The sequence below is a fragment of the Pseudovibrio denitrificans JCM 12308 genome (assembly GCF_001310815.1).
Classification (GTDB): domain Bacteria; phylum Pseudomonadota; class Alphaproteobacteria; order Rhizobiales; family Stappiaceae; genus Pseudovibrio; species Pseudovibrio denitrificans.
This window is the reverse complement of record NZ_BAZK01000005.1, coordinates 228,276-285,946: the sequence shown is the minus strand read 5'-3', so window position 1 is coordinate 285,946 and position 57,671 is coordinate 228,276. Positions and strand designations below refer to the sequence as shown.

Below are 57,671 nucleotides of genomic sequence, written 5' to 3'. Positions count from 1 at the left end.
TATCCAGAAATCTAACTAGCCCGAATGCAGAATATCATTCCCCGGAGGCACACTAATAGAACCATTAAGATTTTACTACCGTTTTTTCGCCCAATGATTGAGACGTGGATATCTCTACATCACCAAAGCAAATGGCAGCAGCAACCCGCAGTTCCTATTTTACCCCACCGGAGTTGGGAGTGCTTTAAACCTGCGTGACCAGAAAACTGTAATTCACGTCACGAAAAGGTAAACTCATTTCAACTTTTCACAGAAAAACAAAAAAGGCGAAGGTCTCCCCTCGCCTCATTTCAACTCACTAAGCGTGAAGTCGATTAAAATTCAAAGACTTCTGGCTTCTCAAAACCTGGCAGTGCACTTGCATGCGCGTTAAATGCGAAGCGTGAGCTCACATTACCGCCGGACTTGGTGTAAAGCTTCGCAACGCCTGCATTGCTTTCACCTTCAACTACAACCAGACGACCTTCGTCTTTCATCTGCGCAGTCAAAGCTTCCGGCAGCTGCTCAACAGAACCGTTGACCAGAATAACATCATAAGGCGCGTCAGCCGCATAGCCCTTCGCCAGATCGCCATCAATCACCGCTGCGTTTTCAATACCCAGCCGCTCAAGATTCGCAGAGGCAGCTTCTGAAAGCGCCACATCAACCTCAAGACCAACAACGGATTCAGCAAGGTAAGAAACAACCGCTACGCCATAACCGGAAGCAGCACCAACAACCAGAACAACGTCCTTGTCTGTAATGTCAGCCAGCTGAACAAGACGGCCAAAGATGTGCGGCTTGAGCATTTTGCGCTCACCGTTTTCATCTACGGATACATCTTCATCGATGTAAGCCAACTCCTGCTGGTTTTCCGGAACGAACTTTTCGCGAGGCACCTTCCCCATCGCACCAATAATGCGCAGGTCTGTAATATCATTGGTCCGCAGCTGATTATCGACCATCAGTGTTCTTTGTTCCGCGAAGTTGACCATCCTGTCCTCACTGTCTCGCAAGATTCTTTGGCTGAGAAATATCGCTCATGCTTCACAAACACAAGCTGCCACATCCGTAAAAATAAACAGTACCCTCTGTTGTTTTTCCATTTTTCAATTTTGCAATGCAAATATGAGCTTTTTCGAAGAAATTTGACGAAGGTCATGTGCAACTCAGAAATTCATGAACTCAGGTAAACCCCATAGATTTCGGTCTTTTACACAAGAGTGATACCAGAATTGAAATTGCCTGCTTGACTATCCGCCCCAAATATCAGAAAAGCCCTCTCACACCACACGGGGCCTCTTGGCGGAGTGGTGACGCAGCGGATTGCAAATCCGTGTACGCCGGTTCGATTCCGGCAGAGGCCTCCACTTTTCTTTCCTGACATCGATAGTTTGGCTAATCAGCGCGCTCTGCGCGAACAATGTCGCTCGCCCTCTCACAACACCGGCGGCGCGTCGATCTTTACGTGTCCGACCTCCTGATGGTGGCTGGATTTACCCGTCAGTTTGCTTCTGAAATTCAGATAAGCCGTATAAATCTCCGATTGCCTGCTTGATGCCCGGCAGTGAGCGCGCGTCCAGCCCTGACCATGGAAAGTACGGTGAGCGGCGCAGATCTCCGAAGAGACCAAGACGAACACCCGGGCGTGTAGCAATGCCCCGGCGATGAAAGCCATGCGTATCCGCGATCACCAGCGTGTTAGCTGGCACCGCAAAACTCACAGGCTCACCGTATCCCAACTTGCGGATCGTCTTTTCACTTGCACGGAATGAGCCCGCTGCATGCATGCCATCACTATGATGAACCGCATCAAGCTCTGATCAAACTCCCACTCCCGCCGCTCGGGCGTATAGCGATGAGAGCCCGGCACATAATGAAACGGCCCGTCTTCGGCCTCCACATCCTTTAAGAACAGCCAGCATTTGGATGTGGCATGGAAGGTATCAATGTGAAAATCCGTCTGCGGGTCTTTCTGCGTTTTGTCCAGATCCCACAAAACCGCATGCAAAAACAGGATTGGATCTGCATTGTAAGAGGCCACATAGCGCATTGCCTTTTGCAGGAACGGATCATGCACTACCTGCTGCAAGCCCGGCAAATCCTTCAAAACTGAAGGCGGCAACCCGATAAATCGCGTCACCGTTTTTCCCTGCCGCATCTCACTTGCAGCAAATTCGCGAGTGGCAATCTCGTCCTGAACCTGTTTCAAAACGTCAGAAGGCAGAAAGTTCTCTTTCACCAGATAGCCATTGCGATGGAAGAACGCCCGGTCTTCATCAGTCAGGTAATGCGCCATTTGCCTCCGGCGCAGCGCCGCCATCCGCTCCGCCCAGGCAACGCGTTTGAGATAGAACCCGCGCTCATTCAGCCAGCGACTGCCGATAATCGGGTTCTTTTTAAAGGACTTCTGCCCCATCAATGCATCAACAGCCCAAATCGGACCTTTCAGAATTCGCAGCACATCCATCCCCTTCACGACCTCAAACACCACAGAACCTGTGCAGTACCCGGTACTCTGCGTTTCCGCGCAAGCATTTGCCAATTAAACTCAAGTGGCATGCGATTGCAGCACGGCTGATTTAAGGGGCAGCTTTCTATGAGCGATATAACTGACACATCAAAAAAACGCTCTGCACCCGCACGCCGAAAAAAGAGGCGGCGCAAGGCGGAGTTTGCCTCAGAAAACGAGATGTGCGCCCATTTCATCAGCAAACTACCAGAGGAATGGATCGCCTACTGAATGGGGCAATTGGGATATCCTTCTCGTCAGAAAGTCAGATGGCTTTCAAGTCGGCATAGAAGCCAAACTGCGTCTCAATGCCAAAGTCATCTCACAGTCCGCTGAAACGGCCTATCAGGCCGATAAACCCGGCCCGGATTGCAGAGCGATCCTGATCCCGAAAGGCTCAAATCTGGATTTCCAGCCTGTCTGCAACATTTTGCAGCTGCAAATCATTGAGATTGAGAGCGAAACCTCCAAAAGCCCAAGCACCGTCAACTGGTATCGCCCCAAACTGCCAAACCCGGACCGCGCGTCACCTGCTGGCAACTTCAAGGAGTTCTATCCCCTTGAACGGCTGGAACTGCCGGAGGTTATTCCTGTTGTTGAAGCCGGCAAGCCTGCACCAATCAAGCTGACACCATGGAAGATCAAAGCTATCAAGCTGGATGTCATCTTGAAAAAACATGGTGTCGCCACCCGCAAGCTGTTCAAGGCCCTCAGCCTCAACACCACCCTTTTCCTCTCCTCTGGCAATGGCTGGATGCTGAAGGGAAACGCACGGGGCGAATGGCTGCGCGGTCCCAATTTTCCTGATTTCCGCGTGGGCTGCGAAGAAAACTACGACGAACTGGAAAAGCGCTACAAAACGTGGTCCAAGACCCTGCCGATGGACGACATCATCAAACCGGCAGCGGTTGAAGAAGAACCTGTCGCGTAATCAGCGCCAATCCCTCTCGCCAAACAACACAGTTTCGCTTTACCCAAAAAGCTGCTACCTTACCCTAAGGTAAACCTAGCATCTGGGAGGGAGCGATGGTTTTCAAAACACGGGATCAAGCAGGCAACATCACCACATATAAGGACGCAAAGCGCTATTACTGGCTGATTGCCTATGCCAGCAGCAGCGTCACACTGATCACAGTTGCGCTCTATGCCTACACGCTGGCCACCGCAACGCTCTTCATCCCTCTCATTTATTTCTTCATCGTAATCCCGGGTCTGGACGCCTTAATCGGCGAAGATCCTTACAATCCACCCGATGACGTACTCGCCCAAATGGCGGAAGATCCGTATTACAGTCGCCTTGTCCGCTGGCTGGTGCCATATGCATGGATCAACCTGTTTGCGGGCGTCTGGCTTGTTGGCACCTACGATCTTCCACTCTGGCTCATTGTCCTCTTCGCCTTTGGCAAAGGGCTGTTTGGCTCTGGCACAATAATGCTGGCTCATGAGCTTGGCCATAAAACCAACAAGACAGATCAATGGCTGGCCAAACTGGCACTGGCCGTGGTTGGGTATGGCCATTTCTGCATAGAACATAACCGCGGCCACCACGTGCATGTGGCAACACCGGAAGATCCAGCAAGCGCACGCATGGGAGAAAGCATCTACGCCTTTGCCCTGCGAGAAATCCCGGGCGCGTTTGTGAGAGGCTGGCAGAACGAAAAGGCTCGTCTCAATCGTAAAAGCCTCAGCACATTCTCGCTCCAGAACGACATCCTGCAAGGCTATGTCATCACCCTGATTGTCTTTGCCATCTGCACAGCGCTGTTCGGCTGGAAGGTCCTGTTCTTGCTGGTTATTCAAAGTGTTGTAGCCTGGTATGGCCTCACACAGGCCAACTATGTGGAACACTACGGCCTGCTGCGCCAGAAGGATGAAAACGGCAAGTATGAGCGCTGCCAGCCACGCCACTCATGGAACACCAACCACATTTTTTCAAACCTCAGCACCTTCCATCTGCAACGCCATTCAGACCATCACGCCAATCCGCTGCGCCCCTACCAAACGCTGCGAAACTTCCCTGATCTGCCCAGCCTGCCAAGCGGATATCCCGGCTGCTTCGCTTTAGCTGCAATCCCCTCCCTCTGGTACAAAACCATGGACCCCAAAGTGCTGGAATGGGCTGGCGGCGACATCAACAAGACCAATCGCGTTGATGGCTATGAACCAATGGGAGTATCTGCTGCCAACACCTGTTGAAACCGGCAGAATTCCGCAACGATTCATAGCATTCACAAGGGCACCCCGTTACAACAGACGAGCAAGTTTGAGCGGGGTACGACCAATGCAACACGGTGGAGATCTTTCTAAGGCAATCGCCCAGTTTGGAGGTACGCCTGAGGACTGGCTGGACCTCTCCACCGGCATCAACCCCGTGGCCTATCCCGCAGCAGAACACATCACCTTGCGCGGCCTGACAGAGCTGCCAACGGAGGGTGCTGAAACCGCTCTTCTGGAAGCCGCAAGAACAGCTTACCGCGTCCCATCGCAGAGCGGCATCACAGCAGCACCGGGAACACAGGCGATCATCACCGCCCTCCCATCTCTGCTTGGCGCAAACTCTTCCATCTCAATCGTCAGCCCCACCTATTCTTCTCACGAAGAAAGCTGGAAACAGGCCGGCGCTGAAGTCCGAAAAATTTCCGCATCAGAGGCTCACAAGGCTTCGACCCAGCATCTGTTGCTGGTGAACCCGAACAATCCCAATGGCCATATCTTCACAAAAGAAGAACTCCTTCAGCTGGCAGAAAACCAGCAAAAGGCAGGCGGTTATCTGATTGTCGATGAAGCGTTTATGGACCTTTACCCGGATGCCTCAATCATTCCGGAGCTGGATGACCAGCCAATCCTTGTCCTGCGCAGCTTCGGCAAATTCTTCGGCCTCGCCGGTGTCCGTCTGGGCTTTCTGATTGGCCCAAAAGCGATAACAGCAAAACTGCAAAGCCAGCTTGGCAGCTGGGCCGTCTCCGGTCCCGCACTGGATATCGGCAGCGCAGCCCTTTCCGACCTGCGCTGGCAAGACGAAATGCGCACCTTCCTGAAGACAGAAATGCAGCTCTTTAGCACATCTCTGCAACAGCTGAACCTGCCAATTGTTGGCCAAACAGATCTTTACATCCTGATCGACCACCCAAACGCACACGCATTGCATAAAGCACTGGCAAAGCAGCACATCTGGACCCGCATATTTGACTACTCTCCAAGCTGGATGCGCCTCGGCTTACCCGCCGACAAAGCCGCCCGGCAGAGGTTAACAGTTGCACTGAAACAGTCTCTGTCAGCGATCGAAAACCATGCTGTTCTTTGAGGATACGCTTTGGATCGTTCTGCTTGCGATCCTGCTGGATGCCGTGATTGGTGACCCAAACTGGTTCTGGTCCAGACTTCCGCATCCGGTCACGTTGTTTGGCAAGCAAATTTCCCTATTGGAAAGCTGGTACAACAAAACAAGTTTCTCGGCAAAACGACGCAAAGTGAATGGCGTCAGAACACTTCTAAGCCTGGTTGCCACTGCAGGTATCATAGGCACCCTCCTCCAAACGACTTTGGAGGGAAGCTTCGTGGGCAACATCCTGCTGGCCTTGATCGGCATGACGCTGATCGCTCAGAAGAGTCTCTACGAACATGTCGCCAGAGTGCGCGATGCACTGAGATACTCCGGTCTGGATAACGCCCGCAAGCAGGTCTCTATGATCGTCGGTCGCAATCCGGATTATCTGGATGAAGCTGGCGTCAGCAGAGCAGCGATTGAATCGTGTTCCGAAAACTTCTCAGATGGTGTTGTCGCACCCATTTTCTGGTTCGCCGTGTTAGGCTGCCGGGTCTACTCATCTACAAAGCCGTCAACACCGCTGACAGCATGATCGGCCATAAAAACGAAACCTATGAAGACTTTGGCTGGGCCTCAGCCCGATTTGATGACCTGATCAACCTGCCCGCCTCACGCCTTTCCGGCCTGCTAATTGTGATTTCTGCATTCATCTCAGGCCGTCATTACAAAGCTGCCTTCACCACCATTATGAGAGAAGCGAAGAACCATCGCTCCCCCAATGCTGGCTGGCCAGAAGCGGCTATGGCTGGAGCACTGGGCATCGCCCTTGCAGGCCCCCGCCAATATGCAGAGTACCGCGTGGAAGATCCCTTCATGAACGCCAGTGGCCGTAAAGCAGCAGATGCAGATGATATCGATGGCTCATTGAAACTCATGGGTATCTCCTGTGCCCTGCTTGCTCTACTCATCGCCACTGTCGCGTGGTTCATCTAAACCCGCGACTGAGCAATCTCCCAAAGCGCATCCAGATCAAGGTGCTTTTCCAGATGGTCTGCCAACGCGTCGAGAGCTTGCTCCACGCGGTGCTCATAGCCCAACTGCGAGGCAGCACCGAAGCCCTTCAGGAAAGCAGCTCGAAACGCATCAGAGCCAAAGATGCCATGCATGTAACAACCTGAAATCAGGCCGTCTTTCGAGATCGCACCATCCACATGATCACCCAGATCAACAAAAGGCCGCGCACAGTCAGGCCCAGATGTCCACCCCACATGGATCTCGTAGCCGGTCACAGCTTCACCGCTTGGAATATGCCGCCCGGTCTTCTCTGTGGTTTCCTTGTGAGGTGTCAGAACCGTCTCTACGTCCAACAAACCAAGACCATCAATAGACCCCGACTCACCTTCAATCCCTTCCGGATCAGCTATGGTCTTGCCCAGCATCTGATAGCCACCGCAAATGCCAAGCACCTGACCGCCACGACGAACATGGGCGTAAAGATCAATGTCCCACCCCTGAGCCCGGAAGAAGGCCAGATCGCCGATGGTGGACTTGGTGCCCGGCAGCAAAACCACATCCGCATCAGCTGGCAACACCTCGCCCGGCAGCACAAACTCCAGCGAAACATCGGCTTCCATTCGAAGCGGGTCCAGGTCATCAAAGTTGGCAATACGGCTGATGACGGGAACGACAACCTTCAGCTTGCCGCGACTGGTACTCTCTGAAAGGTCCAGCGCATCTTCAGCAGGCAGGTCCATCACTTGCGGGAACCATGGCACCACGCCGTTGCAGGGCCAGCCGGTTTTATCTTCAATAGCCGTTACGCCTGAATCAAACAGTGAGGGTTCACCCCTAAACTTATTGATCAAAAACGACTTTATGCGTTTCGTCTCATCAGGCACCAACACCGCATGCGTGCCCACCAGCGAGGCAATAACGCCGCCGCGGTCGATATCCCCGCACAACACCACCGGAATATCAGCAGTCTCCGCGAACCCCATATTGGCGATATCCCCGCTGCGAAGGTTGATCTCCGCAGGTGAACCGGCCCCTTCCACCAGAACCAGATCCGCCTTTGATTCAACTTCAGCAAAACTCTCCACAACATACTGGATAAGCGTACCTTTTTGCCGACCAAACTCCGCACCGCGCAACGTTCCAAACCGCTTACCCTGTACAATCACCTGAGAGCCACTGTCGCTTTCTGGCTTCAGCAGCACAGGGTTCATATGCACGCTTGTTGCAACTTTGGCGCCACGCGCCTGCAGCGCCTGCGCACGCCCGATTTCCCCGCCATCAGCGGTCACGGCGGCGTTGTTAGACATGTTTTGCGGTTTGAACGGCTGAACGGAAAGGCCACGACGCGTGAAAGCGCGGGCCAGTCCGGCCACAAGAACGCTTTTGCCCACGTTGGAACCCGTGCCCTGTATCATCAGGGCTGGTTTTCTTATTCTCTTATCTGGTGACAGCACGACTTAAAACTCAATCCCTTCCTGCGGCTTCACGCCAGAGCGGAACGGATGCTTGATCTGCCCCATCTCGGTCACGAGATCCGCAATCTCGATCAGCTCCTCCTTGGCATTACGGCCAGTGATAACCACATGAACATCCTCAGGCTTTTCATCACGCAGGTACGCAACCACCTCTTCAAGCGGTATGTATTCGTAACGCAATACAATGTTCAGCTCATCCAGCAAAACCATCTTGTGTTCACGGGAGCTGATAAGCTCTTTCGCCGCATCCCACGCTGCACGCGCAGCAGAGATATCCCGCTGGCGGTCCTGTGTTTCCCACGTAAAGCCTTCACCCATACGCTTGATGGTGACAAGATCGGAGAAACGGTCCAGCGCCATGCGTTCGCCGGTCTCTAAACGGCCTTTCACGAACTGAACAACAGCAACTTTGTGTCCATGACCAAGCTGCGGAAGATCATGCCGAAACCGGCGGTGGACTTGCCTTTCCCCTTTCCCGTATGGACGATCAGCAAACCCTTCTCGATAGTTTTCGTCGCCATGATCTTGTCGCGCGCCGCCTTCTTCTTGCGCATCTTTTCCGCGTGGCGGGCGTCCAGATCTGCTTCACTCATGTCTGTCTTCGTTACCATGTTATTCCCCTCCATCCATGAGCGCGCGTCGCAACTCTAACAAATCATCATAGGCGCTGTTTCGTTTCGGCACCCACATATCTCGTTGAATGACCTCTAAAAATCGCTCGGTCATTTCCAAAAGCGCTGCGGAATTCTTCTCCGCAATAAAATCCCGCACTTCATCATCATAAAGATATGCATCATAGAGCTGATCGAAATGATGGTGCGAAACAGCATTGGTTGTCGCCCCAAAAGCAAAAAGATAATCCAGCGTTGCCGCCATCTCAAAAGCACCTTTATACCCGTGACGCATAACACCGGCGATCCATTTTGGATTGGCAGCTCTCCCCCTGACAACCCGCCCGATTTCTTCCGAAAGCGTACGAATGACAGGACGTTCAGGGCGGGAATGGTCGTTGTGGTAGATGTGCGGGGCATCGCCTTTCAGCGTTTCAACCGTCGCCGCCAGACCGCCCTCGAACTGATAATAGTCATCAGAATCAAGGAGATCGTGCTCTCTATTGTCCTGATTGTGAACCACTGCATCAGCTTGAGAAAGGCGGGTGACCAGATCTTCTTTGGCGTGCTCGCCGTCCTGCGAACGGCCATAGGCATAGCCGCCCCACTCAAGGAAACTCTCCGCAAAATCTGCGTGCTTATCCCACAGCTTCTCATCAATCAAAGCCTGCAGGCCAGCACCATAAGCCCCCGGTTTACTGCCAAAAATCCGGGTAGACGCCCGCTTGCGGGCCTGCCCCTCTTCAACACCTTTGGCCAGTAATCCCCAAAGCTCAGCTTGGCATCGCGCCGCCAGTGGATTGGCATCTTCCGGTTCATCCAACTCTGAGATCGCAGCAACGGCAGCATCGAACAGATGTATGAGTTGCGGGAAAGCATCGCGAAAAAACCCGGATATTCTGAGGGTTACGTCAACCCGGGGGCGCTGGAGTTCAGAAAGTGGAACAATCTCGAATCCGGTAACGCGGCCTGATGCCTCTTCCCACACCGGACGGGCACCGATCAGAGCCAGTGCCTGAGCGATATCATCCCCGCCGGTGCGCATGTTTGCCGTTCCCCAGCAGCTCATGGCGATGCTTTGCAGCCACTCACCGTGATCCTGAAAGTGACGTAGTATCAAAGCGCTAGCACTGCGCTCACCCAGCTTCCAAGCGACCTTTGTAGGAACGGAGCGAACGTCAACAGAATAAAAGTTACGCCCGGTTGGCAGCACGTCTGGGCGACCACGGGACGGCGCACCAGATGGTCCAGGGGGGACAAACCGGCCTGCAAGGGAGGATAACACCCCCTCCACCTCAGCAGATCCAGACGCATCCACATTGCGCGCGATCTCGTACTCCAACGCCTCCAACACCGCAGAAGTCGCTGTAAACGCAAAAGGAACCGCCCGCGCACCAGAAACCAGCTCCAGTGCCAGCGCTTCCAGCCGCTCAACCGTATCCCCACAGCTGCGCCATGGAGCCTCCACCAGCTCCAGCAGAACGGTTGGCCGCGCACCTTCCCATGCCTGCTCAAAAGCACAATCCAACGGATCAAACTCCACCAGTTTCAAATCCTCAGCAAGTGCACGTAACAAACTGTTCTCATGAGGCTTTTCACCACGCGGCACGCGCAGCAAAGCCACCAGCAACTCAGCCCGTTGATCGCCAGTGGGAGACTGCCCCAGAATGTGTAGCCCATCCCGGATTTGCAGCTCTTTCAGGTCACAAAGGTAAGCATCAAGCCGCGCCAGACGGGTGTCCTCATCCATGTCAGATGTCAGCCCGATATCCTTGTCCATACCCTCACGGGCGGCAACGCCAAGTATCTCTTTTCCAAGCGCTTTCAGGCGGCGATGGTCCACACCGGCTGCAATGTAATACTCGTCCAGCAACGCTTCCAGCTCCAGAGCGGAACCGTGACTCTCAGCGCGGGCCAGCGGAGGGGTAAGATGATCAATGATCACCGAGGATAACCGTCGCTTTGCCTGAGAACCCTCACCGGGGTCGTTGACGATGAAAGGATAGATGTTTGGCACCGGCCCAATCACCGCCTCCGGATAGCAAGCCTCTGATAAGGCTAGGGCTTTTCCCGGAAGCCATTCCAGATTCCCGTGCTTGCCAAGGTGGATAAGTGCGTCCGCCTCAAAGCTGTCACGCAGCCACATGTACCAGGCAAGGTAATGATGCGGCGGAACCAGCGCCGGATCGTGATAAGTCTCTTTAGGATCAATGTTATAGCCGCGTGCTGGCTGGATACCGACCGTGACATTGCCATATGTTTTGAGCGCCAGCTGGAAAGATCCGCCCCAAACATGCGGATCATCCTCTGGCGCACCCCAGCGTTCCTCAATCCCCGCACGCACTGCCAAAGGCAGCTGAGAAAACAACTGCTTATAGCGCTCCAGCGACAGCTCTTCCCCGCCTTTGCGTTGGTTTGCGTTACTAAGTGAGTTGGTAGGGCCAGCCAGCAGGTCCTCTATCAACGCCTCAGAAGAACGAGGCGCATTCTCAGAAACACCATAACCTTCTGTTTTCATGGCAGAAAGCAGATGCGTGCAGGAGGCGGGCGTATCGAGCCCCACCCCGTTTGCTATACGCCCATCCTTGTTGGGATAGTTTGCGAGGATTATGCCGACTTTGCGTTGGTTTGCGTTTTTGTGTTTTAGCCGCGCCCAATTGGCCGCCAGTGCCGCCACAAACTGCACCCGGTCCGGTTTTGGTACAAAACGAACAAGCGAACATTGTGTTTTGGTATCGCGGCCACCCTCTTCTTTAAACGAGATCGCACGCGTCAAAAGTCGGCCATCGATTTCCGGCAGCACAACATGCATGGCAAGGTCACGCGGGGATAAGCCCTGATCACTCTCCGCCCATCCCTCTTCAGAGGACGACGACAGCACGATTTGCAGAACGCATGCACTCGGATTGTCCAGCACCGTGCCGGAATGAACAGTCCCTGCGTTTGATAGGGCAAAGGCCGTGGCGTTCAGAACCACATCAGGCGGGCACGCTTCAAACACACTAGAAACAACCGCCGCACATTCCGCCTGTTTCAGACTCGCCACATAAAGCACCAGCGGATTTATCCCCTGTGCCTCTAGCTCATGGCATAATGCTTGTACTGGCTCTATCGCCCCGCTTTGATAAAGCGCCCGGTAAAACACAATGGCTGCAACAGGACGGCCCGGATCTTTCCAGCTCGCCCGCACGTCATCCAATGAAGGAAGTGAATGCCCCTGCAACATCAGCCCAGCCCGCGGCAATGCCATAGGTTCTGAAGGTGTATCAACTGGCAACTCGGCAATCTGCGCTGCATAAAGCAAAGCACCAGAAAGGTTCTCCGCACCACCTTCAATCAGATAGCGCCACAACATCTGCGCGGTCTCCAGCGGCTCGGTGGAGCGTTTGGCGAGCTCCTCATCCCACTTGTCATCCCCCGGCAGCAGAACCAGCTTCACACCTTCAGCACGCGCGACCGCTTCCAGCCGCTCTACACCATAGCGCCAGTATTCAACGCCGCCCAACAGGCGCACCACCACAAGCTTGGAGGCCTGAATGCACTGCTCAATATAAAGGTCAACAGAGTACGGATGGGACAGCGCCAGAAAACTGGCAAGCCGCAGGGAGTAGCCCTCATGCTGAGCATGGGCCGCCGCAAGGCCAGCAAGCTCTGTGTCTGCTGCGCTTAAAAACACAACATCCGCAGGCGTCTGCCCCAGATCGACAGCCTCCTCTCCATCATCCAATCGGCGTGATTGCCCGACAAGTACGTGCATCAGGCAGAAACCAACTCAAATTCACTCAGCGCAGCATTCACGCTGTGCTTGTCCAAACCTGCAAGACCAATCACAACCAGCTTGGAGTGGCTTTCACTGCCAGCCGCAAACCAGGCTTCCACACGTGGGCCAACCGCCTGCACCAGCACCGGTGCCGCTTTGCCTTCAACCACCACACTGCCTTTAATCCGCAGCACGCCAGAAACCTTCATGGCTGCTTCCACCTGAGCTTTCACCTCCTCAATCGAAGTAAATCGGCGGGTTGGCAGCACAAAGCTCTCAAAGTCATCATGAGAATGATCGTGATGATGATGGTGGTCGTGGTCGTGGTCGTGGTCGTGGTCGTGGTCGTGGTAGTGGTCGTGGTCGTGGTCGTGGTCGTGAGCATGCTGCGCTTCATGATGAGAAAGACGCAAGTCCATATCATCCTCTGCCCCGGCATCCCGGCCCAGCAGAACATCCAGCGCCAGCTCTCCATGAGAGGCTGCCACAATCTCAACTCCATCGCGCAAACGACCGTTGATGGTCGCCTTTACAGCAGCAAGCTCTTCCTCATTCAAAAGATCAGCTTTGGAAAGCACAACAAGGTCGGCGCAGGTCAGCTGGTCAGCAAACAACTCCTCCACCGGGCTTTCGTGGTCCAGCGCCTCATCTGCAGCACGCTGCGCCGCAACCGCTTCTTCATCAGAGGCCACCTTGCCAGCAGCAACAGCAGGCGCATCCACCACAGTCACCACACTATCAACGGTGACGCGAGGCTTCACGGAAGGCCAGTTGAACGCCCGCACCAAAGGCTGCGGCAAAGCCAGACCAGAGGTCTCAATCACGATCACATCCGGTGCCTGCTCGCGCTCCAGCAGCATTTCCATGGTTGGCAGAAAATCATCAGCACCGTGCAGCAGATGCAGCCATTGGCCAGCTCCACCACTTCCTCAGCTGAACAATCCGGATCAGCACAGCCATTGACCAGCGATCCATCAAAGCCCATCTCGCCAAACTCGTTGACGATGAGCGCAATGCGCTTGTCCTGCGCCTTCATCAAAAGATTGCGGACCAATGTGGTTTTTCCGGCACCCAGAAAACCAGTGATAATGACGGCAGGAATTTTTTTAGAAGGGGCAGCAAAAGAAACAGTCATAGGGAAATCTCCGGAAAAACAGCAGGCTTCAGCTGCAACGGTTGACCGGCAGCAACAAACATCACGTAGTGGCAAAGCTCAGCGATACGCTGATTGAGGCGCCCGGCCTCATCACGAAAGGCGCGGGCCATGGCATTTTCAGGCACAATGCCCATGCCCACCTCATTGCCAACAAACACAACGGGGCATGGCAAATCGGAGAGCACAGCACGCAGCTGCTCAAGCTCAACGCCCCAGTCCCGCTGGGCATGCATAAGGTTGGAAAGCCAAAGCGTCAGGCAATCAACAAGAATGGCACGCTCCGTATGGGCATGCTCTTTCAGCACGCGCACAAGCTCCAGCGGCTCCTCAACAGTGTCCCAAAGGTCGCCCCGCTGCATCTTATGATGCGCGATCCGCTCCTCCATTTCACCGTCAAAGGCCTGGCCTGTCGCAATATAAGTCGGGCGTCGCCCGCTGCTTAGAACCAGCTTTTCCGCATATGCGCTTTTCCCGGAACGAGCACCGCCCGTTACGAGACAATGGCGAACGCAAAGGTCGCCGCTCTGTTCAGCCATCTGGATTAGCTGATCAGCAAGCGCATGGAAGCCGAAGCTTCGCTCAAAGAATATGAAAGTACAGCAGCTGTCTCGCACGGAGACAGGGAAATATGTGTCATGAGCACCTCTCGCCGTCCACCCGACAGCAGTCCTATGTCAAATCATATCTCCAGCCGGTCTCCTGGCTTGCGGCTCTGTCGATCACAGCCCCTTCCCAGCCTTAAAAAGGCCAGTGGGATTATCGCAATGATCTCGCCGCTCACAGTTGCGGGGGCAGCTGCGGCTTACTTCCATATATATGGAACCGCATTCCCGTTTAATCCTTCCGCCTGAAAGCCTCGGCACAGACGAAAAGAAACTGGAGTTCTGACCTTAAGTGTGGGGCGCAATCAGCTCCCCTGTCAATTGTCTTTGTGAGGATTCCAACATCACCGGAAAATCAAACCCGCAAAATCCGCGGTTTTTGGAGATTTCTGGCTAACCCCCTTGGATATCTCAATAAAAAAAACGAGAAACTGTCCACAAATCGAAAAATTCCTAAAAAACGACTTGGCAAACACACCATGCCTCTGTAAAAGCCTCCTCACGCAAACGGCGAGGCAAACTCGCAAGGGTGTCATGATCCCCGGTAGCTCAGTGGTAGAGCAAGCGGCTGTTAACCGCTTGGTCGCTGGTTCGAATCCGGCCCGGGGAGCCATCCTTTCTCGTTTGCAGCCATAACGGCAAGATCATCGTGATCCCCGGTAGCTCAGTGGTAGAGCAAGCGGCTGTTAACCGCTTGGTCGCTGGTTCGAATCCGGCCCGGGGAGCCATCCTTTCTTGATTTTCCCCTCTCCTTTAAATCAGCGTTTCATCTCACAGAGTTCGTGCGCGCGCGTCTAACCCTACAATAATAAAAACAATGGGTAGAAAACCATGTTCACGCGCAGCGAAACCGCAGCACTGGCAAGTGCTGCAGGCCGAAGAAACGGAGTCCATCTGGGTAGAACTCTCTTCCGCACAAAAGCGGAGGCACTCCATTTCGCCGCAAAACTCACCCTGATCCTGCATATGGCAACCAACTAGCCAAGCAACGCCTCCCCAAATTATCGGGGAGTTCATAAGCTGGGAGAGCTGTGCATATCACGCAGCACTTAAAACGCCGCACAACAGGCAGGTGCACCCCATATAAAAAGGGCAGAAATGAAGCGCTGTTCTTTCAAAAACTTAAGCTGATTGAAAAAATAAGTGATTTTTTTGCCAATGAGAGAAACTGAGACACTCATCACAGTTCTCTCCATTTCATATAGCAAATCAACACAATGAAAATTTTACATAATAGCAATTAAATAACCTGAAAGTATAAATACGCGAAACATAATTTATATACAATTATTATGGCATAGATACTCTAAGTAAATACGTATACCTCTAATGTATCTGGTGCGAATTATCATAGTCACTACTTCGTGATGACTGTGTTACTGCACACAATAAGGCGCCCCCTCTGGGAAAGTTGCTGCGTGAAAGTCAGGGAGCCATCAATGAGTAGTCTGTTTCCGCTGTGCGGTCTGCCGCACATCTTGAATTTTCGCTTCGCAAAATCTGGTCTTCTTGCCGCCTGTCTCGCTGCGCCGCTCACGCTGGCCGCGCCTGTTCTGGCAGAAACACCTCCTGCAACGGATCCGGCCACACCTTCCGGCCCGCAGCTCATTGATAAATCCGAGGACGGCAACACCTACGCCATGCCAGAGGACTATCTCGCCGTCACCGTCGCCCCACCACCAAAAGCTCCTTATGCCGACCCATTGGAAAGTGATCTGTCCATCTGGGTGGGTGAAGTGGAAATTCAGGGCCGTAAAACCTTGTGGGTCGAGCTAATCGATCAGCACGGCGAAGTCATTTACAACTCCGAAGTCCAGCAGAACGAAACCCATCTCCTGCCTGATGGCAGGGCCATTGCGGTGACCGTGATGCAGCCAGACAGCCACAGCAAAGCCATGCAGTCGGCCGCTCTGAAGAAGGACCAGTCCCGCGTACCAACGGATGAGCGCTTTGTGGTCACTCGCAAGGAAGCTTTTGCCCCAGCGTTGGATACGCAGGTGAACCTGCTGGAGGTGCAGCCTGTTCCAGAGGAAGTCCATAATTCTTTCATGCTCCGCGCAGGAGAGAATGGTGAAATCCTCTGGAAGGCCACCAAAGACGCCATCTCATGGCTGGAAAGCAGATCCTGACAGGAACCAGCTGCGCGCAAATCGATACTCTCTCAAATCGCATTTAGCGCGCACATTCGAACCGCACACACCCCGTGAGCAATTTTATTCTCCTACGGAAATCCGAAGAGAATAATATCCTAGTCTAACGCACCCTTTGGCAGCCCATTTCTTGTTCTTGCCGGGCCAGCACAGTAGCGTGGTCTCAAAAGGGGTCGAATACCCGCATTCTGAAATTTATCCTGATACGAGTTATTTGAGAGACACTATGGACACGCGCGCCTCTGCCATCGAAGCTATCGGCAACACCCCCCTCATTCGCCTCAAAGGCCCTTCTGAGCGTACCGGCTGTGAAATCCTCGGCAAAGCTGAGTTCATGAACCCGGGCCAGTCCGTCAAGGACCGCGCTGCGCTCTTCATCATCCGCGATGCTGTCAAACGCGGCACCTTGAAGCCAGGCGGTATCATCGTGGAAGGCACCGCAGGCAACACCGGCATCGGCCTCGCACTGGTCGGCAACGCACTGGGTTACCGCTCTGTCATTGTCATTCCCGAGACCCAGTCTCAGGAAAAGAAAGACATGCTGCGCATTGCAGGCGCTGAGCTGATCGAAGTTCCGGCTGTTCCTTATAAGAACCCGAACAACTACATCAAAGTCTCCCAGCGCATCGCAGAAGAGCTGAACAAGACCCATCCGCAAGGCGCCATCTGGGCCAACCAGTTTGACAATGTCGCCAACCGTCAGGGCCACATTGAAACCACCGCTCAGGAAATCTGGCAGCAGACCGACGGCAAAGTCGACGGCTTCATCTGCGCAGTCGGCACCGGCGGCACGCTCGCTGGCACCGGCATCGGCCTGAAGGAAAAGAACCCGAACATCAAGATCGGTCTTGCTGATCCGCACGGCGCAGCGCTGTACAACTACTACGCTCACGGCGAGCTGAAGTCCGAAGGTTCCTCCATCTCAGAGGGCATCGGTCAGGGCCGCATCACCGCGAATCTGGAAGACGCACCGATCGACATCCCTTACCGCATCTCTGATGAGGAAGGCCTGCTGATCAACTTCGAACTGCTGCAGAACGAAGGCCTCTGCCTCGGTGGCTCCTCCGGCATCAACGTGGCTGGCGCTATTCGTCTGGCAAAAGAACTTGGTCCGGGCCACACCATCGTGACCGTGCTGTGTGATTATGGCACCCGCTATCAGGGCAAGATGTTCAACCCAACATTCCTGCGCGAAAAAGGCCTGCCAGTACCGGAATGGATGGAGCGCAAGTCCGACATCGCCATCCCGTTCGAAGCAGCCTGATTGGCTTGACGCGCCCGCTTTAGGGCGCCAGCTTTCCAGAAAGCGCCAGCAAGCTCCGGCAACCTGCCCTTAACGGAAAGCACTGCAAATTTCGCCAAGAGGTTTTGACCAATCCTCTTGGCACAGCTATAAGTAGGTCCTCGCATTACAGGAGTTGTAACGCTTGGAATCTTCATTCAGCCTCCTCTCCCTGATCGCCCTATTCAGTGTATTTTTCTACGCGTTGGCAGTGGTTTGTGCCATTCGCGAGATCATGTACTCCCGCACCTCGCAAGGCAGCATTGCCTGGCTGCTCTCCCTGTTTTTCATCCCCATGCCAACCGTCCCGCTCTATTTCATCTTCGCATGGAAACGGCTGGATGATTACATCGAAGTACGCGATGACATCTCCCAAATCGAGGCCGACGTCCTAAACCGCCACACACCCTACGTAGACGGCGCAGCCAGCAGCCACTGGCCCGTCCATACCCGCGTGGCCTCCGTCCCGTTTTTAGAAAACAACACCTGCGACCTGCTCATCGATGGCCCGGCCATGTTCGCCTCCATCATTGAAGGCATCCGCACCGCAGAAAAGCACGTGCTCGTCCAGTTCTTCATCATCCGCGAAGACAGCATCGGACTGGAGCTGGCAGACGCTCTCATTGAGCGCGCCAAAGCAGGCCTGCGCGTTTGCCTGCTTTATGATGATATCGGCTCCCGCTCCCTCTCAACCCAGTATATCACGCGCCTGCAGGACGCTGGTGTCCGCGTCAGCGCGTTTAACAAACGCCATCGCCTCATGCGCATGTTGGGCCCAATGCGCCTCAACTACCGCAACCACCGCAAAGTGGTGGTGACAGACAGCAAGCACTGCTGGATCGGCGGCCACAACATCGGCGAAGAGTATCTCGGCCTCTCAGAAACATTCGGCCACTGGCGCGACACCCACGTAAAGGTCTCCGGCCCGGCAGCTCTTGCGGCCACACTCTCCTTCAGCGAAGACTGGCAGTTCGCCACTGGCAAAACCCTGCAACTGGAACTGCCGGGCAGCTTCCCGAAAGCTGATGGTGAGAGCGTCATGGTGATGCCGACCGGCCCCGCCGACATTCAGGAAGACTGCGCCATTACGTTCGTAGAGAGCATTGCGCGCGCCAAAGATCGCCTCTGGATCGTCAGCCCCTACTTCGTGCCGGGCATTGAAGTCCTCACAGCGCTCTATGCAGCCGCTCTGCGCGGTGTTGACGTGCGCATCCTGCTGCCGGAGAAAGCCGACCACTGGCTCGTCTGGCTCGCCAGCTACGCCCATGCAGACAACCTCGCCAGCCATGGCATCAAGGTCTACCGCTATCTGGAGGGCTTCCTGCACGAGAAGGTCATCCTCATCGACGATGAGCTGGCTGGCATCGGCACAGTCAATTTTGACAACCGCTCCTTCAACATCAACTTCGAGATCACCTTGTGGTTCACCGGCCAGAACATGATCAGAAAAACCGAAGAGATGCTGCAGCAGGATTTCAAAGGCGCCCGCCAGACCGACCGCCTCGAACTCAACAACCGCCGCTACGCCTTCCGCGTCCTAGCCCAGGCCGCCCGCCTGTTCTCACCCATTTTGTAGAAACCATTTTTGGTCGCTCCTCACATTTTCAAAAGTGAAGCATGCGACCGCAAACATTAGATTATCGATTGAATGACCAAAGATCAGAAACCAGTAGTTTTGATAACAGGCGCAGGCCGTGGATTGGGCCACGCCGCTGCAATTGCCTTCAAGGCCGCAGGATATCACGTTATTGCAACAGCGAGAGACACCTCTCAGAAGCAAAATGAAGAGAACCTCAGCTGGCTGCCATTGGACGTGACTGATAGCGAAGCATGCAATGCCGTAATCGCTAAAGCGTTTGCTGAGCATGGCCGTCTGGATGCTCTGATCAACAACGCCTCAGGCTATACCGGTGGTGTGCCATTTGATGAGCTGTCTGACCAAGAGATCATCACAGAGACAGATGTCACCCTCAAAGCCTCCATGCTTCTCTCCAAGGCTTATATGCAGCACGGCAAACACCAAGGCTTTGGAAAGATCATCTTCATCAGCTCAACGGCTGGTTTACCCAACCGTGAAGCCTCCAGCAAATGGGCAGCCTACTCTGCCACAAAAGCCGCCCTTCTTCGCTTCTCAGAAAGCTTACAAGGCGATCTCTACGCCTATGGCATGCAAAGCCATGTCGTCATCCCAGACAATCTTCGAGAAACAGAAGACGAAGCAGAACTAGCCCGACAATCTGCCACTTCATATGCGTCTGTTTCTGAAGCTCTCTTGTTCCTGAGCCGGCTGGAGGGCAACCTGTCTGTTTCGCGCATGGACATTCGTCCCGCTGTTATTGCCAGCAGTACCTCTGGTGAAACCACAACACTTTAGAGCACCCTCAGAAATGGTGAGTACCCTTCAGTAGACTTGCGCTGGCACAGTAAAATACGTTAGGGCCAATTGAGAATAATAACCCAGAGGGCCTTTCGCATGTATTTTGTGCCTGAACTAAGTGTGATGGCGGGTTTCACCGTTGCTGCCTTCATCCTGTCCATTACCCCTGGACCGGACATGACCTTCTTCATGAGCAAAACGCTCACGCAGGGCCGCAAAGCCGGTCTGATGGCCATTGTTGGCGCAACAAACGGTGTGATGATCCATGCGTTCCTTGCTGCCGTTGGCATCTCCGCCCTGCTCGCCGCCTCCGAGTTTGCCTTCCAGATCCTCAAAACCGTTGGCGCACTTTATCTGGTTTATCTGGCCTTCCAGATCCTGCGCAACGGCTCTGCGCTGTCACTGGAAGAAGGCGAAGCCTCTCGCGAAACCGCCAGAGCCATCTGGGCCAAAGCCGTAACGATCAACCTGCTCAACCCGAAAGTTGTGCTGTTCTTCGTGACCTTCCTGCCTCAGTTTGTGTCTGCATCAGATCCATACGCGACCTCTAAACTGCTGTTCCTTGGCTTCTTCTTCATTCTGCTGAACGTGCCAAGCAGTCTGGTCATGGTGTTTGGCGCATCTGCTGTCTCCAAGTTCCTGCGCAACTCCCCACGTGTGATGCGCATCCTCGATTACTCTTTTGCGGGCATCATGGCTGCCTTTGCAGTCAAACTGCTCAGCGCACGCTCCACCGCTTAAGACTTCTCCTTGAAGGTGCGCCAAATCATTTCACGGCGCACCTTTCCCTATCCATTTGAGATTATTCCATGACAGAACATTTGTACCGAGACGATGCCTACCTGCGCAGCAGTGAAGCGGCTCTAAGCGAAATCACACCGGAAGGCGGCATCATTCTGGACCGGACCTGCTTTTACCCCAATGGCGGCGGCCAGCCGGGCGACAGTGGCTCCATTGAGCTGGAAGACGGCACCCGTATTCCAATTGCCACAACCGTATACTCCAAGGATCGCACCCAGATCGTGCATGTGCCTGCCGAAGGCACGCAGCTGCCAGCAACCTTGAGCGCAGGGGCAAAGGTCACCGCGCACGTTGATTGGGAAACCCGCTACAAGCGCATGCGCGTCCACACAGCCCTGCACCTGCTTTCCGTCGTGCTGCCATTCCCGGTCACCGGCGGCCAGATCAGCGATGGCACAGGCCGTCTGGACTTCGATATTCCGGAAGCTGCACTGGACAAGGAAGAGCTCACCAGCAAGCTTCAGGAGCTCATTGCTGGCGACTATGCAGTCACACAGGAATGGATCACCGACGAAGAGCTGGAAGCCAATCCCGGCCTTGTAAAGACCATGAGTGTAAAACCACCAATGGGCAGCGGACGGGTAAGACTGGTAAGAATTGGCGAGAACGTTGATTTGCAGCCATGCGGTGGCACGCATGTGTCCCAAACCGCACAGATCGGAACCGCTGCAATCACTAAGATTGAGAAAAAAGGCCGTCAGAACAGACGCGTCCGCATCCAGTTGGAGGACTAACATATGGCGCAGGATCCAATTGTCTCAGTAAGCTGGCTCAAGGACCACCTTGATGCACCCGATGTGGTCATCATTGATGCGTCCTGGTACCTGCCTGCCATGGAGCGCAACGCCAAAAAGGAATACGAGCAAGAGCACATTCCCGGCGCTGTCTTCATGGACATTGATGAAGTCTCCGATCAGAGCTCCCCGCTTCCGCACATGATGCCGGAACCGCACGTATTCTCCTCCAAAATGCGCAAGATGGGTATCGGCGACGGCCAAACCATCGTGGTCTATGACGGCGCTGGCATTTTCTCAGCCGCCCGTGTTTGGTGGATGTTCCGCGCCTTTGGCGTTGAGAGCGTCTTCGTTCTGGATGGCGGCCTGCCAGCTTGGAAAGAAGAAGGCTATCCACTCACCGATGAGGTTCCAACCCGTCTGGAGCGCCACTTCACCGCTATGCTCAACCACGACATGGTGCGCAATCTGGATGAAGTGCAGGACGCACTGGACAGCAGCAGCCACCTTGTGCTGGATGCTCGCGCACCAGAACGCTTCAAAGGTCTGGCACCGGAACCACGCGAAGGCGTTCGTGCTGGCCATATGCCGGGAGCTCTCAATCTGCCATTCGGCCTGCTGCTGAACGAAGGCAAACTCCGCTCCAAGGAAGACCTGCAAAACATCTTCAAGCAGGTCGGCGTAGATGCTTCCACCCCGGTGATCACATCTTGCGGCTCCGGCGTAACCGCTGCCGTCATCACACTGGCACTGGAGCAGGTCGGCTTCTCCAAAAACGCTCTTTATGACGGCTCCTGGACCGAATGGGGCTCCAGCGAAAAGACAGAAGTCATCAGCGAACCAGCCTGAGTTAAACCAGAATCACATTCACAAGAAAGCCCTGCAAGTCATTGACCTGCAGGGCTTTTGTTTAGGCGACAGCCAACTCTTCCTGCTTGGCAAGTGCATCCTGCTCACCAAGTTGAGCCGCCTCAGCAATCCACGCAGCACGCTCTTCCTCAGTCGACAGGTAAGTCGGTGAGAACATGCGGAAGCTGTGGTTTTCAAACCCGACAAAGTCCAGAATCTGAAGCCCCATCACCGTGTCATGGGCGCGATTATAAAGCTCATCATAGTAGTTCGACGCAGTATCACTGGTGATCAGCACCCGGGCACTCCGCCCTCTCAGCAGCTTGGCTGGCAGCTCTTCACCTTCCACAATCTGGAACGCAAACCCCGGCAGCAAAGTACGGTCCAGCATTCCTTTCATCGGTCCCGGCATACCGCCCCACCACAGCGGGTACACAGGCACCCAATGCGTGCACCAAGTCAGGTTCTCCTGAAACGCAACCAGATCCGGCTCCAGCCCCTGCCCACCTTTGTAATCACCGGACCGCAAGCCAGCATCAAACACCATCGCACTCAGGTTCATCACACGAACCTCTGCCCCCGCCTTGCGCGCAGCATCCGCATACGCCTCAGCAAGAGCATGCCCGAGACGATCTTCTCCGAGATGACCGCTAAACACAAAAATTCGGTTTGTCATGGGAACTCCATTTATTTGACTGCGGTCAACTTATTTTCAAAATATGACTGGAGTCAATTTATTTTTTGACCATAGTCACTTTATCGAATTTGAGGGAACCATGCTTCAGGGCAAACAAAAACGAGCACAAGAAACCCGCCAGCGCATTCTGGTGGCCGCCACGGACCTGTTCAATCAGGGCAACTTCAACGCGGTCAGCACAGAAAGCATCGCGGAGCAGGCCAATGTCTCCAAAGGCACGCTCTTCGCCCACTTCGGCGACAAGCTCGGCTTGTTTGCGGAGATCGGTTTGAAGGAGCTCAAGATCTGCGTGGATGCCCTGCACGAGGAAGCTGAAACAAGCACGGCAAGTGGCCGCGAGCAGTTGAATCACTCTCTCATGATGATTCTGCAATACTTTGAAAAACAACCAGAATTCCTACGCATCTTCATCGACGTCGCTGGCTGGGAAAAAGGCAGCCGGCAGAAAACTTCCTTGATGTGGCCGGCAGCATCGACAAGCTGTTTCAGCGGTTCATCGAGAAGGGCCAGCAGGATAAATCCATCCGCACCATGGACCCAAAACTGGGGGCTGTTTCCGTGCGTGCGTTCATGATCCACGCCGCCATCAGCCGCGTCTGCGGCGAGTACCCAACCACCGAAGAGCAGCATACCGAAGTGGGCAACCTGCTCTCCCTCGTACTCTGATCCGCGCTACACACCGTAGACATCAAACACGGTTTTGGGCGCTGTGCCACCTGTGAGTTTCGTCAGCACATAAGGCCGCGTGCCCTTCATATGGTGTGCAGTTTCAAACTCCAGCGCCTCAATCACCCCATCCCGCGGATGCTTGTGCATAATCTGCTCTACGCTGGATTGAGCCATCCGCCGATGCCCTGCACCAAACAGATCACACATGGCTCCCCGGTTCACCAGATACGCCTCACCTCCATGAGCACGCGCCGACACATAGGCATTCAGATGCAGCGCAATCGCATCCCCCACCTTGTGCACCGTGTCATTGTCATGCCCACAGTTGGAAAGATGGTTGCACGCCACCTCCGCCCCAGAAATCGCAAAGCAGCACTCATGTACCTGCGTCTGACGATTGTTGATCAGCCCGCTGTCATGCAAAATCGCTGCGGAGAACAACAGCTCCCGTTCAAACGACACACCTGCATATTCACCCAGCAGCACCCCAAACAGATAAGTCCGCCAGCTGTGATGCAACAGCCTTGCATCATGGGTCTCCGCCGCAAACTCCAGACTATCACGCACCAGTGACGTATCAGCAGGCAACAACGCCTCCAGCTCTGAAGAAACCGGCGACAGCAAACCCAGCCGGTCTTTCACCGTATCACCCAGATCCACCAGCTGCGTACGCACCAGATTGCCAACAAGCTTCAAATGCTCCAGCTGCGTCATCCGCCCTTTGCTGTAAGCTCCTGTTCTCTGGCCCCAGTTCAGGCTTCCCATCACACGCTCAGAGGCTCCACAATCCTTTGCCGTTACAGACATAACGCACTCTTCCAATTACAAAAATAATTATGTACCGTATCGCATCAATATTTAGAGCTCAATATTTTTATGCGAAGCAGTACATAAATGAGTACATCACGACCACGCGGGCGCCCCCGCCTCTATGATAAAGAGACTGCCCTAACCACAATGCAGCGTATTTTCTGGGAAAACGGCTTCTCTGCCACCAGCCTGGACCAGATCTCCGCAGAGACCGGAATCAACCGCCCAAGCCTTTATGCCGCCTTCGGCTCCAAGAAGGACATGTACATAAAATGTCTGCAGCATTTCGCAGAGATGATGGGCAAACGCACCGAGAACGCCATCCTCTCCGAGCCTGACCTTTCCAAAGGCCTTGAGAAGGTGTTCATGCAAGCCATGGAGATTTACCGGCCAGAAGCCTCCATGGAAGACGGTGGCCCGCTCGGCTGCTTTGTCACCTGCACCGCTCCAGCAGAGGCTGGTGCAGATGAGGAGATCAGGGAAGTCCTGAGAATGGTCCTCGACACCATCGATCAGTCCATGCGCGAAACCGTTGAAGTCGCGATCAAAGATAAGAAAATCCAGCCCAGACAAAGCGCTGAGATCACCGGCCACCTGCTGGGTTGCCTGCTCAACGGCCTCTCCCTGCGCGCCCGCTCAGGCACCTCGCGCAAGGAGCTGCAACTCACTGCTAAAGCGGGCATATCTCAGATCCTCGCCTAACGCCGACAAGAACACATCACACAACACGCCGCCCCATCGGCAAAAAAAGAGAGCACCGGTTTTCAAGGCCGGTGCTCTCACGTCAACTCACCTGCTTGGTTCAGGTCATGGCACCATGGGCAACCAGCGCCTGATCAATCGCCATCTTGAACCGGCCTGCGACCTTGGCAAAGCCATCAGACGTGCCGTGGATCTCATCCACCCAATCCGTCAGGTTTGGCATGGCACCCCGGCAATCCACCACAATCACATTGGCATCCGCAGCTGCCAGACCATCCAGCATAGCATACAGCTCATCCAGCATGGCGCTGATGATCTTCCGCCCTAACACACTTGGGATATTGCGGTCAGACAGCGGTTCTCCCAACCACTCATCTTTGGCCGCATGCAGCGGGTCGCGTGTATCTCCCTGCCACTTGTAAGGGAACACATAATCATAGCCATGCACGAACACAGGCATGTTCTGCAGCTCAGAAACTCCGCGAATATCGCTGATCACTCGTTCATAGGCCCCTTTCAGGAAAGCAAGCTTCTCATCAAAGGCCGCGCGGTTGATATGCCCGTCCACATCGTTGATATCGCCGTTGAAGTCCTGAAGAATATCAAAAAGAACCGCAACACCCGTATCCGGATCTTCGCCGATAATGTCATTTCCGGCAGCTGAGAACAGGAAGCCGGAGACCTTGTCCTTGTAGTCATAAAGCGCGGAGAGATATTCCCGCCGCCGGGCCCGGTCCGGACCGTAGACCATGTTCTGCGCTGTATCTCCCGCAGCACCCAGCGAGTAGATGTTGTAGTGCTCGCTCAGATGATCAATCACATCGTCAATGATAATTGGAAACTGGAACCAGCTGTCCCCTTCCGAGATCAGCATAGGCCGTTCAGGATGATCCTTCATGGCTTCTTTGAAGCGCCAGTACCGGCGAATGCGGGAAGCCCAGTTACCGATCTGAAGAGCATTCTCAAACTCCTCATCAATCTCGGTCATCTCCACCAGTTCCGGCTTCACCTGGAACTGTATGTCGAATGCACCCGTATGCCGAACAACCCTGCAGTATTTCAGTAGTTGTTCTTCAGGGACACTCGGATCACGAGCTAACTTCAAAAACTCATCATATGTAATTTTCATAGTATTCCCCCTCTACGATTAACTATTAAACTTTACACAAGAGGTGAGTTTACGGTTAAGCTTGCCATATGCAGATAACAATTTAAAGGTACATTTCATGACCCTTAAATTACATAATTTAAACAGTGTATTACTTGAAAAAGCAGCCCAACGACTAAGAGACCGAAGCGGGGAGTTAAAAAAGATCCGCAGCGCAATTTTGGCAGGAACTCAGGCCGAAACAGACAGCAAGGAGCGGCTTGCCCTCTACAATCGACGCGCTGCCACGCTGGCCATGTCCGAAGGCCAGACTACATCCATACAGAGCCCGATCTTTGAAGAAGAAAAGCCAGACCCCATCAGCATCGGCAAGGAAGCCTTAATCGGCACGCAAAACGATCTGCTCCCCATCGAGTTTTTTGAGTACGGCCTCTATGCCGCTCGTTCTGTTGGCAGAATTGAGCACGTCGAAGGACTGAGGTTCGGCACAGGCTTTCTGGTAGGCCATGGCCTGATGATGACCAACCATCATGTTCTCAGCACGCCAGAAGACGCCAAAGCCCACTTCTTTGAGCTTGGCGCAGAGACCAACCGCATTGGCAACCAAACCCCTTCAAAGATCTGCTCCATCGACCCTGACCGCTTTTTCTGGGCTAGTGAGGAGCTGGACATCGCAGTGGTGGCCGTGGTGGATGAAGATCCCGGCTTTATCCCGCTGGATCATTACGGATGGCATGCCCTCATCCGCCAGCAAGGCAAAATCAAGAAGGGAGATCCGATTAATATCATTCAGCATCCCCTTGGCCGCAACAAAGCCGTGGTCGTTCATAACAACCACCTTCTGCATATTGAAAATGGAACTGATGCACACATGTTTTGCTGGTACTCCGGCGATACGCAAAAAGGCAGCTCCGGTTCTCCCGTCTTCAACAACCGCTGGGAAGTCGTCGCCGTCCACCACATGGCCGTGCCACAAACCAACGCTGATGGTGCCATTCTGGACAAACACGGCAATCCTCTCACCCGCGCTCAAGCACGCCGCAATCCATCCCTCATCGCCTACGCCGCCAACGAAGGTATCCGTACCTCCCGCATTGTCAGCGCACTGGAATCCGCACAATTCACCAAAGCCCACCACGCCGACATTCGAGACTTCCTCCTAAAATCCTGGAGCAGCCCCGGCGCCCACCGCCGAGGCCTGCGCGCCGCCGTAAGAAGCGCACAGGCTTTGTAGGAGAATCCCAGATAAGCGATACTCGAACGTTACAAAGAGGCAGGCGACCAAAACGAAAAAAAAGCCCCGCTGAAACAGCGAGGCTTTGAACTAGGAACTCCGACCAGATCAGTGGTTAAGGATCTGGGAGAGGAACAGCTGAGTACGCTCATGCTGCGGATTGGTAAAGAATGGCTCTGGCTCATTCTGCTCAACAATCTGGCCCTGATCCATAAAGATCACGCGGTTCGCCACTTTACGGGCAAAGCCCATTTCGTGGGTCACGCAGAGCATGGTCATGCCCTCTTCCGCCAGACCGATCATCACGTCCAGCACTTCCTTGATCATCTCAGGGTCAAGCGCAGATGTTGGCTCATCAAACAGCATGACCTTCGGGTTCATGCAGAGCGAACGGGCAATCGCCACACGCTGCTGCTGACCACCGGAAAGCTGACCAGGATACTTGTTGGCCTGCTCAGGGATCTTCACGCGCTCAAGATAATGCATCGCAATCTCTTCAGCCTGTTTCTTCGGCATCTTGCGAACCCAGATTGGAGCCAGTGTACAGTTCTCCAGAATGGTCAGATGCGGGAACAAGTTGAAGTGCTGGAAGCACATACCCACTTCGCGGCGGATCTCATCAATCTTCTTAAGATCAGAGGTCAGCTCGATACCGTCAACGACGATACGGCCCTTCTGATGCTCCTCAAGGCGGTTAATGCAGCGGATCATGGTTGATTTACCAGAACCGGACGGGCCACAGATAACGATACGTTCGCCGCGCATAACCTTCAGGTTAATATCACGCAGAACGTGGAAGTCTCCGTACCACTTGTTCATACCTGTAATCTCGATAGCCACATCGGTATCGGATACATGCATTTTAGAGCGGTCCGCCTGGATATCTTCAGCGAGGTTTACGTCACTCATTTTTATAACTCCGAATTTTTAGGCATGCACCAGGCGACTAGCGATGGCCGGTATGCAGTTTGCGTTCCAAATACATCGAATATCGGGACATTGCAAAGCAGAAGATAAAGAACATGAACGCGATAAACGCATAAAGTTCCACAAAGATACCATTCCAACGTTGGTCAGCAAGCGTAGGCGCAACCAGTCCGAGAGGATCCATAAGGCCAATGATCAGCACCAGAGTGGTGTCCTTAAACAGGCCAATAAAGGTATTCACGATTCCAGGGATAGAGATTTTCAGCGCTTGCGGCAGAATAATCAGACGCATGCTCTGCCAATAACTCAACCCCAACGCATCCGCAGCCTCGTACTGCCCTTTAGGCAAGGCCGCCAGACCACCACGGATAACCTCCGCCATGTAAGCACTGGCAAACAGCGTCACCATGATGACAACACGCAGCACGATGTCGAAGTTCACGCCCTTCGGCAGGAAGTAGTTGAGCAGAACGTGCGCAACAAACAGAAGGGTAATGAGCGGCACACCGCGGATGAACTCGATGAAGATCACTGCCAGTGACTTCACGATCGGCAGGTTGGAGCTACGGGACAGCGCCAGCACAATACCAATCGGCAGCGAGAACGAGATACCGGAAACACCAATGATCATGGTCAGCAGCAGACCACCCAGCTTGGTGGAAGACACCGGCTCAAGACCAAAACCACCCCAGATCAGCCAGAAAGCCACAAATGGGTAGGTCATGGAGGCCATCAACGCAGCACCGCGCTTCGGCATACCGTCCCAAAGCGCAGGAACCAGAGCCACAAACAGCAGCACGAAGGCCAGAATTGGACGCCAGTACAGCTCAGTTGGGTAGAAGCCAAACAGGAACTGATGATAACGCTCACGAATTACCGCCCAGCACGCACCATTTTCTGTCAGCGCACGGCACTCATCCAGAGAGTTTGCATTCCAGACGGAATTGACAAACGCCCAGTTGAAGATGCCAGGGACAGTCGAAAACACCACAAAGACGGAAATCAGCGTCAGTATAGTGTTCAGCGGTGAGGAGAACAGGTTCTCACGAGCCCAGCCAACAGCGCCAGTTGTGCCCTGGGGAGGCGGCAACTGCGGCTTTTCAGAGGTCGCGACATAGGCAAAAGTGTTTTCACTCATCTTAGCGCCCCTTCAGCTTTACGGATTCGTTGTAAACATTCATCACAGCTGAAATGCTTAGCGAAATCAGCAGATACGTTGCCATGAGCAGCAACATACATTCCATCTCACGACCGGTCTGGTTCAGCGTAATACCGCCGAGCGTACCCGTCAGATCCATATAACCAACCGCAATCGCAAGAGATGAGTTCTTGGTGATGTTCAGGTAGTTGGAAATCATTGGCGGAATGATGATGCGCAGGGACTGCGGCAGAACAACAAGGCTCATGGTCCGTCTTGGACGAAGGCCGAGTGCGTAAGCAGCTTCTGTCTGCCCCTTACTGATCGCCATGATACCCGCGCGCACAATCTCCGCAACAAACGCAGCAGAGTAGATGGAAAGCGCAAACCACAGAGCAATAAGCGGCGTACCAACTTTCAGGCCACCCTTCAGGTTGAAGCGACCGGCAACAGGGTAATCAAGACCAATCGGCATACCAGCAGCAAAGTAAGCCAAAACGGATGGTACAATCAAAATACCAAGCGTGATGTAGCCAACTGGCAAAATCTGGCCAGTTGCTTCCTGACGCTGACGCGCCCAACGACGGAAGACAAAAATACCCGCGATGGAAGCCAGCAGGACTGCAACAACAATCTGGTAGCCACCGTCAAACGTCAGTCCCGGAATGTAGAAACCACGGTTTGTTGCATAAACCGCCCCTTCAATAACTGGTGCTTTGACAGCCTGCTTTGGTGTCGGAAACACGTGAATGAAGACAGCGTACCAAGCCAGAATTTGCAGCAGCAGCGGTACGTTACGAACGCCTTCAATGTAAACCGCCATCAAGCGGGAGACGACCCAGTTATTGGAGAGACGCAGAACACCGACAAATACGCCGATGATAGTCGCAGTCACACACGCAAGAAACGCAACGAGCAGCGTGTTGAGCAAGCCGACAAGTGCCGCTTTCCAGTGGCCGGAAGCGGAGGTGTAGTTCACCAGGACCTGACCAATGTCATAGCCTGCTGGTTCGTATAAGAATCCGAAATTGAAATCTTTGCCAAGTGCTTCGAGGTTCTCGACAGCATTGCTGATGAGCATCATCACAACTGACAGAGCAACGACAAGCGCGATAATCTGGATCGTATAGGATCTGTATCGAGCATCTCGCCACAGTTGCGACAACTGGAAGCTATTATCGGCTGGTACGGTTGAAGTGCTCATAAGTAGCCCGCCTTATTTATTATGCTTAGAAAAAAGCGCTGTTATCCTGCAACAGCGCCCCCTTTTGTCAGATCTCGATCAGATCAACGGAATGGAGGTGCGTACTGCAGACCACCTTCAGTCCACATAGCGTTCAGACCACGAGCAAGGTTAACTTTGGTCTGTGTACCGAGGTGACGCTCGAACACTTCACCGTAGTTACCAACTGCCTTGATAGCTACGAGAGCGAAGTCGTTACCCAGACCAACGGATGCACCCATTTCGCCGGAAGCACCAAGCAGACGCAGTACTTCTGGGTCTTTGGAGTTCGCAGCCATTTCGTCTGCATTCGCAGCGGTGATGCCTTTTTCTTCAGCAATCTTCAGCGCGTTCAGAACCCAGCGGCCAATGTCTGCCCACTGATCGTCGCCATGACGGACAAGCGGACCGAGTGGCTCTTTGGAGATGATTTCAGGCAGAACGATGTGGTCGTCTGCGTTCTCGAAAGTCGCACGCGATGCTGCCAGACCGGAAGCATCGGTGGTGTACACGTCACAAGCATCTGCAAGGTAGTTTGCACGACCTTCAGTGTTTGTCTCGATGGACAGTGGCTCGTAAGACATGCCTTCAGCTGTGAAGTAGTCAGACAGGTTCAGCTCTGTAGTCGTACCGGTCTGGATACAAACGGTTGCACCGTCCAGCTCTTTAGCAGAAGCAACACCGAGAGACTTCTTCACCATGAAGCCCTGACCGTCATAATAGCTCACACCAAGGAAAGTGAACTTCAGGTCAGCGTCACGGGAGAATGTCCAGGTGGTGTTACGGGACAGGATGTCTACCTCACCGGAAGCCAGCGCAGTAAAGCGGGTCTTACCAGTGGTTGGAGAGAACTCAACAGCATCTGCGTCACCCAGAACAGCAGCAGCTACCGCACGGCAGTAGTCAACGTCGAAGCCCTGCCACTTGCCGTTTTCGTCAGTGTAGGAAAAGCCTGCAAGACCAGTAGAAACCGCACAACGCAGTTTGCCGCGCTCTTGCACGTCTTCAAGAGTGCCAGCGGAAGCTGCGGACAAAGAAGTCGCTGCGAACGCTGCACCCAGCGCAACTGGAAGGATCATTTTTTTCATAGAATTGGAGCCTCTTTTTTTGTCCAATTTTAAAATTCATCACCGGAAGTAGCAGGCTGTTCCCTTTCTCCTAGGAAAACATCCGAAACAAACACGTCAGCGCGTGCCCTTAAAGCCCCCCTATTGGCTTCAACCACTCCTCATCAAGCATTCGATGATATTTCTCTAAAAACGTCAAGAGGTTTTTATTAATAAGTTAGTCTACGAGGTGATATTCATCAACGATTGCAAAGTTTCTATGCAAATTATATCTCAAATGCATGCGATTTAACCATTAATCAAAATCGAGAAATATAGTTACGTATACGCATACAAACAAATTAATCCAAACAATACTGAAATAGAGAGGAAATATTACTTAGATTACAAGCGCAATGAAAAAACTAACCTTGAAAACTGAGCGCAAATTCGGAGCAATTTTCTTCAAAAATACGTATTTCACACTAACCTTTACAATCAATATGCACAAATAATACGCAATTTTACGAAAAACCCACGAGGAAGTCTATCTTCCCCATGGGCAAATAGCGTTCAGCAATTTAATTGCATTCTGGTTGCATTTATTGCGGATAAATCGCCTAGAAATTCGGGTCCTGGCGTTTTTCCTTGTAGATAAGCCATAGATTTCGGAAATAAATGATCAATCCGAGGCCTTGTCCCGCAATAAAAACAGGATCCTTCTTGACGATAGCGTAAGTCAGAAGAAGCGATCCGCCCCCAATGGAGAAGAACCAAAAGGCCACCGGGACGATGGATCGTCCCACCCGCTCAGAAGCAATCCATTGGATCATGAAGCGCATCATAAACATGAACTGCGCCACAAACCCCCAAAGAACCCAAAAGTCCCACTGGGCTACAAAGACGTCATAAACCCACTCATAAAGACCGGCCAGCATCAATGTGCCTCCTTCGCTGGAGACTTGTCCGACTCAGTCACCATCACCACTTCAGGAATGACCTTCCGGCGACGGCGCAACCACCACACGCCAAAGAGATCCAATACGCCCACCAGCGCCCGATCAAAGATCCCATATTTGGAAACACCGTGCTCACGCTCCCGGTCCACCACATCCACATGAACCACGTCATATCCTTCGCGGATCACAAGAGCTGGCAGGAAACGGTGCCAGCTGTCGAAATATGGGAGCTTCAAAAACACATCCCGGCGGAGCAGCTTCAGACCACAGCCACTGTCACGCGTGTTATCTTTAAGAATCGCCCCACGCAGCTTGTTGGCAGCTTTGGATGCATAACGCTTGAACACACTGGCCTTGCGCCCCAGCCGCTGGCCAGCAGCAAGCCCAACACGCTCACCACCCTTTTCCATCGCGGCAAGCATCTCACGGTAGTAGATAGGGTTGTTCTGCCCGTCCCCATCAATCGTAGCCACATAAGTACCACGCGCATGAAGCAGCCCGGTACGAACAGAACAACTTTGCCCACCAGACCGCTTATGATGGATCACCCGTAAATAGCCGTTTCTCTCCGCATATTGCTGGAGCACTTCAAGACTGTCGTCAGTCGACCCATCATCAACAACGATCGCCTCAAACCGATACTCTTTCAGCGCCTCAGCAATCTCATCCAAAAGCGGAGGAAGATTATCTCTCTCATTCTTCGCAGGGATAACGACGCTTACGTCGATTTTCTGTACAGCAATATCGTCGTTCATTTATTTTTTCCCGTTCAGCCCAGCATCTACCCAAGCTCAACAAGGAAAACCTGAAGAGTACCTAGGATACCTCAGAGCTATGATGCACACCCGCTGCTCGCGTATTACCTGTATTACTAAGCGCACGCAACCACCCAGAGCTGAAGACATGTGTCAGCGTAGGCAACAACTCACCCTGACTTGAATATCTGAACCCCAAGCGTCTACGCGCCATCCATCGAGCACTCAGATACGAAAAGACTCCTCCGACCACAAGTCCAGCAGCCACGTCACTGGGGTAATGTGCACCGACAATAATTCGGCTCACCGCAATCCAACTCCCAACGACAACAATAAACCACCGATATTTGGGCGCTAACAAAGCCAAAGCGATGATCAACGCGCCTGCAGTTGTCGAGTGACCGCTTGGAAGACTCGAAAGCTTTGCTTGCCACGCAAATGGCTCAAAAGCTAACGGCCCCATTTCATCAAACAACGATGGCCGCGCACGTCCAATGTTCCATTTAAGAGCAATAGCAAGCAATCCACTCGCTGCTACAACAAAGAATAGAAAGCTTGCGTAGACAGAAAGTGATGACATGATCATTTTTCTACGAAATGAGTTAGCCTGCCAGTCTCGAAAGATCACTGCTAAAATCCATAGGCCTGTCGGGATAAGTACCCAGTCTGACTTGCCCGCATCTGTAATCACATCGAAAACACTATGATAAGCATCAGGTAACCGCCGAGCCCAAATCGGACTGCTATGATCCAGAAAAACCATTGCAACCCCGCAAAGCGCGATAAGCAAAGCAGCCACATTCTGTGGTTTTAGTATCGATGGCAGATCTGGAATAGCAATATGCTTACGTTTCCGGCGATTTTTTAAGATCATGCGAAAAGAGTGAATATGATTTCGCGCGTTGCCACCAGCAACATGCATTAAAGCGCGCAGCCGATGTAAGAAAGACTGCCTAGTCTGTTCCTCTTCCTCACGACTGCCTTCAGCCTCTGTCTGCCGCTCTTCCCACTCAGCATCAACGGCATCACGGTTCAATTCAGCCTGTTGTTCGTTTTTTTGTTTTTCCCGTACTGGGCGCTCTAAAGTGTCTATGGAGCCGTCATTAATCATTGCGCCGCCCCACCCGCAGAAAAAATATGTACCAGCAATGTTTTACCGCCATTGATATTCAGGCCGGATACACTTGATACCTCTGAAGCCTTCATCCCCAACCGAAGAGCTTCTGCATCAAACCGATCCAGCTGCCGTCCTTCCACCAGCGCAACTCTGCAAGTCCCGGAGGATACGCCCGTCTCCTGCCCTCCATTTGCCAGAAAACGCGCTGCAGCTTCTGCGCCAAGTAACTTTGTTTGCGTGCCCTGCAAAAATACGAAGCTAGGCTCATAGAAACCTGCTGTAGCAATCTCTTTCCGCTCACACCCCGGAAGCCGATCAACCGCTTCCACCAGACGGGAGGAAATCCAAATTGTTGACAATGCCGGGCCTGAAAATGCCCAGAAACCAACAAACATTAGCACTGCGGAAACACTTGCATTCGGCAACGCAGAAACAAGCTTTCCTTCAAACAACTTAGATGTGGCTGATAACGCAGCAATGACAGCCAGCCCACACAGCACAACACCGGGCGGAGACGGCCATAGATCAAGCAGCAAAGGTCCGACAACAACGGCAATCGCGATGCCCAGCGGCACCAGCAAAAACAAAGCAGCAGAAGCAAATCGCCAGCCAACACCGGCACTCGCTGCTCTATCTGTCATCATCACGCCTGCCACCAGCAACGCCAGAACAGGCATCATGGGCAAGGTGTAATGCGGCAGCTTTGTTGAAACCAATTCAAACACGACCCACGAAGGGATCAGCCAACACAACAAGAATCTATAACAAAATTTATTCAATTCTTGCCTAATCCCCTTGAAAGTCACAAGGAGAAAAGAAGGGATTGGCCAGAAAATAATGAAACTGATTAACAGATGCGTCAGCGGCGGAGCCCCATGAGACTCCCGTCCGGTCCCCACCTTGCCCCACAGATCTCCACCTAGTGCATCTCTGAAGAAGGCACCATCTGTCTCTATGTAGATAGCCACCAACCATGGAGAAACCAATGCAAGAAACAGCAGTAACCCCGTAATCGGCGCAAGCCCTCTTAGCCAGAAAACCTTTCGTTCCCAGAGACATAAAGACAAGACCGTCAACCCGCTGACCATGAGAATGATCGGACCTTTGATCAGAGTGCCCAGCGCTAGTCCCAACCAGAAAAGCAAAGCCGAAGACCACACCGCTGGTCGTTGCTGAGCAACCCATATCCGCGCCATCGCACCTTGCGAGAGCATCACACAGGCCAGCAGCACTGCATCCGTTTTCGCTAAATGTGCTTCAACATTCAAAATGAGAGCAAGTGCGACCAGCAACGCCGCGATAAAACTCTCCTGTTCCCTGAAAAAGGCTCGCGCAATCCAGTAACTCAGTAAGACTGCGGCTATCGCCCCAAGAACGGAGGGCACTCGATAAACCCAGATTGGTGCGCTTTCTCCATATCCCAAAAGCTTTGCCACACCCACCTGAGCCCAATAGATGCCTATGGGCTTCTTGTTGCGCGCAAGCTCCTGAAAATGAATGGATACATAATTGCCCGTCTCCATCATTTGCTTTGAAGCCTGCGCGAAGCGAGGCTCATCACGGTCCAAGGGTGGAACAGACGTCAGACCCGGTAGATAAAGGCATAAACACACAACCAGCAAAACAAAGGGTGCCAGCCAGTCACGCCCAACAACGCGAAGCCACCATGCTGTTGGCTCGGACGGCTCAGCTTCGTTCCTATCCATGGGTACTGCAAGATTCATTTGCGCAGACATAACCGCCCTGCTGCCCTCCACGCTCTCGGGAAAAACGGAGCTAAGAGCAAATTGCTCCCCCGAAACAATAAGCAGCACATCATCTGGAACCCATTCCCCAAAACTCCTCACTCAATACTTGCACCATCCAATGCTTGGACTGCACCGTTGGTTTGGAAGCTGAAGACGACCTGAAACACAGGCCCTCGGCCTCCATGGATTGGTCGAGATCAAATGAATCTGGGAATTACGTGGATTAATCCTGGCCAGTACAGTTTCGGCCCAAATTCCGCCCTAAAATGAAATCGACTAATCGGGCATTTCGGGAAAAGCGCGTGACATTGGAATTTAAGGGAACTGCAGCCCTGCTGTTGGCTGCAATGCTGTCTGGCTGTGCAAGTCTGGGTATTGATAGTGCGGAAGACGTTGAGCTACAGCACATCGCAATCAACAAACAAGAAGCTCTGCGCCAGACCAACGCATGGCGTGCCAAACACGCCCTACCCCCAATCAAGCTCGATCCGCATCTCACGGAAGTTTCGCAGGATATGGCAGACCACATCGCCAGCCTGGATTCCCTGAAGACACGGCGTCATTCTTCCTCCAGCCTGCTCAGTCGAACCCAGTCCAATGGCTACAAATCCTATGCAGGAGCTGAGAACCTCGGCGCTGGCTACGCCAACATTTCTGCGGCAATGACCGGATGGAAGACCTCCCCGGACCACAACAAGAACCTGCTCAACAAGCACGTCACCCACATGGGCATTGCCCGCACCAATAGGACAGACGGTACCTATCGGAACTTCTGGGTGATGACACTGGCCGCCCCTCAAAAACCAGTCACCGCGACAGGCTTCACAACAGTCTCACTGCCGTTCCCTGTTCAATAGAGAACCCGGAAACTGGAATTGCGCGGGGGATTTTTCTCCGCCCTTCCTTTACGCAAGTGCTGTTAGCACCCATATTCAGATCTCTACCGCCTATTCCTGCACGAGGCATCCTTCCAGCAGGTATTTGCGACCATTTATGAGTGACAGCTGTTTGGCTCTTTCTGCATTTCAGAAAGAGTAAGACGCTTTTACGTTTCATCGGAGATTGAATATGAGCGAGACCGCAAAGGTTCTTCTGCAAGATTGGAAAACCCCGTTTGGACTTCCGCCGTTCTCACAGATCAAGCCGGAAGACTTTGAGTGCATTTGAAGAAGCCTTTAAGGCAGGCGAAGACAACATCATTCGCATTGCTCAAAATCCTGAAGAACCGACATTTGAAAACACCATTGCAGCTCTGGAGCTGGCAGAAGAAACCCTCGAGCAAGTCGCAAGCGTGTTCTTCAACCTCTCCTCGGCCGATACCAACGAAACCTTACAGCAAGTCGAGCGCAGCGTTTCTCCCAAACTAGCAGCCTATAACACCAAAAAGCTTCTCAACCCGGCGCTCTTCAAGCGCGTTGAGACCCTGATGGCGAAGAAAGACGCACTTGGCCTGACACCTGAGCAGGACCGTGTGTTGGAGCGCTACTACTCCATCTTCCACCGCGCAGGTGCTGGCTTGATGAGACGGGCAAGTCCCGCATTGCGGAGATTAATGAACGTCTTGCCACGCTGGGCACCAGCTTTGCGCAGAACGTTCTGGCAGATGAGGCCTCCTATAAACTGGTTCTGGAGAATGAGAGCGATCTGGAAGGTCTGCCAGAGTTTCTCGTCAAAGCCGCTAGTGCTGCAGCTGAAGAACGCGGTGAGCCGGGCAAGTACGCCATCACCCTCTCCCGTTCCTCCATTGAGCCATTCCTGCAATTCTCCAAACGCCGTGACCTGCGCGAAGAAGCCTTCAACGCATGGGCAAAGCGTGGGGACAACGCAGGCGAAACCAACAACTCCGCCATCGTGCGCGAAACCGTGCAGCTGCGGAACGAAAAAGCAAAGCTCCTTGGCTTTGAAAGCTTTGCAGCCTTCAAGCTCGATGATGTGATGGCCAAAACCACTGGCGCAGTCGATGACTTGCTCACCAACGTCTGGGGCCCGGCTAAAGCACGTGCACTGGAGGAAGCAGCGGACCTTCAGGACATGGCACAGTCCGAAGGCGATAACATCGAGATCGCTCCATGGGACTGGCGCTATTACTCCGAGAAAGTGCGCAGCGCCAAGCATGATCTGGATGAAGAGGAAATCAAACCGTATTTCCAGCTAGATCAGATGATCGATGCGGCCTTCTACACCGCAACTCGTCTGTTTGGTCTCACCTTCAAGGAACTGCAGGAACAGGATGTTTATCATCCCGATGTACGCGTCTTTGAAGTCTTTGATAAAAACGGCGATCACCTCGGCATCTTTATCGGCGATTACTTTGCCCGCGCCTCCAAGCGGTCCGGCGCATGGATGAGTGCGTTCCGTTCTCAGCAGAAACTGAAAGGCGACATCCGTCCGATCATCGTCAACGTGATGAACTTTTCAAAAGCACCGGAAGGCGAGCAAACCCTCCTCACCTTTGACGATGCACGCACGCTGTTCCACGAGTTTGGTCATGGTCTCCACGGCCTCATGTCCAACGTCACCCACCCGCTTGTGTCTGGCACCAGCGTAGCGCGTGACTTTGTAGAACTGCCATCCCAGCTCTTCGAACACTGGTTGGCCCAGCCGGAGATTCTGAAGAAGTTCGCCCGCCACTATCAGACTGGCGAAGTCATTCCGGAAGAGCTTCTGGAGCGTCTGCTCGCAGCAGCAAACTTCAATCAGGGTTTTGCCACTGTCGAGTATCTGGCAACCGCCATTGTCGACATGGCGATCCATAAGGAAGACGAGCTGGACAATCTTGATCCAGCCCAGATGGAGAAGAAGATCCTTGAAGGCATCGGCATGCCAAAAGAGATCATCATGCGCCACCGGATCCCGCATCTCCTTCATGCCTTCGCTGGCGACGGGTACTCTGCAGGCTACTACAGCTACCTCTGGTCAGAAGTCATGGATGCAGATGCGTTTGAAGCCTTTGAAGAAACCGGCGATGCATTTGATCCGGACACAGCCGCCAAGCTTGAAAAGTTCATTTATGCGGCTGGCGGTTCTCAGGATCCGGCAAAGGCTTACATGGACTTCCGCGGCAAGATGCCATCCATTGAGCCACTGCTGAAAGGCCGCGGACTGGTCAACTAAGCGCTAACTACCAAGTTCAGTTATCAAAAAAGGGCGGGCCAATCGGTTCGCCCTTTACTGTGAGATCTGTAGGATCAGCCAACTAGCCTTTCATCATCCTGTTCAGGCCAGTCAGAAACACAAACAGCCATCCCAAAATCATCAGCATCCCGCCTGTTGGTGCTGCAAAATCAAACAGCTTCTCGCCAACGAATAAACGCTGGGCAAGATCACCACAGAACAGGCCAACCCCGGCAAACAGCAGCAGCATAGCAAAGGCGATACCTTTGGAACTGGTAATCCCATGCGCAACACCCAGCCCGACAAAGGCCGCTGCATGCATCATGGTGATTTGGGAGATAATGCCCAGATACTGATTATCTATCGTATGAGAGCTGGCAGCTGAGCTCAGGATCGCAATGACACCGCAAAAACCACCAAGCGCCAATCCAAGGCCAAGACCTTGTCCGAGTTTGGTGCGAGGCTGCTCCGCAGGCACCGCTTCACTTGCACTCTCCGGCATGGCTGCTCCTTAATGTCCTATTCCAAATCACATACTGCGCGAAACACTTACACGCATCAACTGCATATAGGATAACCATCAAAAATTGCAAAACCTTCAGCAAACGGATTTAAATTGCAATGCGAAAGAAGGCTGCAAAGGACCTGCCTCAACAGCCTCCATAGGTTACTTCGCTAAGTCTGCCAGATTACTGAATGGATCTGACACCATCGGTTTTAAACTGATCGCCTCTGTACCATTCACATCAAAATCATCAAAGGTTACGGAGTTGAAGTTCATGGCATCTAACGCACGCACGTAATAAGTAGCTTCATTCAAATCAGCCATAACAGACCACTGGGTGTAGTCCGGACCATCATCAGCTCCCGCATCTGGATCACTATCGCGCGCAAAGCCCTTAGGGATATCGAAGTTATTCAGAATATGACCTGCAACATTCAGGTTCTCTTTTGAGGTATCTTTGACCTCGGCACTGTTGACATAAGTAGTCACTCTCACAAAGCGTGATGGCGGTGTTACATCACCCGGCACACCTAACATCCCCGAACCTTGACCCAATGGAGACAACTCCCCTTCAGGGAACTTTTTCGCGGCTGTGTTGATGGGGGTTAAGTTCACATAATTGCGCAGGTTAGTCATGTGCCAATCAAACTGCGGTGAGTTGGTCATGACACCCAGTTCATTGTCATAAATCTTCAAGCCATCATCCACTGGCTCAATCACAATAGATTTCCCGGAACGGTCATGAATGGTGAAATGGAGTGGTGGTATCTGCCCAAGAACCTTAAACTCAATGTCGACCAGCTTGACTGACTTGACGGCCTCTTTCACCTCTTCAACGGTCTCAAACTGCGACAGCACCCAAACCAGGAAGTTAATCGGCGCGAGCTCTCCATCAGCTCCGTTTGATGTTGCTTCAGAATACTTAGCAAAACCCGGAAAGTAGAGAGCACCAGCGGCAAGTCCGGCTTCATTTACGCCATCAACAATCGCAGTCTGCTCTCCTCTGATATCCATTCCAATGACAGCATACTTGCTTGTCCAGCTCGTCCCCTCCCACTCTTTGCCATCCTCCAGAGTACCTGCACTGGTGATTTTATAGTTTCGTGGGATGAGAGAAACGGTCGATTCAGTTTCAAATCCAAACTCCATCGTCCGCCCATACACACGGCTATCATCTTTAGCCGTCACCACAAAACTGGTGCACGCAGATGAGCTGACAACAGGTGAAATGAAAAGGGCAGTTGAACATAGTCCAGTCAACACAACGCGCTGCAGTCTTGAAAACAAAGATGGCATGCTAAGCTCCTTTTTGCTTTTGCATGAGCATCGTCACCAGCGTTCTCCAAAAAATGCATAACGCCTGCATCAGATTGAAGCGAGGCTTAGCAAGAGCTTTAAATCTGAGTTTCAAACCAATCATCGCCGCTAGGCAGAAAGATCAAAACCAACTCAGCTGTTTCAGCTTAAGAACGATCTGCTTTAAGTCCACCCAAATTCACACGACAGCGCTGCAACCTCCTTACGGTGAGGCAACACAAAGAGTACCGCATGGTCTGCCATGCAGCGTTGAGCCAGAATTCCCAAAGATCGGGATGAGCAAGGCGGCAGGCAATGCCTGCGCATATGGTAAATTAGTGAGTCTTCAGCATCGGCTGTCGCCTTGCCTGGGCGTTTTTGCAGGAGGCTAAGGCCAGGTCCAAAAGACACTTGGAAGACCTGAAGCGGTTGGAAAGCCTCAGGTCTCAGTGCTGGCGCCCTTTGGTCTGGCCGTACATCCGCTATCCCTCAACACTGTTGGTGAAAGGGGAACCTCCACGAACCCGCTGGATGATACGTTACCTCACCCAGTAGCCCCGCCCGGCTCACACCAGCCTGAGGGGCGTTCCCACAAGCTGCCCGTTCGCATGAACCTGCAACTCAGTATGCAGGCATTATCAGAAAGGGGGATAATTTCGCTGAAGGAAGACGATCACACAGCCTGATCCCGCATACCTACCGCAGCTCATGGCCTTATTTGTTGGCTCTTAAAAGCCCATTCTGCGATACTGTTCATCAGACAGCATATGGGCGGGTGATGCAGGATACTCTGACAATCTCAAATTTGGCTGATGTTCCTCAGTTTTTGGAAGCAGCAGCCAAAGGCATGTGGCAGGAATGGTGGGAGGAAGAAGGCCACCCGATTGAGGACGTTTATGAAGAGCTGCAAAAGAGTTTTAGCCCGGAAGTTCTGCCCACAACACTGATCGCCCATCAAGGTGATGAGTTCCTCGGCATGGTCATGTTTGTCCAATCAGATATGAGCAAACGCCCTCAATATACGCCTTGGCTGGCTTCACTTTGGATCTCACCTGATCTCAGAAGAAGAGGTTTTGGCGCGCGGCTGACAAAAGGGCTGGAAACACTGGCCACTCAACAAGGACACCCTCACCTCTATCTCTTTGCAAAACTGAGCCTTCGCAGTTTTTACGAAGGATTGGGCTGGCAGTGCATTGAAGCCGATGTCAGCGGAGTGGATATCTTTCGCAAAGACTTAAGGTAAAGCGGGAGACCGTTTCATGAGAACCTTGTGCAGCCCCGGTCCATAACCGTTCTCTTCAACACGCTCAACGATAAATCCCATTTTCTCATAGAAGGGCCGAGTGTGCTGAGAGGTATCAATATGGACCGCCAGATCCGGACAGTCTTCTGTGATGAGCTCCAGCCGATACTGAACCAGAGCCTTGCCAATGCCCTGACCATGCAAGTCACGGCGCACCATCCCCCAGGAAAGCCCCACTCCTTTTGCACCACGGAAGTAGCCGCCAGACCCAACAACCTGCCCCGCTTTCACGGCAACGAAGTAAGGATCAGTCAGCCTGTTCAGATCCTGAGCAAACTCATCCAGCTCCTCAGGCATAAAGAAGCGGGGAACATTGCTCAGAAAGATCTCCCTGCATGCGGCAAAATCAGTCTGCTCATATCTGCGAATGTCCATCAGTCGTCTTTCAGTGGCCCTCAAGGGTGAACCGCATCACAGGCAGTGTGCGTCCAACCGGCAGCGATGGTTTAGTGCCAACCACTTCAGCCCCCATGTGCTCATAAAACCCTTTTGCGTTAGGGTCCGAGACGATCGTGAGTTCAGGAAGCTGTTGCTCACGCAGCCAGTTCTGGATGAAAACAAACATGAGGCGGCCTGCACCTCGGCCCATCAGCCTCGGTGAAACCCAGAAGTCCTCAAGCTCACAGCTCTGATCATCCTCGACTGAGATGGAGAAAACTCCAGCAACACTGCCCTTTTCTTCCAGAACCCAGAAATGACGGCTCGCCAGAACATCCTCATCCACCAACAGATCAGGTAGCCACGCGGACATCATCTCCTCAGAGTAACCCCAGTGACGCTTTGCGGAGAGGATGACCTCATTCATCTGAGAAAGATGCTGTGGAATTGCTGCGATGATATTCAAAGGCTTCCCCCCTCTCACGATGCAGGATAAGTCCTCATCACGCATCAACACCCCCAACAACTAGGCGCCAAACTGCCCTTTGGATGGGTCTGCAACATCAATGATGCGTAAGGACGGTTTCGCCTGCCCCTGCCATGTATCAACACTCAAACTTCCGGCAATATGTAAGGGCTTGCCGCGCGATTGTAAGAGCGCTTTGCCGTGTGGCTGGTCTTCCGCCTTAAAGGCAATTGCCTTCAGGTTGGTTCCGTCATTGCCGCCAAGCGTCACACTCACATGCCCTTGCCCAACAACTTTGGAGAACTTGATCGGCACCGATGGCAAAGCAAAAACAGGTTCTGCATGCGATGCCCCGTACGGCCCCGCCTGTTCCAGCATATCAAGCAGGCTCAGGTTTGCCCCGGCGGGTGTCAGCACACCATCAATGGTCAGCTCATGATCAGCAGAGGCTTGCTCCACATCCTCACCAAGCTGCTCAGTCAAAAACGCTTCGAACTCAGGCACTTTATCTTTTGGATGGTCAGGCCAGCAGCCATCGCATGGCCACCACCTTTCACAAGCAATCCAGCCTCAACAGCAGCCCGCACAGCAGAGCCCAGATCAACGCCTATGATTGAGCGGCCAGAACCCGTTCCAACACCCTGATCATTGAAAGCCATAGCAAACGCAGGCCGGCGATAGCGCTCTTTCAGGCGAGACGCGATGAGCCCCACAACGCCCGGATGCCAGCCGTCAGCACCGGTTAGCAGCACTGCGGGCGGAACAGCGCCTTCCATCTTCTGGAACGCTTGCCCCTCACCCTCTTCCAGCATGACCGCTTCCATCGCCTGCCGCTCCTGATTGAGCCGCTCCAGCGTGGCAGCAATACGCTCCCCTTCAGCCCGGTCATCAGAAGACAGCAGCTTCATGCCAAGAGCAGAATCGCCAATACGACCACCGGCGTTGATGCGCGGTCCGAGCATGTAGCCAGATGATACGGTGTTGGCTTACCGCTCAACCGCGAAATGTCAGCAAGGCAGGAAAGTCCAATGTTCTCGCGCCGCGCCATCACTTTAAGCCCCTGCACCACATAAGCGCGGTTCAGGCCCTTCAACGGCACCACATCACAGACGGTACCAAGCGCTACAAGGTCGAGCAGGTCCATAAGACGCGGCTCAGCCCGTTGGGCAAAGGCCCCACGGCGGCGCAGCTCTCGATTGAGCCCGACCAGAAACAGGAAAGTCACACCAACAGCAGCCAGATGCCCCTGCCCGGACAAGTCATCCTGCCGGTTGGCATTCACCAGCGCATGGACTTCCGGAAAATTCTCATCCACCTGGTGGTGATCCAGAACCACCACCTCAAGCCCAAGCCGCTTGGCTTCTTCAAATGCCTCGAACGAGGTGGAACCACAGTCCACGGTAATCAGCAGCCGCGCACCACCTGCATGCAGCTGATTGATGGCTGTCGGGTTCGGTCCGTAACCATCAATAATACGATCGGGAATGTAGACATCCGGCTCCACGCCCAGCTGCATCAGATAACGTTTGAGCAGTGCGGAAGAAGTGGCCCCATCCACGTCATAGTCACCAAAGACGGCAATCTTCACACCAGCCTGCAAAGCATCGGCAACGCGCGCGCAGGCTTTGTCCATATCCACCAGTTTGGATGGATCAGGCATCAGGTCTTTAATGGAAGGGTTTAGGAAACCGGAGGCGTCCTCCAGCGGAACACTGCGCCCGGCAAGCACGCGTCCCACCACTTCAGGCAGTTCCGTTCTCTGTGCAATGGCAAGCGCCTGTGAAAGCCCCTGATCATCCAGCCGTTCACGCCACACACGTGCGCTCAAGGACTTTTTGACACCAAGAACGACACGTCGCTCAGCACTGGTTGCATCCAATGTCATAACCATAGAAAGAAACTGCCCGATATCTCATAAAAATGCAAAAGCGGACGAGTGTTTGTTACACCCGCCCGCTTTCATCAATTAGCTCGGTGAAAGACCGAAATCAATCCAGATGGAACTTTTCCAACTGCGTATGCTTCGCTTCAATGAAACGAACCGTACCGGTCGTGGAGCGCATCACAACAGTGTGAGTGGTGATGTTGTCACGGCCTAGCTTCACACCCTTCAGGAAGTTACCAGTGGTCACACCGGTCGCAGCAAACAGAACGTCTCCGCCAGCCATTTCTTCCATGGTGTATTTGCGATTGATATCATCAATACCCATGCGACCTGCACGCTCAACCTGCTCTTCGCGGGTGATCACAAGACGGCCCTGCATCTGACCACCAATACAGCGCAGAGCTGCAGCAGCCAGAACACCTTCAGGTGCACCACCAATACCAACGTAAAGATCGATACCGGTCTCTTCAGGATCAGTGGTGTAGATGATGCCAGCAACGTCACCATCACCAATCAGGTAGATAGAAGCACCGGTTGCACGAATGTCGTCAATCAGCTTGGCATGACGCGGACGGTCCAGCACACAGACGGTCACGTCTTTAACGTCACAGCCTTTTGCTTTCGCAACAGCTGCAAGGTTTTCCTGAATTGGACGATCCAGATCGATGGTACCTTCAGGATATCCTGGGCCGATCGCGATCTTGTCCATGTAACTGTCAGGCGCGTTCAGCAAACCACCTTCCGGTGCCAGCGCGATAACAGCGATGGAGTTTGGCATGTTTTTCGCACAGATCGTGGTACCTTCTAGCGGATCCAGCGCGATATCAACCTTTGGCCCGTCTTTGGTGCCGACCTTTTCGCCAATGTAGAGCATCGGCGCTTCATCACGTTCCCCTTCACCAATCACGACGGTTCCGTCGATTGGCAGCTGGTTCAGTTCGCGGCGCATTGCGTCCACAGCAGCCTGGTCAGCTGCCTTTTCATCGCCCCGTCCACGAAGCCGCGCTGCAGATACAGCAGCACGTTCCGTAACACGTGCAAGTTCCAGTGTCAGAATACGGTCAAGAACGTCAGTTGCGTCCTGATGACTATCCGCCATTTAAACCTCTCGGGTGTCCTGTTTTCACGTTAAACGTGAGGAAGTTTTATTTCAGGTTCTCTATTCGTAACATCTGTGGCTTACCAGAGGTTACATTTTCAGCAGCAATTGCATCCAGAGCTTCGCGCACAGCCAGTTCAGTGGTCTCGTGCGTGATAAGGATAACACTTCGCGGTGCTGCAGGATCGCTTACACCATCCTTATCATTTCTGGAATGCGGTCCACGTTGGACAATAGACTCAAGTGAGATGCCTTTGTCCGCCATACAGCGCGCAATTGTGGCAAAAGTACCGGCAACATCCAAAACAGCCAGACGGATGTAATAACCACCTTCATGCGCTCGCATACGCGCTGGAACATATGTCTCCAGTGTTGTCGCAGACTGACTAAACACTGGCATAGAAACATTGCGGGCAATGTCGACAATATCAGAGATCACGGAGGACGCTGTCGCATCACCACCAGCACCCGGTCCAACCAGCACCACTTCGCCAACCGCGTCACCATCAACAGCAACAGCATTCAGCACACCATCAATGCGAGCGATCGCAGAGGACTTCGGTACCATGGTCGGATGAACACGCTGCTCAATGCCCGTATCCGTGCGCTGAGCAACACCCAGCAGCTTGATGCGGTAACCAAGCTCGTCCGCGGCGCGAATGTCAGCGGTGGTGATAGAAGTAATCCCTTCCACATAGATAGCATCCGCATTCACTTCGCAGCCAAACGCAAGGCTGGTCAGCAGAGCAAGCTTATGAGCGGTATCAAACCCTTCAATGTCGAAGGTCGGATCAGCTTCCGCATAACCAAGCCGCTGCGCATCAGCAAGACATTCTGCAAATGACAGTCCTTCACGTTCCATACGGGTGAGGATGTAGTTACACGTGCCGTTCATGATGCCGTAAACGCGGGAAACATCATTGCCCGCAAGGCTCTCACGCATGGTCTTGATGATTGGGATACCGCCGGCAGCAGCAGCCTCATAGTTCAGGCTCACGCCCTTGTCTTCAGCAAGACGGGAGAGCACAACAGCATGCTTGGCAAGCAATGCTTTGTTGGCTGTGACAACGTGTTTGCCGGTTTCCAAAGCGGTGCGAACACTCACCTCAGCCGGACCATCCTCGCCGCCAATCAGCTCTACAAAAACGTCAATCCCGTCGAACTTGGCAAGTTCAACGGGATCTTCAAACCAGGTCAATCCATCCAGATTAACACCACGATCTTTAGAGCGGCTGCGAGCACTCACAGCCACTACTTTGATAGGTCGGCCACATCGATTGGCAAGAACGTTCGCCTTAGCCTCGAGGATACGCACCAACGAAGCACCGACGGTTCCAAGACCAGCAACGCCAACTTTCAAAATATCAGTCATAAATACCCAGTATCTGTAGGTGGGCGGGCGCCTAAGCGCCCGATTTACTCAATTCCTTGGAATTGCTACCCGCGTCTTCAAAAAACTTTCGAATGCCACGTGCGGCCTGGCGGATACGCTGTTCGTTCTCAACCAGTCCGATACGTACAAAACCTTCACCGTGTTCACCAAAGCCGATTCCCGGAGCAACCGCCACATCTGCCTTTTCAATAAGCAGCTTGGAGAACTCCAAAGACCCTAGATGCTTGAACTGGTCTGGAATTGGAGCCCAGGCAAACATGGATGCTTCCGGAGCAGGAATATCCCAACCGGCGCGTCCAAAAGAGTCGATCAGCACATCACGGCGCTTCTTGTAGATCTCGCGCGTTTCACGAATGCAGTCGTCTGATCCGTTCAGCGCGGTCGCAGCAGCCACCTGAATTGGCGTGAACGCACCGTAATCCAGATAGGACTTCACACGAGCAAGAGCCGCAATCAGACGTTCATTACCAACTGCAAAGCCCATGCGCCACCCCGGCATGGAGAAGGTTTTGGACAAAGAGGTAAACTCAACAGCAATATCCTCTGCTCCTTCCACCTGAAGGATGCTTGGCGGAGGCACATCACCGAAGTAGATCTCAGAGTATGCCAGATCAGAAAGCACGTAGATCTCATGTTTGCGCGCAAACGCCACCACATCGCGGTAGAAGTCCAGATCAGCAACACTTGCTGTCGGGTTTGCAGGGAAGCAGAGAATAATTGCAATCGGCTTAGGAATGGAGTGAACCACTGCCCGCTCCAGCGCTTCAAAAAGCTCTGGTCCCGGAGTTGCCGGGATGGAACGCAGCGAACCACCTGCCATAAGGAAGCCGAAGGCATGAATTGGATAGGACGGATTAGGGACAAGCACCACATCACCCGGCGCGGTAATCGCCTGGGCCATATTGGCAAACCCTTCCTTGGAACCCAGTGTCGCAACAACCTGCGTGTCCGGGTTCAGCTTTACACCAAAGCGACGCTCATAATAGCCAGCCTGTGCCTTACGCAGTCCCGGAATCCCTTTGGATGCGGAATAGCGATGTGTGCGCGGATTCTGCACAGTCTCCACCAGCTTATCGACAATATGCTTCGGAGTAGGCAAATCAGGGTTGCCCATACCCATGTCGATAATATCGGCGCCTGCCGCTCGCGCTTTGGCTTTCAGACGATTGACCTGTTCAAAGACATATGGCGGGAGCCGGCGTGTCTTGTGAAAGTCGTCCATGACGCGAGCCTCACTTTCTTCAGTATTTAGCGTTTCAAGCTATATTTTGATTTCCATTCAAAACCGGCCACGAGTCATTAAGCCAAGTTTCCACGGCCTTTTAGCAGGTGCGAACATTTTTCGCATCATTCATGAGGCATAAACCCGACATTTTTTTAAAGTTTTCAAAGAAGACTGGAAACTTTAAATCCAACAAAAAAGCCGCAGGTTTCTGCGGCTTATGGTCGAATATGCGATTTCAACTTGAGAATTTAGACGGCTTTCCGCACAAAATGCACAACTAAAGGTGCATTCGCTAACTCCGCGAAAATGCGAAAGATTATTGCGTCTGCGCAGCCTGAGATTGTTGCGCTTGCTCACCAGCAATCTGTTTCAGCTGGTCGGCGCTGCTCTCAAAGGTGTTGCCAATGCCAGCTCTGCGCTTACTTTCAGAGGAAATTGCAAGCAGATTGGCTTCGGAAGCAGCCCGCTGTTCCGGCGAAAGCAGATCGCTGGAGACTTCAGGTGGAAGTTCAGCAATACCAGTCTGCTTGGTACCGTTGCCCTTCTCGATCGCTTCATACACCGTCAAAGATTCGCCAAATGCACAACCTCCAACAAAACCTGCCAGCACGACTGCGCTGCAAACTCGTTGAAACTTAAGCAACATCTGGAACCTCGCGTTTGATCCGTCTACTACACAACAGCAGAGCACTTAACTTTAATTAAAATGCACTTAGCAGTTGCGTCATCCGTAGTCCACATATATTACCCTGTTAACAACACATAGTTTATTACTCTAGGGCACTTCTTATTTACTGAATACAGAACACGATATACTCAAATCATAACCGATAAATATTAAGAAGAAATATCTCAAGAAATCAGAGTATTCCAAGTTTTCCTCAAGAGTTAAACATCTCCATAAAACTTAAGAATAACCCAAAACTTCTCACAGTTCCGTAAGATCACTTTACTTGCTAAATACCTACTAAGAATCCGCCTAAGGACTAAGACGGGCCACACTGATTTTCACGTGCCTGTCAAATTTCTTAGGGATATACTCATTATGCCGTTTTTGTAGGTTAAGAGACCGCCGATAACGCATGAGTGTATGCGGCATGTTTTTGAGTGCGGATAGCGGACACTGAATGTGGTTGGGTCTGGCGAGTATCTACCAGACACCTGATACGAGGACTGAGCAGGCAAATGACCGGTGAAGACACCAATCCAATGTTGCAGTACATCCTCAATAATCCTGAGGAATTTGCCAAAAACCTCTCTGAAATAGCCGAGAACGGCGGCAAGGCTCTGGCAGCCTATCTGGAACCCCGCGAAAAAGGCGAGGCAGCAACCGGAGGCACCGAAGAGCTCAACGCAGTGGTCAAGACCCTCGCCGAGGTCGGAAACTACTGGATGAAAGACCCTTCCCGCGCCATTGAAGCTCAGACGAAGCTCTGGTCCGGCTACATGAACATCTGGAATTCCACACTCAAGCGCATGGCAGGCGAAGACAGTGAGCCCATTGTTGCTCCATCCAATGCCGACAAGCGTTTTAAAGACAGTCAGTGGGACGACAACAACTTCTTCGACTTCATCAAGCAGATGTACCTGCAAACCAGCAACTGGGCCGAGGAGCTGGTGGAAGGCGCTGAAGATCTGGATGACCACACACGCCACAAGGCTGGCTTCTATGTGAAGCAGATCTCCAACGCCATGTCGCCGTCCAACTTCATCCTGACGAATCCGGAGTTGCTGCGCGAGACCATGTCCTCGAACGGCAGCAACCTCGTAAAAGGCATGAAGCTGCTGGCAGAAGACATAAAAGCTGGCCACGGCGACCTGCGAATCCGTCAGACCGATCCGGACAAATTCGAAGTTGGCGTCAACGTTGCCGTGACACCTGGTAAAATCGTCGAGCAAAACGACGTCTGCCAGCTGATCCAGTACACCCCGACCACTGACACAGTTCTGAAGCGGCCACTGCTGATCGTTCCGCCATGGATCAACAAGTACTACATCCTTGATCTCAATCAGGAAAAGTCATTCATCAGATGGGCAGTCGATCAGGGCCACACGGTCTTCGTCATTTCATGGATCAACCCGGATGAGAAGCAGGCACAAAAGAGCTTCGAGCACTATATGCGCGATGGAATCCTGAACTCACTGGAGCGCATTCGCAAAACCACCCAGCAGTCTACGGTCAATGCGATTGGCTACTGCGTTGGTGGCACCCTGCTTGCCGCCACCCTCGCCTATCTGGCAAGAATTGGCGAAGAAGACCGCATCTCCTCCGCAACCTTCCTCACCACACAAGTGGATTTCACCCATGCAGGTGACCTGAAGGTCTTTGTAGATGAAGAGCAGATCGAAATTCTCGAGCATCGCATGGGGCAGAAGGGCTATCTGGACGGCTCCAAGATGGCGACCGCCTTCAACATGCTGCGCTCCAATGACCTAATCTGGCCCTACGTGGTCAACAACTACCTCCGCGGCAAAGACCCGTTCCCGTTTGACCTGCTCTACTGGAATGCTGACAGCACCCGCATGCCAGCAGCCAATCATTCCTATTACCTGCGCAACTGCTATCACAAGAACGCACTTGCTGAAGGTGAGATGGAACTGGCCGGGGAAAAACTGGATCTAAGTGAAATTCAGATTCCAGTCTATAATCTGGCAACAAAAGAAGACCACATTGCTCCCGCAAAATCCGTCTTCAAAGGCTGCGGCTGTTTTGGTGGACCTGTTGAGTATGTACTGAGTGGCTCAGGCCATATCGCTGGCGTCGTCAACCCGCCATCCAAAGAGAAGTACCAGTACTGGACCGGCAACAAACCGGAAGGCTCTCTGGATGATTGGATGCAGAACGCATCTGAAACAGCGGGCTCATGGTGGCCACACTGGCAAAAATGGATTACATCTCAGGATGATAATCGGGTAAAAGCACGCAAGCCGGGCGCACGCCGTACAAAAATATTGGAAGACGCACCAGGCAGTTATGTTAAGGTGCGCATATAACGAGAACACGCAGTGAGTCTGTCTGAAGCCACGCTGTTCTCATGGAATGAATGGAGGACAACGTGGCAGGCGATCCTAAGCTTTCGCAGATGCAACCGCAGAAAATCGGCGGATGGGATCCTAGACACGTTCGTCACCTGAACACCCAAAGTGCTGCACTAACACGCCTGAACAAGCCCAAAAGCTTGCTTGTTCGAGCCCTTGTCCTGCCTGCCTTGCTCGCACCGCTCTGGTATCAGCCCACCCTTGGCTGGTTCTGGGCAGTCGCATTATCCGTTGCAGCAGTTGCATGGGTCTGGATCATTCCACCCTTTGGCAAAAAGAACGTTGGCGCACAAACCTGGGCGCAAAAGGCTATTCTGGGTGAACGCATGTGGCTCAACCGCATGTTCGTTCCGATTCCAGCACCCTACCACCAGAAAGCCCTCGCGCTCCTGGTCGTCGGCCTGATCGCAGTTGGCCTGGCCATCTGGGCAGCAGCAACCAACAACCTGCCTCTCATGCTCACCGGCGGCATCATCGCCTATCTCGCCAAGTTCACCTCACTCTTTGTGATGGTGAAAATCTTCGAGCATATGAAGAACGCCCACCCACTCTACAAAAGTTGGCGCAACGTACCGGTCAACGACAACAGCCTGAAAGCGAAAGCCGGCTGAACCAGCTAAATCAGCAAAGGTTCATCGGCATCTTCCGCGGCCTCAGCCGCTAGCGCAACCCGTTCATCATGCCCCACTCGAACGAACCAATAGTCGATACCTGAAAACTCCGGCTGCACCACTTCATATCCAGAAGCAGACAGAAACTTGATCAACGCATCCTGCTGCGCAGATCTGTGATTATGTTCAATGCAGAGAAAGTCAAACGTTCGGCGCGAGAAGTCGATCCCCTTCAGAACCTCCAGCTCGCTCCCTTCCGTGTCGATGGAAATGAATGGGATATGATCCGGAACCCCATGCGCGATCAAGACATCCTCAGTCTGCGCAATCGGCACCTCAATCTCACGCCCTGACTTATCGCCCACCTGCACCACTGAGGCCATTCCCGAGTACTCAGGCGTATCAGCACAAAAGAACTTCAGCGATCCTCCCCCTGAACTCCAGGCAGCCCGCTTATCCAGAAGAGCATCACGCGCAGCACCAATACGCTCCCAGCAATCCGGATTAGGCTCCACCAGCAGACCAGACCACCCAAGCGCCTTCTCAAACAGAAAGCTGTTGGAGAGATGCGTTCCATCTCCAACACCAATCTCAACAAAGTAGCCCGACTTTTGCTCGTACTGCGGAAACAGCTTGAGAAAATGAAGCTCCTGAAAACGCTGAGCACGGCTGTGAAGGAAATACTGCTCTGCCAAACGAGCAAGCTGCGAATCATGCAGCCCCAACTGCAGAACCTCTCCAAGCCGGAGCATATTGGAAAAGTCTTTGTGTTCCTTGAGATAAAGAACCCTGAGAGCCATCAGATTCTTTTTGTCCAGCCATAAAGCCAGACGAGCAAGTGTCCCGCTTCGCTTATGCGGTGCCAATGCCATCAAGAATGCTGAGAGAAACTTTCGCAACCACTGGACCACCGCAGAACTCCGCCGCTGTTTTCATCCAACGTGGCAGCTAACGACGCCCGCAACAACTCCGCAATCTCAGTAGCCGCAAAGCATAGGCCAGACACAAAAAAGGGCCGCCAAATGGCAGCCCTTTCCGTAAAACTGTTTCCAGTATCGCGTATTAGCGCTTGGAGAACTGGAAGGAACGACGAGCTTTACGCTTACCGTACTTCTTACGTTCAACAACACGGCTATCGCGAGTAAGGAAGCCTTCTTTCTTGAGCACAGCGCGCAGCTCTGGCTCATAGAAAGTCAGTGCTTTGGAGATGCCGTGACGAACAGCACCAGCCTGACCGGAAAGACCACCACCAGCAACGGTAACGTTGATGTCGTACTGACCATCACGCTCGGTGAGCATGATTGGCTGACGCAGGATCAGCTGAAGTACTGGACGAGCGAAGTACTCGTTGTACTCTTTGCCGTTCACAACGATTTTGCCGGTGCCTGGCTTGATCCATACACGTGCGATAGCGTCTTTACGCTTACCGGTTGCGTACGCACGGCCTTGTGCGTCGAGCTTCTGAACATGTACAGGAGCTTCGTTCTCAGCAGGGGCGATTGCGCCGCCCAGTTCCTCAAGGGACTGTAGCTCAGACATAATTAACCCCTCTTCGCATTTTTAGGATTCATGGCTTTAACGTCTACCACTTCTGGAGACTGGCCATCATGCGGATGCTCTGCAGAAGCATAAACACGCAGGTTACGCAGCTGCGCACGGGAAAGAGGACCACCTGGCATCATGCGCTGAACAGCTTTTTCCAGAACGCGCTCTGGGAAACGGCCTTCGATCAGCTGACGTGCAGTGCGCTCTTTGATACCGCCAGGGTAACCAGTGTGCCAGTAGTACTTCTTGCTCTGGTATTTTTTACCAGTCAGTACAACTTTATCAGCGTTGATGATGATTACGTTGTCACCATCGTCGATGTGCGGGGTGTAGGTCGGCTTGTGCTTGCCGCGCAGACGGTTTGCGATGAATGCTGCCAGACGGCCAACAACAACGCCTTCTGCGTCGATCAAGATCCACTTCTTGTCGACCTCAGCCACTTTAGTGGAATGAGTCTTCATAAGATCTACCGTAGTTTTGACGGTTAAAATTCTTGGGAGAAATGCGTTCAGGCCCGAAAGAGCAGCTAAACGTGATAGCTCCGTGTAGGAACGGGTAGATACGCGAGGTTGCGCACCGCGTCAAGAGCAAAAAATTACACACTCGAGCAAATTAATCAATAAAATCAATACGATACAAAATAGGTATTATAATACCACACTTTTTCCGCATGAATCTGAAGATTCTGGAGCTCAGGAAACTCCGGCAGCACGCGCAGCAGTCAAAATAAGGTCATCAACTTGCAACTCATAGAAGACCCAGTTGGCACTATAACAGCTGACATAATAGCCAACGCCAGCAAGGGCCACACGATATTCGCGCAAATTGATCGGAGTGAAGTGGGTTGGGTAAAAGAACCGCCACCGGCTACGGGTCAAACGGGTCGTCAACGTCGCATTCGCCAGAAGCAGATTGAAGAACACCAAACTCACAAAAACGATCGGATCACCAATAAACGAGGTGTCCTGATAGAACATGGTTTCCCGGAACTCGGCAAACACCCGTGGCTCACTGGCCACGTACAGATCGAAGAAGGCTGGTACAGCCAGTATCAGAAGGATGTTCAGTGCAAGAAAGCTGATATAGCCAATCGTGGCGAGCAAGGAACCGAACCGCAGCGGCACCAAAAGGAAATCAAAGATGAAACCGAAAAACGCACGATAGAACACCAGCCCGCTCCCACTCATGCCGTCTTCCTCAGGTCTCCCCTCCTTCAAAAAACGGCCTTTGGCTTTAGTCCCTGAATTTTAAGTGGCTTTTTGCTTTTGGATCAACCAGCAATTCAACTTTCAGGCAAATTTAATTCAAAAAATTCAATAAGCTGAGAGTTTTAGGCACTTCAACGCAGTGCACTTTTATGGAGCATATGTCTCCTGCATTGGATAACATGGGAAGAACACATTTCCATGCGGTAATCATCGAATCGATTACTCAATCCAAGATTGTTTTTTTCAAACAAGTGTTTTCCTGAATATGCGCCTCTCTCTATTTTCCTTCATGGCGGCCTTAAGCGCCACCTCTGCCTTCGCCCAAACACCTCCACTTCAGATCATTATCGAAGCAGATAAGATCCATCCTGAAGTCGCAACGGCAACAATCACGCTCCCAGCCGAGCAAGAGATCACACTGCTTGCATCACGCACGCAGTCTCAACCAAGCGATACCAACGCACTGCAACTCATATGCGATGGAGTTGAAGTCCTTGAACCGTACGGGCGAGCGCTTGCATGCAGAAAGCTGCAATGGAACGTCACCTTTCAAAATCCGCGTGAGACTCCACTAGCTGTAGCAAACCAGCAAAACCTCTATTCCCCTCAAGGATGGTGGAGCATCACGGAATGGGATGACATTCCTCGCCTCGAAAGCAATTCGACGGTGGAAGTTTGCGGCAAAGTCCAAGGGGCTGAAACCACACTTAAATGCGCGGCTCTCCCAACAGCAAATGAACCACCACTCATCCTCTCTTGGGGTGATGCTGCAAAGACTTTAAGAACCAATCAGACCACCCTGACGCTCTACAAAGACGATCCGACAGAAGCTCTAAAAGCCGACAACCTCCCTGCCCTTCAAAACAACTTGAGTATCTGCAAAGCATCCTTGGCGCTTCGGCGTTACCGGAACAGAACATTGATCTGGTGTGGGTGGCCATAGACAAGAAGCTGGGACAAATCGCTGGTGCAGCTGGCAAACAGGCATTTCTGGCCAACGTCGCCACAAGCGAGGGAAAAGCATCTCCAGAGGACATCGCCAAGCTTCATTGGGTTTCCGCCCATGAACTGTTTCACCTGTTGACTACCACACCATATCCGCTCTGGATCTCAGAGAGCCTTGCCCAGTATTACGGCTACAAATCACTCAAAATGGCAGGTATCCACTCTGAAAGCCCCATGGATCAATGGCAGGTTTTCAAAGAGCGTTTTCCGCATGCCGCAACAGGCTTGTATGAAGCACACCAGAAAGTCACAGGCGACAACGATCCAAGCTACTACCCTCTGTTTTACGTCAAAGGAGCCGCGTTCTGGCAAGCAGTTGATGAGGAGCTTCAGAAGCAAGGAACAGCATTAGATCAGCTCATGACAACATTTGAGGAGCAGCAGCTCTCTCACGAGTTACCTCAGTCCCTGCTCAACGCACTCAAGCAATCCATTTCAGAAGAACGCCTTAAGGAACTACAACAGCAGTTCCTTCTGTAAAAACGACCGGTAACGTGATGATAAAAGACAAACTCGATTTTCTGCCGTTAGATACCATCCGACACCGGAAAGATGGTGAACCATGCGCAGTTGCTAAAGGCGGCAAACTCACAGATTTGGCCCTGACGAAGTGCGGGCTAACCGCAGTTCCCAGCGAAGTCTTCACGCACAAGGCGCTGGAAAGTCTTTATCTCGGCGAGAATGCTCTCTCAGAAGTGCCCAGCGAATTCTCACGGCTAACCAGTCTCAAAGAACTCTACATCTACGGCTGCAAACTCCACCGACTACCGGACACACTCACTCAGTTGAGCCAACTTCAGATTCTGGACCTTAGTCACCAACACTCGAATGCTTGCCATCCACCATCGGCGCTCTGAAGCAACTGCGTGTGCTTTACGCCAGCAACACTGTCATGAC

The 57,671-nt window shown here is 52.9% G+C and carries 51 protein-coding genes, 3 tRNA genes, 6 pseudogenes and 1 riboswitch (1 of these 61 only partly in view); of the genes and pseudogenes, 28 read left to right on the top strand and 32 right to left on the bottom strand.

From position 1 onward, the window contains the following. Window positions 1-314: 314 nt before the first annotated feature. Window positions 315-974 (bottom strand): protein-L-isoaspartate O-methyltransferase family protein, encoded by a 660-nt coding sequence (locus tag JCM12308_RS08455; RefSeq protein WP_054783434.1) that lies wholly within the window; start codon window positions 972-974, stop codon window positions 315-317. A 301-nt stretch (window positions 975-1,275) separates the two neighbouring features. Here JCM12308_RS08455 and JCM12308_RS08450 point away from each other — a divergent pair. Beyond that, window positions 1,276-1,349: transfer RNA gene (locus JCM12308_RS08450), tRNA-Cys, on the top strand. A 126-nt stretch (window positions 1,350-1,475) separates the two neighbouring features. On the opposite strand, the gene JCM12308_RS29410 is transcribed toward JCM12308_RS08450, so the two are convergent. Next, window positions 1,476-1,691, bottom strand: a complete 216-nt coding sequence (locus tag JCM12308_RS29410; RefSeq protein ID WP_208978388.1) for a hypothetical protein — start codon at window positions 1,689-1,691, stop codon at window positions 1,476-1,478. A gap of 8 nt (window positions 1,692-1,699) precedes the next feature. Next, window positions 1,700-2,473: a phytanoyl-CoA dioxygenase family protein gene (locus tag JCM12308_RS08445; RefSeq protein ID WP_208978387.1), complete on the bottom strand. Its 774-nt coding sequence runs from the start codon at window positions 2,471-2,473 to the stop codon at window positions 1,700-1,702. Between the two features lie 181 nt (window positions 2,474-2,654). On the opposite strand from JCM12308_RS08445, the gene JCM12308_RS08440 reads away from it, so the two are divergent. The 4 genes and pseudogenes from JCM12308_RS08440 (at window position 2,655) to cbiB (ending at window position 6,752) form a co-directional block, all read left to right on the top strand. Next, window positions 2,655-3,422, top strand: coding sequence for a hypothetical protein (locus JCM12308_RS08440; RefSeq protein WP_208978386.1), 768 nt, complete (start codon window positions 2,655-2,657; stop codon window positions 3,420-3,422). Between the two features lie 95 nt (window positions 3,423-3,517). Next, entirely contained in the window at window positions 3,518-4,687 is a 1,170-nt protein-coding gene (locus tag JCM12308_RS08435) for an alkane 1-monooxygenase (protein ID WP_054783433.1), read from the top strand. Between the two features lie 85 nt (window positions 4,688-4,772). Then, on the top strand, window positions 4,773-5,795 hold the full coding sequence (gene cobD, locus JCM12308_RS08430; protein WP_054783432.1) for a threonine-phosphate decarboxylase CobD: 1,023 nt from the start codon (window positions 4,773-4,775) through the stop codon (window positions 5,793-5,795). Continuing rightward, window positions 5,782-6,752, top strand: a pseudogene (gene cbiB, locus JCM12308_RS08425) (adenosylcobinamide-phosphate synthase CbiB). The gene cobD and the pseudogene cbiB overlap by 14 nt, the downstream one beginning before the upstream one ends. On the opposite strand, the gene JCM12308_RS08420 reads toward cbiB, so the two are convergent. The 5 genes and pseudogenes from JCM12308_RS08420 to cobU all read right to left on the bottom strand — a co-directional run bounded on the left by JCM12308_RS08420 (window position 6,749) and on the right by cobU (window position 14,311). Further along, the gene (locus JCM12308_RS08420; RefSeq protein WP_054783431.1) at window positions 6,749-8,188 is read right to left on the bottom strand and encodes a cobyric acid synthase; all 1,440 of its coding nucleotides are present in this window, start codon (window positions 8,186-8,188) and stop codon (window positions 6,749-6,751) included. The pseudogene cbiB and the gene JCM12308_RS08420 overlap by 4 nt on opposite strands. 42 nt (window positions 8,189-8,230) lie before the next feature. Beyond that, window positions 8,231-8,859: pseudogene (gene cobO / locus JCM12308_RS08415) on the bottom strand (cob(I)yrinic acid a,c-diamide adenosyltransferase). Window position 8,860: 1 nt separating this feature from the next. Continuing rightward, a complete protein-coding gene (cobN, locus tag JCM12308_RS08410) occupies window positions 8,861-12,616 on the bottom strand; it encodes a cobaltochelatase subunit CobN (RefSeq protein ID WP_054783430.1) in 3,756 nt (1,251 codons plus the stop codon). Continuing rightward, a pseudogene (gene cobW, locus JCM12308_RS08405) lies at window positions 12,616-13,754 on the bottom strand (cobalamin biosynthesis protein CobW). Before cobW ends, cobN begins: the two are co-directional and overlap by 1 nt. Next, on the bottom strand, window positions 13,751-14,311 hold the full coding sequence (cobU, locus tag JCM12308_RS08400; protein ID WP_083416976.1) for a bifunctional adenosylcobinamide kinase/adenosylcobinamide-phosphate guanylyltransferase: 561 nt from the start codon (window positions 14,309-14,311) through the stop codon (window positions 13,751-13,753). The pseudogene cobW and the gene cobU overlap by 4 nt, the downstream one beginning before the upstream one ends. Window positions 14,312-14,447: 136 nt before the next feature. Further along, window positions 14,448-14,657, bottom strand: a riboswitch (cobalamin riboswitch). Window positions 14,658-14,915: 258 nt separating this feature from the next. On the opposite strand from cobU, the gene JCM12308_RS08395 reads away from it, so the two are divergent. The 10 genes from JCM12308_RS08395 (at window position 14,916) to sseA (ending at window position 22,570) form a co-directional block, all read left to right on the top strand. Continuing rightward, window positions 14,916-14,990, top strand: a tRNA-Asn gene (locus JCM12308_RS08395). Window positions 14,991-15,030: 40 nt separating this feature from the next. After that, window positions 15,031-15,105 (top strand) — tRNA-Asn (locus JCM12308_RS08390). 103 nt (window positions 15,106-15,208) lie between these two features. Beyond that, window positions 15,209-15,358 (top strand): hypothetical protein, encoded by a 150-nt coding sequence (locus JCM12308_RS28265; RefSeq protein ID WP_008546290.1) that lies wholly within the window; start codon window positions 15,209-15,211, stop codon window positions 15,356-15,358. A 458-nt stretch (window positions 15,359-15,816) separates the two neighbouring features. After that, window positions 15,817-16,506, top strand: a complete 690-nt coding sequence (locus JCM12308_RS08385; protein WP_054783429.1) for a hypothetical protein — start codon at window positions 15,817-15,819, stop codon at window positions 16,504-16,506. Window positions 16,507-16,753: 247 nt separating this feature from the next. After that, window positions 16,754-17,791, top strand: a complete 1,038-nt coding sequence (locus JCM12308_RS08380; protein ID WP_054783428.1) for a cysteine synthase A — start codon at window positions 16,754-16,756, stop codon at window positions 17,789-17,791. A 163-nt stretch (window positions 17,792-17,954) separates the two neighbouring features. After that, window positions 17,955-19,385, top strand: a complete 1,431-nt coding sequence (cls, locus tag JCM12308_RS08375; RefSeq protein ID WP_054783427.1) for a cardiolipin synthase — start codon at window positions 17,955-17,957, stop codon at window positions 19,383-19,385. Between the two features lie 72 nt (window positions 19,386-19,457). Then, the gene (locus JCM12308_RS08370; RefSeq protein ID WP_054783426.1) at window positions 19,458-20,183 is read left to right on the top strand and encodes an SDR family oxidoreductase; all 726 of its coding nucleotides are present in this window, start codon (window positions 19,458-19,460) and stop codon (window positions 20,181-20,183) included. A gap of 99 nt (window positions 20,184-20,282) precedes the next feature. After that, complete coding sequence (locus tag JCM12308_RS08365; protein WP_008546863.1) at window positions 20,283-20,927, top strand: LysE family translocator; 645 nt, start codon at window positions 20,283-20,285, stop codon at window positions 20,925-20,927. A 68-nt stretch (window positions 20,928-20,995) separates the two neighbouring features. Further along, a complete protein-coding gene (locus JCM12308_RS08360) occupies window positions 20,996-21,721 on the top strand; it encodes an alanyl-tRNA editing protein (protein WP_054783425.1) in 726 nt (241 codons plus the stop codon). A gap of 3 nt (window positions 21,722-21,724) precedes the next feature. Continuing rightward, window positions 21,725-22,570: a 3-mercaptopyruvate sulfurtransferase gene (sseA, locus tag JCM12308_RS08355; RefSeq protein ID WP_014286005.1), complete on the top strand. Its 846-nt coding sequence runs from the start codon at window positions 21,725-21,727 to the stop codon at window positions 22,568-22,570. A 61-nt stretch (window positions 22,571-22,631) separates the two neighbouring features. On the opposite strand, the gene JCM12308_RS08350 is transcribed toward sseA, so the two are convergent. After that, window positions 22,632-23,246 carry an NAD(P)H-dependent oxidoreductase gene (locus JCM12308_RS08350; protein ID WP_054783424.1) on the bottom strand — a complete coding sequence of 205 codons (615 nt, stop codon included), beginning with the start codon at window positions 23,244-23,246 and terminating at the stop codon, window positions 22,632-22,634. Window positions 23,247-23,289: 43 nt separating this feature from the next. Here JCM12308_RS08350 and JCM12308_RS31390 point away from each other — a divergent pair. Continuing rightward, a pseudogene (locus JCM12308_RS31390) lies at window positions 23,290-23,472 on the top strand (TetR/AcrR family transcriptional regulator); the annotation flags it as partial. 254 nt (window positions 23,473-23,726) lie between these two features. Continuing rightward, the gene (locus tag JCM12308_RS31385; protein ID WP_244271859.1) at window positions 23,727-23,933 is read left to right on the top strand and encodes a hypothetical protein; all 207 of its coding nucleotides are present in this window, start codon (window positions 23,727-23,729) and stop codon (window positions 23,931-23,933) included. Window positions 23,934-23,939: 6 nt separating this feature from the next. Here JCM12308_RS31385 and JCM12308_RS08340 read toward each other — a convergent pair whose 3' ends face one another. Further along, the gene (locus tag JCM12308_RS08340) at window positions 23,940-24,743 is read right to left on the bottom strand and encodes an HD domain-containing protein (protein ID WP_054783423.1); all 804 of its coding nucleotides are present in this window, start codon (window positions 24,741-24,743) and stop codon (window positions 23,940-23,942) included. Between the two features lie 87 nt (window positions 24,744-24,830). Here JCM12308_RS08340 and JCM12308_RS08335 point away from each other — a divergent pair, with 87 nt between their 5' ends. Continuing rightward, the gene (locus JCM12308_RS08335) at window positions 24,831-25,448 is read left to right on the top strand and encodes a TetR/AcrR family transcriptional regulator (protein WP_054783422.1); all 618 of its coding nucleotides are present in this window, start codon (window positions 24,831-24,833) and stop codon (window positions 25,446-25,448) included. Between the two features lie 100 nt (window positions 25,449-25,548). Here the strand turns inward: JCM12308_RS08335 and JCM12308_RS08330 are convergent, their stop codons facing one another. Beyond that, window positions 25,549-26,577 carry a hypothetical protein gene (locus tag JCM12308_RS08330; protein WP_054783421.1) on the bottom strand — a complete coding sequence of 343 codons (1,029 nt, stop codon included), beginning with the start codon at window positions 26,575-26,577 and terminating at the stop codon, window positions 25,549-25,551. 199 nt (window positions 26,578-26,776) lie between these two features. On the opposite strand from JCM12308_RS08330, the gene JCM12308_RS08325 reads away from it, so the two are divergent. Further along, the gene (locus tag JCM12308_RS08325) at window positions 26,777-27,790 is read left to right on the top strand and encodes a trypsin-like serine peptidase (RefSeq protein WP_208608998.1); all 1,014 of its coding nucleotides are present in this window, start codon (window positions 26,777-26,779) and stop codon (window positions 27,788-27,790) included. A 108-nt stretch (window positions 27,791-27,898) separates the two neighbouring features. Here the strand turns inward: JCM12308_RS08325 and JCM12308_RS08320 are convergent, their stop codons facing one another. From JCM12308_RS08320 to JCM12308_RS08285, 8 genes are all read right to left on the bottom strand, one after another. Then, window positions 27,899-28,699, bottom strand: a complete 801-nt coding sequence (locus tag JCM12308_RS08320) for an amino acid ABC transporter ATP-binding protein (RefSeq protein ID WP_008546717.1) — start codon at window positions 28,697-28,699, stop codon at window positions 27,899-27,901. A 37-nt stretch (window positions 28,700-28,736) separates the two neighbouring features. Further along, window positions 28,737-29,855 (bottom strand): amino acid ABC transporter permease, encoded by a 1,119-nt coding sequence (locus JCM12308_RS08315; RefSeq protein ID WP_054783419.1) that lies wholly within the window; start codon window positions 29,853-29,855, stop codon window positions 28,737-28,739. Between the two features lies 1 nt (window position 29,856). After that, the gene (locus JCM12308_RS08310; protein ID WP_054783418.1) at window positions 29,857-31,059 is read right to left on the bottom strand and encodes an amino acid ABC transporter permease; all 1,203 of its coding nucleotides are present in this window, start codon (window positions 31,057-31,059) and stop codon (window positions 29,857-29,859) included. An 83-nt stretch (window positions 31,060-31,142) separates the two neighbouring features. After that, a complete protein-coding gene (locus JCM12308_RS08305; RefSeq protein WP_083416974.1) occupies window positions 31,143-32,165 on the bottom strand; it encodes an amino acid ABC transporter substrate-binding protein in 1,023 nt (340 codons plus the stop codon). A 578-nt stretch (window positions 32,166-32,743) separates the two neighbouring features. Next, entirely contained in the window at window positions 32,744-33,061 is a 318-nt protein-coding gene (locus JCM12308_RS08300; protein ID WP_008546501.1) for a lipid-A-disaccharide synthase N-terminal domain-containing protein, read from the bottom strand. After that, window positions 33,061-33,837, bottom strand: a complete 777-nt coding sequence (locus JCM12308_RS08295) for a glycosyltransferase family 2 protein (RefSeq protein ID WP_054783416.1) — start codon at window positions 33,835-33,837, stop codon at window positions 33,061-33,063. Before JCM12308_RS08295 ends, JCM12308_RS08300 begins: the two co-directional genes overlap by 1 nt. A gap of 61 nt (window positions 33,838-33,898) precedes the next feature. After that, the gene (locus JCM12308_RS08290) at window positions 33,899-34,948 is read right to left on the bottom strand and encodes a phosphatase PAP2 family protein (RefSeq protein ID WP_054783415.1); all 1,050 of its coding nucleotides are present in this window, start codon (window positions 34,946-34,948) and stop codon (window positions 33,899-33,901) included. Continuing rightward, window positions 34,945-36,660 (bottom strand): ArnT family glycosyltransferase, encoded by a 1,716-nt coding sequence (locus JCM12308_RS08285; protein ID WP_054783461.1) that lies wholly within the window; start codon window positions 36,658-36,660, stop codon window positions 34,945-34,947. Before JCM12308_RS08285 ends, JCM12308_RS08290 begins: the two co-directional genes overlap by 4 nt. Before the next feature lie 344 nt (window positions 36,661-37,004). Between JCM12308_RS08285 and JCM12308_RS08280 the strand changes: the two genes are divergently transcribed. Together JCM12308_RS08280 and JCM12308_RS08275 are read left to right on the top strand one after the other, a co-directional pair. After that, window positions 37,005-37,559, top strand: a complete 555-nt coding sequence (locus JCM12308_RS08280; RefSeq protein WP_208608997.1) for a CAP domain-containing protein — start codon at window positions 37,005-37,007, stop codon at window positions 37,557-37,559. A 211-nt stretch (window positions 37,560-37,770) separates the two neighbouring features. Then, window positions 37,771-39,816 (top strand): annotated as a pseudogene (locus tag JCM12308_RS08275) (M3 family metallopeptidase). Window positions 39,817-39,898: 82 nt separating this feature from the next. Here the strand turns inward: JCM12308_RS08275 and JCM12308_RS08270 are convergent. Both JCM12308_RS08270 and JCM12308_RS08265 read right to left on the bottom strand, forming a co-directional pair. Beyond that, window positions 39,899-40,318 carry a DUF423 domain-containing protein gene (locus JCM12308_RS08270; RefSeq protein ID WP_008546546.1) on the bottom strand — a complete coding sequence of 140 codons (420 nt, stop codon included), beginning with the start codon at window positions 40,316-40,318 and terminating at the stop codon, window positions 39,899-39,901. A 165-nt stretch (window positions 40,319-40,483) separates the two neighbouring features. Continuing rightward, window positions 40,484-41,617 carry a choloylglycine hydrolase family protein gene (locus JCM12308_RS08265; protein WP_054783413.1) on the bottom strand — a complete coding sequence of 378 codons (1,134 nt, stop codon included), beginning with the start codon at window positions 41,615-41,617 and terminating at the stop codon, window positions 40,484-40,486. 778 nt (window positions 41,618-42,395) lie between these two features. On the opposite strand from JCM12308_RS08265, the gene JCM12308_RS08260 reads away from it, so the two are divergent. Next, window positions 42,396-42,860: a GNAT family N-acetyltransferase gene (locus JCM12308_RS08260; protein ID WP_208608996.1), complete on the top strand. Its 465-nt coding sequence runs from the start codon at window positions 42,396-42,398 to the stop codon at window positions 42,858-42,860. On the opposite strand, the gene JCM12308_RS08255 is transcribed toward JCM12308_RS08260, so the two are convergent. The 7 genes and pseudogenes from JCM12308_RS08255 to JCM12308_RS08225 form a co-directional block, all read right to left on the bottom strand. Further along, the gene (locus tag JCM12308_RS08255; protein WP_054783411.1) at window positions 42,852-43,295 is read right to left on the bottom strand and encodes a GNAT family N-acetyltransferase; all 444 of its coding nucleotides are present in this window, start codon (window positions 43,293-43,295) and stop codon (window positions 42,852-42,854) included. The two genes, JCM12308_RS08260 and JCM12308_RS08255, sit on opposite strands and share 9 nt — an antisense overlap. Window positions 43,296-43,305: 10 nt before the next feature. Continuing rightward, a complete protein-coding gene (locus JCM12308_RS08250) occupies window positions 43,306-43,764 on the bottom strand; it encodes a GNAT family N-acetyltransferase (protein WP_054783410.1) in 459 nt (152 codons plus the stop codon). A gap of 60 nt (window positions 43,765-43,824) precedes the next feature. After that, window positions 43,825-45,655, bottom strand: a pseudogene (recJ, locus tag JCM12308_RS08245) (single-stranded-DNA-specific exonuclease RecJ). A 97-nt stretch (window positions 45,656-45,752) separates the two neighbouring features. Beyond that, complete coding sequence (gene glpX, locus JCM12308_RS08240) at window positions 45,753-46,748, bottom strand: class II fructose-bisphosphatase (protein ID WP_008547053.1); 996 nt, start codon at window positions 46,746-46,748, stop codon at window positions 45,753-45,755. Window positions 46,749-46,794: 46 nt separating this feature from the next. Beyond that, window positions 46,795-48,120: a homoserine dehydrogenase gene (locus JCM12308_RS08235; protein WP_008547003.1), complete on the bottom strand. Its 1,326-nt coding sequence runs from the start codon at window positions 48,118-48,120 to the stop codon at window positions 46,795-46,797. Between the two features lie 31 nt (window positions 48,121-48,151). Beyond that, window positions 48,152-49,363: an LL-diaminopimelate aminotransferase gene (locus JCM12308_RS08230; RefSeq protein ID WP_037035769.1), complete on the bottom strand. Its 1,212-nt coding sequence runs from the start codon at window positions 49,361-49,363 to the stop codon at window positions 48,152-48,154. A gap of 319 nt (window positions 49,364-49,682) precedes the next feature. Continuing rightward, the gene (locus tag JCM12308_RS08225; protein ID WP_208608995.1) at window positions 49,683-50,012 is read right to left on the bottom strand and encodes a hypothetical protein; all 330 of its coding nucleotides are present in this window, start codon (window positions 50,010-50,012) and stop codon (window positions 49,683-49,685) included. A 539-nt stretch (window positions 50,013-50,551) separates the two neighbouring features. Here JCM12308_RS08225 and JCM12308_RS08220 point away from each other — a divergent pair. Together JCM12308_RS08220 and JCM12308_RS08215 are read left to right on the top strand one after the other, a co-directional pair. After that, window positions 50,552-52,360 (top strand): PHA/PHB synthase family protein, encoded by a 1,809-nt coding sequence (locus JCM12308_RS08220; RefSeq protein ID WP_054783409.1) that lies wholly within the window; start codon window positions 50,552-50,554, stop codon window positions 52,358-52,360. A gap of 62 nt (window positions 52,361-52,422) precedes the next feature. Beyond that, window positions 52,423-53,016 (top strand): DUF6653 family protein, encoded by a 594-nt coding sequence (locus JCM12308_RS08215; protein ID WP_208608994.1) that lies wholly within the window; start codon window positions 52,423-52,425, stop codon window positions 53,014-53,016. Between the two features lie 5 nt (window positions 53,017-53,021). Here the strand turns inward: JCM12308_RS08215 and JCM12308_RS08210 are convergent, their stop codons facing one another. The 4 genes from JCM12308_RS08210 to JCM12308_RS08195 form a co-directional block, all read right to left on the bottom strand. Then, window positions 53,022-53,888, bottom strand: a complete 867-nt coding sequence (locus JCM12308_RS08210) for an FkbM family methyltransferase (RefSeq protein ID WP_054783407.1) — start codon at window positions 53,886-53,888, stop codon at window positions 53,022-53,024. 190 nt (window positions 53,889-54,078) lie between these two features. Continuing rightward, window positions 54,079-54,555, bottom strand: a complete 477-nt coding sequence (gene rpsI / locus JCM12308_RS08205) for a 30S ribosomal protein S9 (RefSeq protein WP_008546672.1) — start codon at window positions 54,553-54,555, stop codon at window positions 54,079-54,081. Window positions 54,556-54,557: 2 nt separating this feature from the next. Then, window positions 54,558-55,022, bottom strand: a complete 465-nt coding sequence (gene rplM, locus JCM12308_RS08200; protein WP_037035767.1) for a 50S ribosomal protein L13 — start codon at window positions 55,020-55,022, stop codon at window positions 54,558-54,560. Between the two features lie 231 nt (window positions 55,023-55,253). Then, entirely contained in the window at window positions 55,254-55,748 is a 495-nt protein-coding gene (locus JCM12308_RS08195) for a hypothetical protein (protein ID WP_054783406.1), read from the bottom strand. A gap of 286 nt (window positions 55,749-56,034) precedes the next feature. Here JCM12308_RS08195 and JCM12308_RS29405 point away from each other — a divergent pair, with 286 nt between their 5' ends. The 4 genes in view from JCM12308_RS29405 to JCM12308_RS29390 are tightly spaced (at most 17 nt apart) and all read left to right on the top strand, a layout consistent with a single transcriptional unit that may run on beyond the window. Next, window positions 56,035-56,712, top strand: coding sequence for a hypothetical protein (locus JCM12308_RS29405; RefSeq protein ID WP_208978384.1), 678 nt, complete (start codon window positions 56,035-56,037; stop codon window positions 56,710-56,712). Next, window positions 56,703-57,254, top strand: coding sequence for a hypothetical protein (locus JCM12308_RS29400; RefSeq protein ID WP_208978383.1), 552 nt, complete (start codon window positions 56,703-56,705; stop codon window positions 57,252-57,254). Before JCM12308_RS29405 ends, JCM12308_RS29400 begins: the two co-directional genes overlap by 10 nt. 17 nt (window positions 57,255-57,271) lie before the next feature. Further along, a complete protein-coding gene (locus tag JCM12308_RS29395) occupies window positions 57,272-57,631 on the top strand; it encodes a leucine-rich repeat domain-containing protein (protein ID WP_208978382.1) in 360 nt (119 codons plus the stop codon). Then, on the top strand, window positions 57,607-57,671 hold the 5' portion of the coding sequence (locus JCM12308_RS29390; RefSeq protein WP_208978381.1) for a leucine-rich repeat domain-containing protein. It continues 472 nt past the right edge of the window; the window shows 65 of its 537 coding nt (coding positions 1-65); its start codon is at window positions 57,607-57,609; the stop codon falls past the right edge of the window. The genes JCM12308_RS29395 and JCM12308_RS29390 overlap by 25 nt, the downstream gene beginning before the upstream one ends.

Bases quoted from the DNA above. Each gene is read 5' to 3' on its own strand.
- JCM12308_RS08455 (WP_054783434.1), bottom strand. From the start codon at position 974: ATGGTCAACTTCGCGGAACAAAGAACACTGATGGTCGATAATCAGCTG.
- JCM12308_RS08435 (WP_054783433.1), top strand. From the start codon at position 3,518: ATGGTTTTCAAAACACGGGATCAAGCAGGCAACATCACCACATATAAG.
- cobD (WP_054783432.1), top strand. From the start codon at position 4,773: ATGCAACACGGTGGAGATCTTTCTAAGGCAATCGCCCAGTTTGGAGGT.
- JCM12308_RS08420 (WP_054783431.1), bottom strand. From the start codon at position 8,188: ATGATACAGGGCACGGGTTCCAACGTGGGCAAAAGCGTTCTTGTGGCC.
- cobN (WP_054783430.1), bottom strand. From the start codon at position 12,616: ATGCACGTACTTGTCGGGCAATCACGCCGATTGGATGATGGAGAGGAG.
- cobU (WP_083416976.1), bottom strand. From the start codon at position 14,311: ATGGCTGAACAGAGCGGCGACCTTTGCGTTCGCCATTGTCTCGTAACG.
- JCM12308_RS28265 (WP_008546290.1), top strand. From the start codon at position 15,209: ATGTTCACGCGCAGCGAAACCGCAGCACTGGCAAGTGCTGCAGGCCGA.
- JCM12308_RS08385 (WP_054783429.1), top strand. From the start codon at position 15,817: ATGAGTAGTCTGTTTCCGCTGTGCGGTCTGCCGCACATCTTGAATTTT.
- JCM12308_RS08380 (WP_054783428.1), top strand. From the start codon at position 16,754: ATGGACACGCGCGCCTCTGCCATCGAAGCTATCGGCAACACCCCCCTC.
- JCM12308_RS08370 (WP_054783426.1), top strand. From the start codon at position 19,458: ATGACCAAAGATCAGAAACCAGTAGTTTTGATAACAGGCGCAGGCCGT.
- JCM12308_RS08365 (WP_008546863.1), top strand. From the start codon at position 20,283: ATGTATTTTGTGCCTGAACTAAGTGTGATGGCGGGTTTCACCGTTGCT.
- JCM12308_RS08360 (WP_054783425.1), top strand. From the start codon at position 20,996: ATGACAGAACATTTGTACCGAGACGATGCCTACCTGCGCAGCAGTGAA.
- sseA (WP_014286005.1), top strand. From the start codon at position 21,725: ATGGCGCAGGATCCAATTGTCTCAGTAAGCTGGCTCAAGGACCACCTT.
- JCM12308_RS08350 (WP_054783424.1), bottom strand. From the start codon at position 23,246: ATGACAAACCGAATTTTTGTGTTTAGCGGTCATCTCGGAGAAGATCGT.
- JCM12308_RS08340 (WP_054783423.1), bottom strand. From the start codon at position 24,743: ATGTCTGTAACGGCAAAGGATTGTGGAGCCTCTGAGCGTGTGATGGGA.
- JCM12308_RS08335 (WP_054783422.1), top strand. From the start codon at position 24,831: ATGAGTACATCACGACCACGCGGGCGCCCCCGCCTCTATGATAAAGAG.
- JCM12308_RS08330 (WP_054783421.1), bottom strand. From the start codon at position 26,577: ATGAAAATTACATATGATGAGTTTTTGAAGTTAGCTCGTGATCCGAGT.
- JCM12308_RS08320 (WP_008546717.1), bottom strand. From the start codon at position 28,699: ATGAGTGACGTAAACCTCGCTGAAGATATCCAGGCGGACCGCTCTAAA.
- JCM12308_RS08315 (WP_054783419.1), bottom strand. From the start codon at position 29,855: ATGAGTGAAAACACTTTTGCCTATGTCGCGACCTCTGAAAAGCCGCAG.
- JCM12308_RS08310 (WP_054783418.1), bottom strand. From the start codon at position 31,059: ATGAGCACTTCAACCGTACCAGCCGATAATAGCTTCCAGTTGTCGCAA.
- JCM12308_RS08305 (WP_083416974.1), bottom strand. From the start codon at position 32,165: ATGAAAAAAATGATCCTTCCAGTTGCGCTGGGTGCAGCGTTCGCAGCG.
- JCM12308_RS08300 (WP_008546501.1), bottom strand. From the start codon at position 33,061: ATGCTGGCCGGTCTTTATGAGTGGGTTTATGACGTCTTTGTAGCCCAG.
- JCM12308_RS08295 (WP_054783416.1), bottom strand. From the start codon at position 33,837: ATGAACGACGATATTGCTGTACAGAAAATCGACGTAAGCGTCGTTATC.
- JCM12308_RS08290 (WP_054783415.1), bottom strand. From the start codon at position 34,948: ATGATTAATGACGGCTCCATAGACACTTTAGAGCGCCCAGTACGGGAA.
- JCM12308_RS08285 (WP_054783461.1), bottom strand. From the start codon at position 36,660: ATGGATAGGAACGAAGCTGAGCCGTCCGAGCCAACAGCATGGTGGCTT.
- JCM12308_RS08270 (WP_008546546.1), bottom strand. From the start codon at position 40,318: ATGCCGGAGAGTGCAAGTGAAGCGGTGCCTGCGGAGCAGCCTCGCACC.
- JCM12308_RS08265 (WP_054783413.1), bottom strand. From the start codon at position 41,617: ATGCCATCTTTGTTTTCAAGACTGCAGCGCGTTGTGTTGACTGGACTA.
- JCM12308_RS08260 (WP_208608996.1), top strand. From the start codon at position 42,396: ATGCAGGATACTCTGACAATCTCAAATTTGGCTGATGTTCCTCAGTTT.
- JCM12308_RS08255 (WP_054783411.1), bottom strand. From the start codon at position 43,295: ATGGACATTCGCAGATATGAGCAGACTGATTTTGCCGCATGCAGGGAG.
- glpX (WP_008547053.1), bottom strand. From the start codon at position 46,748: ATGGCGGATAGTCATCAGGACGCAACTGACGTTCTTGACCGTATTCTG.
- JCM12308_RS08235 (WP_008547003.1), bottom strand. From the start codon at position 48,120: ATGACTGATATTTTGAAAGTTGGCGTTGCTGGTCTTGGAACCGTCGGT.
- JCM12308_RS08230 (WP_037035769.1), bottom strand. From the start codon at position 49,363: ATGGACGACTTTCACAAGACACGCCGGCTCCCGCCATATGTCTTTGAA.
- JCM12308_RS08225 (WP_208608995.1), bottom strand. From the start codon at position 50,012: ATGTTGCTTAAGTTTCAACGAGTTTGCAGCGCAGTCGTGCTGGCAGGT.
- JCM12308_RS08220 (WP_054783409.1), top strand. From the start codon at position 50,552: ATGACCGGTGAAGACACCAATCCAATGTTGCAGTACATCCTCAATAAT.
- JCM12308_RS08210 (WP_054783407.1), bottom strand. From the start codon at position 53,888: ATGGCATTGGCACCGCATAAGCGAAGCGGGACACTTGCTCGTCTGGCT.
- rpsI (WP_008546672.1), bottom strand. From the start codon at position 54,555: ATGTCTGAGCTACAGTCCCTTGAGGAACTGGGCGGCGCAATCGCCCCT.
- rplM (WP_037035767.1), bottom strand. From the start codon at position 55,022: ATGAAGACTCATTCCACTAAAGTGGCTGAGGTCGACAAGAAGTGGATC.
- JCM12308_RS08195 (WP_054783406.1), bottom strand. From the start codon at position 55,748: ATGAGTGGGAGCGGGCTGGTGTTCTATCGTGCGTTTTTCGGTTTCATC.
- JCM12308_RS29405 (WP_208978384.1), top strand. From the start codon at position 56,035: ATGCGCCTCTCTCTATTTTCCTTCATGGCGGCCTTAAGCGCCACCTCT.
- JCM12308_RS29395 (WP_208978382.1), top strand. From the start codon at position 57,272: ATGATAAAAGACAAACTCGATTTTCTGCCGTTAGATACCATCCGACAC.